The 57,671-nt window shown below is 34.1% G+C and carries 58 protein-coding genes (2 of these 58 cut by a window edge); 27 read left to right on the top strand and 31 right to left on the bottom strand.

The window, feature by feature from the left end; translation table 11 throughout:
• Positions 1-1,360, bottom strand: the 5' portion of a protein-coding gene (gene metG / locus H601_RS0100540) for a methionine--tRNA ligase (RefSeq protein WP_026709700.1). Its footprint begins 698 nt before the window's first position; 1,360 of the gene's 2,058 nt are visible here — the first part of the coding sequence; its start codon is at positions 1,358-1,360; its stop codon lies off the left edge, out of view.
• A 383-nt stretch (positions 1,361-1,743) separates the two neighbouring features.
• Between metG and H601_RS0100535 the strand changes: the two genes are divergently transcribed.
• From H601_RS0100535 to H601_RS0100520, 4 genes are all read left to right on the top strand, one after another.
• A complete protein-coding gene (locus tag H601_RS0100535; protein WP_084139910.1) occupies positions 1,744-2,640 on the top strand; it encodes a S66 peptidase family protein in 897 nt (298 codons plus the stop codon).
• Between the two features lie 71 nt (positions 2,641-2,711).
• The gene (locus H601_RS0100530; protein ID WP_026709698.1) at positions 2,712-3,071 is read left to right on the top strand and encodes a YraN family protein; all 360 of its coding nucleotides are present in this window, start codon (positions 2,712-2,714) and stop codon (positions 3,069-3,071) included.
• 60 nt (positions 3,072-3,131) lie between these two features.
• Positions 3,132-4,289, top strand: coding sequence for a poly(ethylene terephthalate) hydrolase family protein (locus H601_RS15950; protein ID WP_026709697.1), 1,158 nt, complete (start codon positions 3,132-3,134; stop codon positions 4,287-4,289).
• 63 nt (positions 4,290-4,352) lie between these two features.
• On the top strand, positions 4,353-5,012 hold the full coding sequence (locus H601_RS0100520) for an aspartate kinase (RefSeq protein ID WP_026709696.1): 660 nt from the start codon (positions 4,353-4,355) through the stop codon (positions 5,010-5,012).
• A gap of 76 nt (positions 5,013-5,088) precedes the next feature.
• Here the strand turns inward: H601_RS0100520 and mfd are convergent, their stop codons facing one another.
• Both mfd and H601_RS0100510 read right to left on the bottom strand, forming a co-directional pair.
• Complete coding sequence (mfd, locus tag H601_RS0100515) at positions 5,089-8,406, bottom strand: transcription-repair coupling factor (protein WP_425402328.1); 3,318 nt, start codon at positions 8,404-8,406, stop codon at positions 5,089-5,091.
• A 45-nt stretch (positions 8,407-8,451) separates the two neighbouring features.
• Complete coding sequence (locus H601_RS0100510) at positions 8,452-9,039, bottom strand: hypothetical protein (protein ID WP_026709694.1); 588 nt, start codon at positions 9,037-9,039, stop codon at positions 8,452-8,454.
• 137 nt (positions 9,040-9,176) lie between these two features.
• Here H601_RS0100510 and H601_RS0100505 point away from each other — a divergent pair, with 137 nt between their 5' ends.
• Positions 9,177-10,118, top strand: a complete 942-nt coding sequence (locus H601_RS0100505; RefSeq protein WP_026709693.1) for an L-threonine 3-dehydrogenase — start codon at positions 9,177-9,179, stop codon at positions 10,116-10,118.
• 61 nt (positions 10,119-10,179) lie between these two features.
• Here the strand turns inward: H601_RS0100505 and H601_RS0100500 are convergent, their stop codons facing one another.
• The 7 genes from H601_RS0100500 to recA form a co-directional block, all read right to left on the bottom strand.
• On the bottom strand, positions 10,180-10,764 hold the full coding sequence (locus tag H601_RS0100500) for a globin family protein (RefSeq protein ID WP_026709692.1): 585 nt from the start codon (positions 10,762-10,764) through the stop codon (positions 10,180-10,182).
• 16 nt (positions 10,765-10,780) lie between these two features.
• Complete coding sequence (locus H601_RS0100495; RefSeq protein ID WP_026709691.1) at positions 10,781-11,218, bottom strand: hypothetical protein; 438 nt, start codon at positions 11,216-11,218, stop codon at positions 10,781-10,783.
• A 66-nt stretch (positions 11,219-11,284) separates the two neighbouring features.
• Positions 11,285-11,785: a nuclear transport factor 2 family protein gene (locus H601_RS0100490; RefSeq protein ID WP_026709690.1), complete on the bottom strand. Its 501-nt coding sequence runs from the start codon at positions 11,783-11,785 to the stop codon at positions 11,285-11,287.
• 127 nt (positions 11,786-11,912) lie between these two features.
• On the bottom strand, positions 11,913-13,376 hold the full coding sequence (locus tag H601_RS15945; RefSeq protein ID WP_051220608.1) for a hypothetical protein: 1,464 nt from the start codon (positions 13,374-13,376) through the stop codon (positions 11,913-11,915).
• Positions 13,373-13,915 (bottom strand): RNA polymerase sigma factor, encoded by a 543-nt coding sequence (locus H601_RS0100480; RefSeq protein ID WP_026709689.1) that lies wholly within the window; start codon positions 13,913-13,915, stop codon positions 13,373-13,375. The genes H601_RS15945 and H601_RS0100480 overlap by 4 nt, the downstream gene beginning before the upstream one ends.
• Before the next feature lie 21 nt (positions 13,916-13,936).
• Positions 13,937-14,344, bottom strand: coding sequence for a hypothetical protein (locus H601_RS0100475; protein WP_156900308.1), 408 nt, complete (start codon positions 14,342-14,344; stop codon positions 13,937-13,939).
• A 90-nt stretch (positions 14,345-14,434) separates the two neighbouring features.
• Positions 14,435-15,436 (bottom strand): recombinase RecA, encoded by a 1,002-nt coding sequence (gene recA / locus H601_RS0100470; protein ID WP_026709687.1) that lies wholly within the window; start codon positions 15,434-15,436, stop codon positions 14,435-14,437.
• 135 nt (positions 15,437-15,571) lie between these two features.
• Here recA and H601_RS0100460 point away from each other — a divergent pair, with 135 nt between their 5' ends.
• Genes H601_RS0100460 through H601_RS0100450 form a run of 3 tightly spaced genes read left to right on the top strand, consistent with a single transcriptional unit; the run spans position 15,572 to position 17,947 of the window.
• On the top strand, positions 15,572-16,306 hold the full coding sequence (locus H601_RS0100460; RefSeq protein ID WP_026709686.1) for a lysophospholipid acyltransferase family protein: 735 nt from the start codon (positions 15,572-15,574) through the stop codon (positions 16,304-16,306).
• 4 nt (positions 16,307-16,310) lie between these two features.
• On the top strand, positions 16,311-17,300 hold the full coding sequence (locus H601_RS0100455; protein WP_026709685.1) for an acyl-ACP desaturase: 990 nt from the start codon (positions 16,311-16,313) through the stop codon (positions 17,298-17,300).
• On the top strand, positions 17,273-17,947 hold the full coding sequence (locus tag H601_RS0100450) for an HD domain-containing protein (RefSeq protein WP_245571582.1): 675 nt from the start codon (positions 17,273-17,275) through the stop codon (positions 17,945-17,947). The genes H601_RS0100455 and H601_RS0100450 overlap by 28 nt, the downstream gene beginning before the upstream one ends.
• Here H601_RS0100450 and H601_RS0100445 read toward each other — a convergent pair whose 3' ends face one another.
• The 6 genes from H601_RS0100445 to H601_RS0100420 are packed head-to-tail and all read right to left on the bottom strand — an operon-like array spanning position 17,948 to position 24,033.
• Complete coding sequence (locus H601_RS0100445; RefSeq protein WP_026709683.1) at positions 17,948-18,730, bottom strand: enoyl-CoA hydratase/isomerase family protein; 783 nt, start codon at positions 18,728-18,730, stop codon at positions 17,948-17,950.
• 3 nt (positions 18,731-18,733) lie between these two features.
• Entirely contained in the window at positions 18,734-20,167 is a 1,434-nt protein-coding gene (locus H601_RS0100440; RefSeq protein ID WP_026709682.1) for a sensor histidine kinase, read from the bottom strand.
• 53 nt (positions 20,168-20,220) lie between these two features.
• Positions 20,221-20,763 (bottom strand): CopD family protein, encoded by a 543-nt coding sequence (locus tag H601_RS0100435; protein ID WP_026709681.1) that lies wholly within the window; start codon positions 20,761-20,763, stop codon positions 20,221-20,223.
• Positions 20,764-22,107 carry an MATE family efflux transporter gene (locus H601_RS0100430; RefSeq protein WP_026709680.1) on the bottom strand — a complete coding sequence of 448 codons (1,344 nt, stop codon included), beginning with the start codon at positions 22,105-22,107 and terminating at the stop codon, positions 20,764-20,766.
• The gene (gene hemH / locus H601_RS0100425; protein WP_035655286.1) at positions 22,107-23,144 is read right to left on the bottom strand and encodes a ferrochelatase; all 1,038 of its coding nucleotides are present in this window, start codon (positions 23,142-23,144) and stop codon (positions 22,107-22,109) included. The genes H601_RS0100430 and hemH overlap by 1 nt, the downstream gene beginning before the upstream one ends.
• Positions 23,145-23,166: 22 nt before the next feature.
• Complete coding sequence (locus H601_RS0100420) at positions 23,167-24,033, bottom strand: AraC family transcriptional regulator (protein WP_026709678.1); 867 nt, start codon at positions 24,031-24,033, stop codon at positions 23,167-23,169.
• A gap of 229 nt (positions 24,034-24,262) precedes the next feature.
• On the opposite strand from H601_RS0100420, the gene hemA reads away from it, so the two are divergent.
• From hemA to H601_RS0100365, 11 genes are all read left to right on the top strand, one after another.
• Positions 24,263-25,519, top strand: coding sequence for a glutamyl-tRNA reductase (hemA, locus tag H601_RS0100415; RefSeq protein ID WP_026709677.1), 1,257 nt, complete (start codon positions 24,263-24,265; stop codon positions 25,517-25,519).
• The gene (hemC, locus tag H601_RS0100410) at positions 25,516-26,451 is read left to right on the top strand and encodes a hydroxymethylbilane synthase (RefSeq protein WP_026709676.1); all 936 of its coding nucleotides are present in this window, start codon (positions 25,516-25,518) and stop codon (positions 26,449-26,451) included. Before hemA ends, hemC begins: the two co-directional genes overlap by 4 nt.
• A gap of 9 nt (positions 26,452-26,460) precedes the next feature.
• Positions 26,461-28,203, top strand: coding sequence for a TrkH family potassium uptake protein (locus tag H601_RS0100405; RefSeq protein ID WP_035655284.1), 1,743 nt, complete (start codon positions 26,461-26,463; stop codon positions 28,201-28,203).
• A gap of 11 nt (positions 28,204-28,214) precedes the next feature.
• Complete coding sequence (locus H601_RS0100400) at positions 28,215-28,904, top strand: potassium channel family protein (protein WP_026709674.1); 690 nt, start codon at positions 28,215-28,217, stop codon at positions 28,902-28,904.
• Between the two features lies 1 nt (position 28,905).
• Entirely contained in the window at positions 28,906-29,571 is a 666-nt protein-coding gene (locus H601_RS0100395) for a uroporphyrinogen-III synthase (RefSeq protein ID WP_026709673.1), read from the top strand.
• A gap of 16 nt (positions 29,572-29,587) precedes the next feature.
• Positions 29,588-30,613 (top strand): uroporphyrinogen decarboxylase, encoded by a 1,026-nt coding sequence (hemE, locus tag H601_RS0100390; protein WP_026709672.1) that lies wholly within the window; start codon positions 29,588-29,590, stop codon positions 30,611-30,613.
• A 53-nt stretch (positions 30,614-30,666) separates the two neighbouring features.
• Positions 30,667-31,500, top strand: coding sequence for a BRO family protein (locus H601_RS0100385; RefSeq protein ID WP_026709671.1), 834 nt, complete (start codon positions 30,667-30,669; stop codon positions 31,498-31,500).
• Positions 31,500-32,402: an oxygen-dependent coproporphyrinogen oxidase gene (hemF, locus tag H601_RS0100380; protein ID WP_026709670.1), complete on the top strand. Its 903-nt coding sequence runs from the start codon at positions 31,500-31,502 to the stop codon at positions 32,400-32,402. Before H601_RS0100385 ends, hemF begins: the two co-directional genes overlap by 1 nt.
• Positions 32,393-33,334 carry a DUF4421 family protein gene (locus H601_RS0100375; RefSeq protein WP_026709669.1) on the top strand — a complete coding sequence of 314 codons (942 nt, stop codon included), beginning with the start codon at positions 32,393-32,395 and terminating at the stop codon, positions 33,332-33,334. The genes hemF and H601_RS0100375 overlap by 10 nt, the downstream gene beginning before the upstream one ends.
• Positions 33,335-33,372: 38 nt before the next feature.
• On the top strand, positions 33,373-34,362 hold the full coding sequence (hemB, locus tag H601_RS0100370) for a porphobilinogen synthase (protein WP_026709668.1): 990 nt from the start codon (positions 33,373-33,375) through the stop codon (positions 34,360-34,362).
• Between the two features lie 65 nt (positions 34,363-34,427).
• Positions 34,428-34,826, top strand: coding sequence for a c-type cytochrome (locus H601_RS0100365; RefSeq protein ID WP_026709667.1), 399 nt, complete (start codon positions 34,428-34,430; stop codon positions 34,824-34,826).
• 6 nt (positions 34,827-34,832) lie between these two features.
• Here the strand turns inward: H601_RS0100365 and H601_RS0100360 are convergent, their stop codons facing one another.
• Complete coding sequence (locus tag H601_RS0100360) at positions 34,833-35,516, bottom strand: response regulator transcription factor (RefSeq protein WP_026709666.1); 684 nt, start codon at positions 35,514-35,516, stop codon at positions 34,833-34,835.
• Positions 35,513-36,781 (bottom strand): sensor histidine kinase, encoded by a 1,269-nt coding sequence (locus H601_RS0100355; protein WP_026709665.1) that lies wholly within the window; start codon positions 36,779-36,781, stop codon positions 35,513-35,515. The genes H601_RS0100360 and H601_RS0100355 overlap by 4 nt, the downstream gene beginning before the upstream one ends.
• A gap of 173 nt (positions 36,782-36,954) precedes the next feature.
• On the opposite strand from H601_RS0100355, the gene H601_RS0100350 reads away from it, so the two are divergent.
• From H601_RS0100350 to H601_RS0100335, 4 genes are all read left to right on the top strand, one after another.
• Positions 36,955-37,407: a DUF1573 domain-containing protein gene (locus H601_RS0100350; RefSeq protein ID WP_026709664.1), complete on the top strand. Its 453-nt coding sequence runs from the start codon at positions 36,955-36,957 to the stop codon at positions 37,405-37,407.
• A gap of 109 nt (positions 37,408-37,516) precedes the next feature.
• The gene (locus H601_RS0100345) at positions 37,517-38,230 is read left to right on the top strand and encodes a 3'-5' exonuclease (RefSeq protein WP_026709663.1); all 714 of its coding nucleotides are present in this window, start codon (positions 37,517-37,519) and stop codon (positions 38,228-38,230) included.
• Complete coding sequence (locus H601_RS0100340; RefSeq protein ID WP_035655281.1) at positions 38,230-39,924, top strand: ABC transporter ATP-binding protein; 1,695 nt, start codon at positions 38,230-38,232, stop codon at positions 39,922-39,924. The genes H601_RS0100345 and H601_RS0100340 overlap by 1 nt, the downstream gene beginning before the upstream one ends.
• Before the next feature lie 11 nt (positions 39,925-39,935).
• Positions 39,936-40,325: a hypothetical protein gene (locus H601_RS0100335; RefSeq protein ID WP_026709661.1), complete on the top strand. Its 390-nt coding sequence runs from the start codon at positions 39,936-39,938 to the stop codon at positions 40,323-40,325.
• Positions 40,326-40,349: 24 nt separating this feature from the next.
• Here the strand turns inward: H601_RS0100335 and H601_RS0100330 are convergent, their stop codons facing one another.
• The 6 genes from H601_RS0100330 to H601_RS0100305 form a co-directional block, all read right to left on the bottom strand.
• A complete protein-coding gene (locus H601_RS0100330) occupies positions 40,350-41,408 on the bottom strand; it encodes a hypothetical protein (protein ID WP_026709660.1) in 1,059 nt (352 codons plus the stop codon).
• A gap of 17 nt (positions 41,409-41,425) precedes the next feature.
• Entirely contained in the window at positions 41,426-42,085 is a 660-nt protein-coding gene (locus H601_RS0100325) for a 3-oxoacid CoA-transferase subunit B (RefSeq protein WP_026709659.1), read from the bottom strand.
• A gap of 100 nt (positions 42,086-42,185) precedes the next feature.
• Positions 42,186-42,884, bottom strand: coding sequence for a CoA transferase subunit A (locus tag H601_RS0100320; RefSeq protein WP_026709658.1), 699 nt, complete (start codon positions 42,882-42,884; stop codon positions 42,186-42,188).
• Between the two features lie 90 nt (positions 42,885-42,974).
• Positions 42,975-45,254 carry a penicillin-binding protein 1A gene (locus H601_RS0100315; RefSeq protein WP_026709657.1) on the bottom strand — a complete coding sequence of 760 codons (2,280 nt, stop codon included), beginning with the start codon at positions 45,252-45,254 and terminating at the stop codon, positions 42,975-42,977.
• A gap of 1 nt (position 45,255) precedes the next feature.
• Positions 45,256-45,741: a gliding motility lipoprotein GldH gene (locus H601_RS0100310; RefSeq protein WP_026709656.1), complete on the bottom strand. Its 486-nt coding sequence runs from the start codon at positions 45,739-45,741 to the stop codon at positions 45,256-45,258.
• Complete coding sequence (locus tag H601_RS0100305) at positions 45,725-46,891, bottom strand: PSP1 domain-containing protein (protein ID WP_026709655.1); 1,167 nt, start codon at positions 46,889-46,891, stop codon at positions 45,725-45,727. The genes H601_RS0100310 and H601_RS0100305 overlap by 17 nt, the downstream gene beginning before the upstream one ends.
• A gap of 183 nt (positions 46,892-47,074) precedes the next feature.
• Between H601_RS0100305 and H601_RS0100300 the strand changes: the two genes are divergently transcribed.
• Positions 47,075-47,815, top strand: coding sequence for a glycosyltransferase family 2 protein (locus tag H601_RS0100300; RefSeq protein WP_026709654.1), 741 nt, complete (start codon positions 47,075-47,077; stop codon positions 47,813-47,815).
• A 209-nt stretch (positions 47,816-48,024) separates the two neighbouring features.
• Positions 48,025-48,954: a hypothetical protein gene (locus H601_RS0100295; RefSeq protein ID WP_156900307.1), complete on the top strand. Its 930-nt coding sequence runs from the start codon at positions 48,025-48,027 to the stop codon at positions 48,952-48,954.
• Positions 48,955-48,959: 5 nt separating this feature from the next.
• Here the strand turns inward: H601_RS0100295 and H601_RS0100290 are convergent, their stop codons facing one another.
• The 5 genes from H601_RS0100290 to H601_RS0100265 form a co-directional block, all read right to left on the bottom strand.
• On the bottom strand, positions 48,960-49,190 hold the full coding sequence (locus H601_RS0100290; RefSeq protein ID WP_026709652.1) for a ferredoxin: 231 nt from the start codon (positions 49,188-49,190) through the stop codon (positions 48,960-48,962).
• Positions 49,190-50,431: a peptidase U32 family protein gene (locus H601_RS0100285; protein WP_026709651.1), complete on the bottom strand. Its 1,242-nt coding sequence runs from the start codon at positions 50,429-50,431 to the stop codon at positions 49,190-49,192. The genes H601_RS0100290 and H601_RS0100285 overlap by 1 nt, the downstream gene beginning before the upstream one ends.
• Before the next feature lie 2 nt (positions 50,432-50,433).
• The gene (gene trhO, locus H601_RS0100280) at positions 50,434-51,801 is read right to left on the bottom strand and encodes an oxygen-dependent tRNA uridine(34) hydroxylase TrhO (protein ID WP_026709650.1); all 1,368 of its coding nucleotides are present in this window, start codon (positions 51,799-51,801) and stop codon (positions 50,434-50,436) included.
• Positions 51,802-51,944: 143 nt separating this feature from the next.
• A complete protein-coding gene (locus H601_RS0100275) occupies positions 51,945-52,355 on the bottom strand; it encodes a BrxA/BrxB family bacilliredoxin (RefSeq protein WP_026709649.1) in 411 nt (136 codons plus the stop codon).
• A 222-nt stretch (positions 52,356-52,577) separates the two neighbouring features.
• A complete protein-coding gene (locus H601_RS0100265; protein ID WP_026709648.1) occupies positions 52,578-54,878 on the bottom strand; it encodes a TonB-dependent receptor in 2,301 nt (766 codons plus the stop codon).
• An 86-nt stretch (positions 54,879-54,964) separates the two neighbouring features.
• Here H601_RS0100265 and H601_RS0100260 point away from each other — a divergent pair, with 86 nt between their 5' ends.
• Both H601_RS0100260 and H601_RS0100255 read left to right on the top strand, forming a co-directional pair.
• The gene (locus H601_RS0100260; RefSeq protein ID WP_026709647.1) at positions 54,965-55,618 is read left to right on the top strand and encodes a metal-dependent transcriptional regulator; all 654 of its coding nucleotides are present in this window, start codon (positions 54,965-54,967) and stop codon (positions 55,616-55,618) included.
• A 1-nt stretch (position 55,619) separates the two neighbouring features.
• Positions 55,620-56,441, top strand: coding sequence for a ZIP family metal transporter (locus H601_RS0100255; protein WP_026709646.1), 822 nt, complete (start codon positions 55,620-55,622; stop codon positions 56,439-56,441).
• Here the strand turns inward: H601_RS0100255 and H601_RS16930 are convergent.
• Entirely contained in the window at positions 56,438-56,560 is a 123-nt protein-coding gene (locus H601_RS16930; RefSeq protein WP_483788260.1) for a FeoB-associated Cys-rich membrane protein, read from the bottom strand. The genes H601_RS0100255 and H601_RS16930 overlap by 4 nt on opposite strands.
• Positions 56,561-56,606: 46 nt before the next feature.
• A protein-coding gene (locus H601_RS0100245) for a TonB-dependent receptor family protein (RefSeq protein ID WP_026709645.1) crosses the window boundary here: on the bottom strand, positions 56,607-57,671 show its final stretch. Its footprint extends 1,164 nt past the window's final position; the window shows 1,065 of its 2,229 coding nt (coding positions 1,165-2,229); its start codon lies off the right edge, out of view; it ends in the stop codon at positions 56,607-56,609.

The raw sequence follows: 57,671 nt of genomic DNA, 5'->3' as shown, positions 1-57,671 counted from the left end.
TCAATTCGCCCAAGGCTTCTCTAAATCGGTAACGTTCTATAGATGAGGCAATCACTGCCGGGTAGGCTTTTAATTCTGCTAAAGTCTGCTCATCCACTTCCGAAAATTCATTCGGCTGTGGCACAATTCCATCATAATATTTATTCGTCAACACCACCACTCGGTTGATAAAATTCCCATAAATAGCGGCCAATTCATTATTGTTTCTTGCTTGAAAATCCTTCCAAGTAAAATCATTGTCTTTGGTTTCCGGAGCATTCGCAGTTAAAGCATAACGCAACACATCTTGCTTTTCCGGAAAATCAATCAAATATTCGTGCAACCAAACCGCCCAATTTTTTGAAGTCGATAATTTATTGCCTTCCAAATTCAAAAATTCATTCGCCGGAACATTGTCTGGTAAAATAAAACTGCCTTCGGCTTTCAACATCGCCGGAAAAATGATACAATGAAAAACAATGTTATCTTTTCCAATAAAATGAACCAATTTCGTGTCGGCATCTTTCCAATACGGCTCCCAATCCTTGCCTTCTCTGGCTGCCCATTCTTTGGTAGAAGAAATATAACCAATAGGAGCATCAAACCATACATATAACTTTTTGCCTTCGGCATCTTCTACCGGAACATCAATTCCCCAATCCAAATCTCGCGTTACGGCTCTTGGCTCCAAACCACCATCCACCCACGATTTTACTTGTCCGTAAACATTGGGTTTCCAGTCGTTTTTATGGCCTTCCAAAATCCATTCCCGTAAAAAAGCTTCGTAGCGATTCAATGGTAAAAACCAGTGTTTGGTTTCTTTTTTCACAGGAGTTGTGCCGGTTATGGTCGATTTGGGATTAATCAAATCTGTCGCATTCAACGTGGAACCACATTTTTCACATTGGTCTCCATACGCTTCTTCGTTGCCGCATTTCGGACAAGTTCCCATTACAAATCGATCGGCCAAAAACTGCTGAGCTTGCTCGTCAAACAATTGTTCAGTGACTTCTTCAATAAAATCGCCGTTTTCATATAATTTTCTAAAAAAAGCCGATGCCGTTTCATGGTGAATTTTAGCCGAAGTCCGCGAATAATTATCAAACGAAATCCCAAAATCTTCAAACGATTTTCGAATAATTCCGTCGTATTTATCAATCACTTGCTGGGGCGTAATGCCTTCTTTTTTGGCTTTCATCGAAATCGCCACGCCGTGTTCATCACTTCCGCAAATAAACGCCACATCTTTTCCCTGCAAACGCAAATAGCGAGCATAAATATCAGACGGAACATAAACGCCCGCCAAATGTCCAATGTGAATCGGGCCGTTCGTATAGGGCAAAGCCGCCGTAATCGTATATCTTTTCGGATTTTCTATCATAATTTCGAAATTGTATGCAAAAATAAGTTTTTTATCGCAGAGACACGATGTCAATTTCACACAGAATACAATTTATTTTTATTAGAAGCTAATCCGGCTATTCGTTACAACTCCTCGGCCTTCAAGCTATTTTTCTACCGCTTTTCTGTGGCTTCCGTTGGTCGCCCCAAAAAGCAAAGAAAAATTAGCTTTCAGTCCTGCGGGGTTTCCACTACTATCCGGGCTAAAAATTCGTGTAACAAATCATTTCAAAACAAATCAACTTGCTAAACCAAAGGATAATTTGTTTATTTGTTAAAAGAAAACCGGTGAACATGAAAAACGTTGTAACCCTTTTATTCCTTTCACTTTTTTTCACCACCAATGCTCAAATGGATAAAAAAATGATAACTCCACCGTATTTACAAAAAGGCGACACGGTTGCCATCGTAGCCACAGCCAGAAAACATTTGAATGACGATTTAAAATTAGCCAAAGAATTTTTGGAGAATTGGGGTTTAAAAACCATCATCGGTTCTTCTATAGGTTTAGATAACCATCAATTGGCCGGAACAGATGAAGACCGAGCTAAGGATTTTAAAACGCAAATGAACAACCCGAATGTAAAAGCCATTTGGTGTGTTCGTGGCGGTTACGGAACCGTTCGTATGGTTGATTTAATCGATTTTTCTACATTCAAAAAAAATCCAAAATGGGTGATTGGGTTTAGTGATGTCACAGTTTTGCATAGTCATTTGAATACGATGGGTTTTCAATCCATTCATGGAATGATGCCGGTTAATATTCCGAGAGCTACTCCCGAAGCCAAAGAAAGCTTACGCAAAGCCTTATTTGGCGAAAGCCTTTCCTATTCGATTCCGTATGATAAAATGAATAAGTTGGGTAAAGCCAAAGGTGAAATGGTGGGCGGAAATCTTTCTATTTTATACAGCTTGTTTGGGTCGGCATCTGCGATAGATTGCACCGATAAAATTTTGTTTCTGGAAGACTTAGACGAATATTTATACCACATCGACCGCATGATGATGAACCTCAAACGCAACGGTTGTTTGGAAAGTTTAAAAGGAATTGTGGTAGGAAGCATGACCAAAATGAACGATAACGAAATTCCATGGGGCAAAAATGCCTTGGAAATTATTCAAGATATCACCCAAAAATATGACATTCCGATAGTTTACAATTTCCCGGCAGGACATATTCCGGATAACCGAGCTTTGGTTTTTGGAAGGCAGGTTACATTAGAAGTTAGTGAAAGTGGAACGGTTTTGAAGTTTGATTAATAATTATGATAATTATTTATTAGGAATCACTTCATAAATCAAAAATCGTTAATCAAAAATCTTAAATCTCAATGGCACAACACAACGAACTCGGTAAAAAAGGAGAAGAAATAGCCGCTGATTTTCTACAAAAAGCAGGTTACGAAATCTTGGAACGCAACTGGGTTTTTCAAAAAGCCGAGCTGGATATTGTGGCTCAAAAAGATAACATTTTAGCCATTGTGGAAGTCAAAACCCGAACCTCGGCCGACTTTGGTTTACCACAAGATTTTGTAAAAGGAAAAAAGATTCAAAATTTAGTCAAAGCCGTAGATCAATACATGATCGAAAATGACCTGGATTTGGAAGTGCGTTTTGATATTATTGGCATCGTGCTGAACAATCATGAAACTTCGATTGAACACATTGAAGATGCTTTTTATTATTTTTAGTAAATTTTTTTGTTTACAGCTAAATAACTTACTTTTAATCCATTAATAGTTTTGAAAGAAATGAAAAAAGCATTCATTATTTGGTTTTTGGGTTGTTTCACCCTTTTTGCTCAACCTTTTCAAATCGGTAGAACTACTTTAAACCTTTTTGATACTTCTCGAAATAGAACTATTGCGACTGAGGTTTTTTACCCGGCTGATACCAATGGAACAGATGTGCCAATTATAGTTTCTTCCAATCAAACTTTTCCTTTGCTTTCTTTTGGTCATGGTTTTGTCATGACTTTTGAAGCCTATCAAAATTTTTGGGAAGAATTGGTTCCGCAAGGATATATTATGGCCTTTCCAAAAACAGAGGGTTCTTTTTCACCGTCACATACCAATTTTGCAAAAGATTTAGCTTTTGTTATTGAAGCGATGAATGGTTTAAATAATCAATCCAATTCGCTTTTTTTCTCAAGAATTTCTTCAAAAAATGCAGTAATGGGACATAGTATGGGTGGAGGTTGTGCTTTATTGGCAAAACAATATTCTACTCAAATTAATCATGTGGTTACTTTTGCAGCGGCGGAAACCAATCCTTCTGCAATTGGTGCTTCTTCGGCTTTAGAAATACCATCATTTACGATTGCGGGGATTAATGATTGTGTTACGCCTCCGGTAACCAATCAATTACCGATGTTTAACGCTTTGCAAAGTAGTTGTAAAAATTATTTGGGCATTACTGGTGGAAGTCATTGTCAAATGGCTAATTCTAATTTTTTCTGTTCGGTGGGCGAAGGAAGTTGTTCACCTTCACCTACAATAACCAGAGCACAGCAACATCAAATTATTTATTCTTATCTTAATTTATGGTTGGATTATTTTTTGAAGGAAAATTGTGTTTCGGGTGAACTTTTTGAAGCCTTAAAAGGGAATGATGATACGAATGTTACAAATAGTAACTGTCAATTATGTGAAAATTTATCGCTTACAAATTCATCCTCAACGATACCTTTTAAGGTTTCTCCCAATCCGTTTAAGGAAGTAATTATAGTAAAATCTGTTATTGAAACGCCTTTTGAATATACTCTTTTTGATTTGAAAGCCAATAAAATTTTGGAAGGAAAAGCCATAAACGAAATTCAATTGGAAACTTCTTTTCTTTCTGGTGGAGTATATTTTCTGACTGTAATTCAACATCAACAAAAGAAAACGGTAAAATTAATAAAACACTAAATGTTATATTTGTAACAAATTGTTTTTATTTATATCTTTGTGGCGTTTTTTAAACGAAATGATATGAAAACAATTTCTTCGGTTGTAGAACATTACATCAAGACCAAACCTTTTTTATTGAGTGCTTTGTCGCAAGGTATCATCAATCTCACTTCATTATCCCGAAACATGATGCCCGAATTGGAGCAGGAATTGGGCAAAGATGTCAAGCAAGGAGCGGTGGTTATGGCTTTAAAACGCCTTTCGGAAGAATTGGATTTTCGAGTGAATCATAAAATTTTGAAAGTCTTAAAAAACATTGGTGAAATCACGGTTCGTTCTTCGTTAATCGATTATACGTTTGCGGTTTCCGAAACCATTTTAGACAAACAAGCGGCTTTGATTTCAGAAATCAATAAAGAAAATGGTATTTTTTACACATCTTCACGTGGCGTAAATGAAACAAATATTGTAGTAAGCAATAGTGTTGGCTATTTAGTTGACAAACATTTTTCAGGCGAAAAATTGATTCAAAAATTGGATAATTTAGCCTCTATTACCGTAAAATTACCCAAAGAAAACATAAGTATTCCCGGGATTTATTACTTTATTTTTCAACGTTTGGCTTGGGAAGGAATTATCATCAACGAAGTAATTTCAACTTCCAACGAATTTACAATTTTAGTAAGCGAAGAGGAAGTGGATGTAGCGTTTAAGGTTATTAAGGATTTAAAAAGCTTATAAAACTTATATGACTTATATGGTAAAAAATTAATTTACCATATAAGTCAAATAAGTTTAAAAATAGTTATTGTGAAAATTATCTTCCCATCATCTCCATCAATTCCAACGCCTTTCTAATCGATTTTACATTTTCAAAAGTCAGTAATAAACGCAAGCCGCTTTTGGTTTCTTTCTCTTTCATTTTGCAGTGATTGCCGTTTTGTTGCACAAATTGAAGTACTTTATGAAAACGAGCCGATTGGTAATAATCACTTTGTTGATCGCCCACAAAATAACCGATCATTTTGTCTTGTTTCATGATGAGTTTTTCAATGCCTAATCGGGTGGCAATCCATTTGATACGGATACTGTTTAACAAAGCTTGGGCTTCTTTTGTCAATGGCCCGAAACGGTCAATTAGCTTTTGTTCGTAAGCCAATAAACCTTCTTCATCTTTTACATTTCCGAGTTCGTTGTATAGATTCAAACGTTCATTAACGCTGTTGATGTAATCATCCGGAAACAACAATTCAAAATCAGTATCAATTTGAAGATCTTTTACAAATTCTTTGGTTTCAATATCGCTTTCTTCTTGATACAATTCTTTGAATTCGTTTTCTTTTAGTTCTTCAATGGCTTCGTTCATGATTTTTTGATAGGTTTCAAATCCAATTTCGTTGATAAAACCGCTTTGTTCACCACCCAATAAATCGCCGGCACCTCGAATTTCTAAATCTTTCATGGCAATGTTGAAACCGCTTCCCAACTCGCTAAATTGCGTTAACGCATTGATTCGTTTTCTCGCATCTTCCGTCATCACAGATTGAGGAGGTGTGATGAAATAACAAAACGCTTTTTTGTTGCTTCGACCCACACGACCTCGCATTTGATGCAAATCGGACAAACCAAAATTATTGGCATTGTTGATGAAAATTGTGTTGGCGTTTGGCACATCCAAACCGCTTTCGATAATGGTTGTAGCAACTAAAACATCAAATTCACCATTCATAAAAGCCAGCATTAATTCTTCTAACTTTTTGCCGTCCAATTGTCCATGTCCAATTCCTACGCGAGCATCAGGAACCAGTCGCTGAATCATTCCGGCTACTTCTTTGATGTTTTCTATTCGATTATTGATGAAAAACACCTGACCGTTTCGCTGAATTTCATACGAAATGGCATCCCTAATCAATTCTTCATTGAATCCAACCACTTGCGTTTCGATGGGATAACGATTGGGCGGTGGCGTTGTAATAACCGATAAATCTCTTGCTGCCATTAACGAAAATTGTAACGTTCTCGGAATCGGAGTCGCTGTCAAAGTCAACGTATCTACCGTAGCAGAAATCGTTTTGAGTTTATCTTTTACATTCACGCCAAATTTTTGTTCTTCATCAATGATTAACAAACCTAAATCTTTAAATTTTACATCTTTGTTAACCAATTGATGGGTTCCAATGATGATATCTACTTTGCCTTCGGCTAAACCTTTTATCGTTTCGGTTTTTTGTTTGGCGGTTCTAAATCGGTTTAAATAGTGAATCGTAACCGGCATATCTTTCAATCGTTCCGAAAACGTTCGGAAATGCTGATAAGCCAAAATTGTTGTAGGAACTAAAACAGCAACCTGTTTCCCGTTATCAACGGCTTTAAATGCGGCACGAATCGCGACTTCGGTTTTACCAAAACCAACATCACCACACACCAATCGATCCATCGGGCGGTCGCGTTCCATGTCGTTTTTTACATCTTGTGTAGCCGTAATTTGGTCCGGCGTATCTTCATAAATAAACGAACTTTCTAACTCTTTTTGCAAATAACTGTCCGGTGCACAAGCAAAACCTTTTTCCAAACGTCTTTTAGCGTACAATTGAATCAAGTTGAATGCAATGTGTTTAACTCTGGCTTTGGTCTTTTGTTTTAAGGCTTTCCACGCATTGGAGCCCAATTTATAAATTTTGGGTGGCGTTCCGTCTTTTCCGTTGTATTTTGAAATTTTGTGTAGTGAATGAATGCTCACATACACAATATCATTATCGGCATACACCAATTTGATGGCTTCTTGCATTTTGCCTTCTACCTGAATTTTTTGCAAACCGCCAAATTTCCCGATACCGTGGTCAATATGCGTTACATAATCGCCAACCGAAAGTTGGGTTAATTCCTTTAGCGTAATGGTTTGCTTTTTAGAATACCCGTTTTTGATGCTGAATTTATGATACCGTTCAAAAATTTGATGATCGGTGTAGCAAGCCAATTGGTTTTCTTCGTCAATAAAACCTTGATAAAGTGGAAAAACAATGGTTTTGTATTGTTTTCGGATGTTTTCATGATTTTCTTCATCCAAACTTTCAAAAATATCATGAAAGCGATTGGCTTGATTTTCATTGGAACAAAACAGGTAATTCTTGATTCCGTTAAAGTGATTTTCGTTCAAATCATTCAACAATAAATCAAATTGTTTGTTGAATGAAGGTTGCGGTTTGGTATGAAATTCAATTGTTTTTTCTGTTTTAAAAAACGATTTCAATCCGATTTCAACTATTGAAAAATCGAGAGCTTTTTTTACAAATGACGATTGATTGATAAAAAGTTCTTCGGGCGAAGCATGTTTTATTTCATTAGAAAGTTTGCCAAAAGCTTCGGTTGCTTTGTCAAATAATTTATCAAATTGATTCAAAACCATTTCTGTTTCCTGAACAAAAAGTACGGTTTTTGGGTTGATATAATTAAGGAAACTTTCTCTGTTTTCTTGTAAAAATTTATTTTCTACGTTGGGAATGATGGCAATTTTCTTCTGTTTTTCCAGTGAAAGTTGCGTTTCTACGTCAAACGTTCGGATGCTATCGACTTCATTTCCGAAGAATTCAATTCGGTACGGATTATCATTTGAAAATGAAAACACATCGATAATTCCACCACGAACCGAAAATTCGCCGGGTTCTGATACAAAATCTACCCGTTTGAAGTTGTATTCAAACAATACTTCGTTGATAAAATCAATCGAAATTTGGTCGGCAACCGCCACTTTCAGCGTGTTCTTATCCAATTCTTTTCGGGTCACCACTTTTTCAAAAAGAGCTTCCGGATAAGTAACAATAATCGATGGTTTTTTTCGGGAATTGATCCGGTTTAATACTTCGGCCCGAAGCAAAATATTGGCATTATCCGTTTCTTCAATTTGATATGGTCTGCGATACGAACTCGGATAAAACAACACATCTTGATCGTTGATGAGATTTTCTAAATCATTCAAATAATAAGCAGCTTCTTCCTTGTCATTAAAAAGCAATAAAAAAGGCAATTCCGATTTTTCAAAAAGAGCTTGAATAACAAACGAAAGCGAAGAACCAACCAATCCTTTGATTTGCACTTTTTTTTCGGGAACGGCGATATTTTCTGCCAATTGAATAATTTTAGCAGAAGAATTATAGGCGGAAGAAATATTTGAAACGTTCAACTAGTCTAGATTTTTTGGTGTTTCTCGAACGGCTCGGGAAGTGTCTAACATTCGAATCATATCGGCTTCGCCTTGTTCCATAGGAATTTGATTTTTGCGAGCCAGTTCATTCATTTGTGATTCGATTGATAAGAGTTCTAAGTTGATTTCGGAGATCAATCCGATCACTTTTTTTTCAGGAATTTCGGTTAGATTTAAGTACATTTCGATGGAACGAAATTTGTTTAACAAAACGGTGAATCGAGTTTTAAATTCTGGGCGAAATAATATTCCCGGAATCGTTTGAAGTACTTCATCTGCTTTTTTAGTGAGCATTTTAGATTTTTTCTGAAATGCGGTCAAGCTGTTGGTTGGTTTTTGATAAAGTTCGGTTTGAAACAATCTCCATTCTGCCCAATCAGTGGTAAAATTTGTGGCTAACGGACTTAAAGAAACGGAACGAAAGTTCCAAGCGGAATGAATTCTCTTGGCAATTTCTTCTTTTTTGGTAATTTCTTTTTGTTGTTGAATTCGTCTGGCTTCATTCTCATCTTGACAAGAAAAAAAGATTAAAAATGAAAACAGGAAAAAACGAATAAATAATTTCATGAGCCTACTTTTACTGTTCAAAAATACAAAGGTAATTTTAAACTTCATTTACTACGTTAAAGCTTTCTGAAATAAAAGCCGTTTTACTTCCTTTTTTTAGTTTACGAAAACGTTATATTTGCAGAAATATATTTTTCATGAGTGCAAAAATTCTGATTATTGGTGCCTGTGGTCAAATTGGTACTGAATTAACCCATCGATTAAGAACGATTTACGGAAGCGAGAATGTAATTGCTTCTGATATCAGAAAACTGAATAATGAAGTAGTAAATGACGGAATTTTTGAAGTATTGAATGCTCTTGATTTCAATCAAATTGAACATATTATTGAAAAATATCACGTAGAAGAAGTGTATTTAATGGCTGCTTTATTATCAGCTACAGCCGAAAAAAATCCTGCATTTGCATGGGATTTGAATATGAATTCACTTTTTCATGTATTAAATTTAGCGAAAGCCGGAAAAATAAAAAAGATATTTTGGCCATCAAGTATTGCCGTTTTTGGACCAACAACACCTAGAGAAAATACGCCACAATATACCATAATGGAACCAACTACCGTGTACGGAATTTCGAAACAAGCCGGAGAACGTTGGTGTGAATATTACCACAACATTTTTGGTGTAGATGTAAGAAGCGTTCGCTATCCGGGCTTAATTAGTTGGTCAACACCACCAGGCGGAGGAACAACTGATTATGCCGTAGATATTTATCACAAAGCATTGAGCGATGGTAATTTTGAATGTTTTTTGTCTGAAGAAACCCGTTTACCAATGATGTATATGGACGATGCCATTCGTGCCACTATCGAAATAATGCAAGCTCCTTCGGAAAATATTAAAATTCGTTCGTCTTATAATTTATCTGGAGTAAGTTTTACACCGAAAGAAATTGCGGCAGAAATTAAAAAGCATATTCCTGATTTTACTATTTCATACAAACCGGATTTTCGTCAAAAAATTGCAGATAGTTGGCCAGGCTCGATTGATGATTCTTCTGCTAGAACTGATTGGGGTTGGAAACACAATTTTGATATGGATTTGATGACCGTAGAAATGCTAGAAAACCTAAAAAAATAAAGAATCACCACCTTAAAATTATAAGAATGGTGATTCCGCACAGTTAAAAGTATGTGTTATATTATTGTTGTACAATCGGTGCTCTAAGCGATTCTAAAACCTCAACAACTTCACCAATTAAAGCCGAGTCTGTTACTCCGTTTAAACCAGCTGCTGCTCCTACGTAACCAATAAATTTATCATAGTCGGCATTATTAGCTTTTACACCCATTCTAGGGTTTTGAGCCGGGTCATGAGCAGCAACCATTCCTAATCCGGAATACGTGTTTGTTGCTCCACCACCTGTGTTTGCCGAAAAGAAATCGGTTAAGTTTTTGCTTAAAACAGCAACATTTGTGGTGTTTCCACCAGAAACTTCTCCAACAATAGGTGCAAAATGAGCTCCTAAGTTTCCTTGAGAACCGGCAACAATATCGGCAACAATTAATGTAATCGTACTGTCAACCACAGAACGGTAAGACAATCTTCCCTGTTCAATCATTTGACCGGGATTGTTTGGATCTGAAACCTTGGAAAAACCACCTAGTTTTTGATAAAGGGTTAACTCTGCTGGTGGCGTGGCATCATCGTCATCACTACAAGAAACATAAGCGAATCCTGAAATAAGGAGTAGAGCAAAAAGGGATAATTTTGATAAATGTTTCATAACAATTCTATTTAGGTTAATTAAAAATTCGTTGAATTCCTCTGGAAAATTTATAGCTAAAGCTATCCGTATTCATGGCTGGACAAACTTTTTTAGAAGCTATTTCATCTGAAATTACAAAGCGTTCTGCTTGATAATTTCCTTTGGATGAAAGTTGCGTGAAAACTTGTTCAGAATTCACAATTCGGTTATCGTGAAAATATACAACAACGCCTTTTTCGGCTACAATTTTGATGTTTTTTACGCCGTTAATCGATTTTAAATTTCTGTGAATTTCTTTCGCTTTTAATGAATCGAGTGGTTCATTAAAATCGATTCTGCTGATTTGAAGGGTTGCATTGTCAACTTCAATTGGCTTGGCTGTGGCAATGTGAACAACCAATACTACAAAGAGTAGGAAAACAATTCCGACGATGCTTCCTAAAAAGAGTTTTACTTTTCTGTTGATTTTCATAACCAAGAATTTTGAGTTTGTTCTTCTTAGTTACGAGAAAAGTTTGGGTATGGTTTTGTGAAAGGTTTATTTTTTTGATTTTAACTTTTGAATATAATTGCTTTCTATAGAATCTTTAACAGCAATTACTTCTTTTGAAGTTTCATTTGGAATGGTCATGGAAAGCACATAATGTTTGATTTTCCATTTTCCGTTTACTTTTTCCAGAACGCCAGAACCTCTGCAGATTTTGAACGAGGTGTCGAGCAGTTCATCAAACCAAGCAATTTTATTGTTTTTATCAACATAAATATTTCTTTCTAATGTGTGAAAAGTCCATGCTTTTCCTTTATCAAAGTGTGGTTTTGAATAAGCTTCAAATTCTTTTCTACTCCAATTTTCGGATGCATCTGTTCCGATGAAAACAGCGTCGGCGGTCATTAAACCAAAATAATTATCAAAATTTGCTTCGGCAGCAGCCTTATGCCATTGGTTGATAACAGCATTGATTTCACTTTTTTCATCTATTTTACAATCAGAAGAAAAACAACCAATTAAAATAACAAAGAAGGATATTATAATTTTCATGATAAATTTTTTAGTAAAAAAAAAGAGTACTGTAAAAGTACTCTTTTTAGTTATTACTGATGTGTAAAAAGTAATAACAAACTTAACTAAAACTAATTTACGTAATTAAACCAACATAATTTACGTATTAAAATCGATAACTTATTCCAGAATATAACCCGATGAAATAAGGTTTAAATCCTCCGTTACTATGACTAAATGTATTTAACTGATATTTGAATGTAGGTTCAAAATTGGCTTGAAATGATTTAAAAAATGAATACCTAAAACCAATACCAAAATTGGTGCTAAAATGAAGTTTATTCAAATTGTTTGCCTCTCCAACGAGAGCTGAAAAATCATCTGAAACTACCATAATTTTATTGTCATCTAAGATGAAAGAACTAACTCCGCCAATCAAATTAATTCCAAATTTTTTATTTAATAAACGATATGAAACTTCAAGCGGTACTTCATAATAGCTCATCATTTGTTGGATAGAACCAAATTGAGATGCATTGAAATTAACTTTAGGTTCAAGTAGAATGTTTTGAATATTGATAAAAACACCTTGTCCTTCATATTTAATATTTTGAATCCTACTGGTGCTAATTTCAGGGTAAAATTCAACGTTATTGGTTAAATAACTTAGGTTAACTTTGTTAACACCTGTTCGAACAGCAAATTTTTTATTCAAAGAATAATTAACTCCCACACCATAACTCATAGTATTTTCATATTCTTTAGAATTATTAGCAAATTGGCTATCAATTGGAGAACCGTTGGAAGATGAACCCAAATAAACAGGAGCAATAGCAGTAGTTATTTCCCACTTGTTTAATTTAGGTTCAACTTTTGGTTTTTTTTCTTTTTCTGATAGCAATTCTTCCAACGCATTAGGTTCAACTTTTACTTCTGCCAAACTGGTTTCTGTTTTTGTTGAATCTATTTTATTTTCATTTGTGGTGGTTTTATTTTCGGTAATACTTTTTTCAAGATCAAAAATTAATTTATTTTCAGTATTTGAATTGGTAGTTGATTTTTCAGATTGGATATTGTTTTGAGCGGCAACTTTTTTTTCTGAATTTTTAAAATCAGTTTCATTTTTATTATTTCGAAATGTGTTTTTATCTCTATTTGAAGTTGAAAAAGACTCTTTTGATTTGTTGTTTTCCGAAGAAACAACAGCAGCATTTTTGTCTGTTTTCCAATTTGAACGATTTGATTTTTTTGTTAAGTTTTCTTTGTTTTCGCTTGCACTTTCATTTGAGATTTCATTTTCAAAAACAATTTTTTCTTCATTTTTTCTATTATTTTCTAATTCTTCATTAGTAGTTATAATGTCTTTAGTTGAATTCTTGTCTTCTTCAAAAACAATTTTATTTTCTTCATTTCCTACTTTAGTTTCAGTTGAATTTTGAAAAAATAAAAGGCCAATTATAAATAACGCCGCTACTCCTGAAAGTTTCCACCAAAGTGGAATAACACGTTTTTTATCTTCTTTTTTTCTTAATTTTTCTTCAATAGCATTCCATACCAATTCATCAGGAGTTTCTTCAAAATCCTTGAATTTTTCTTGAAATAATCTACCTATATCTTTTTTATTTTTCATTTGGCTTCATTAAATTCGTTTGACGCCTTTTTTTCAATTTTTTCTTTTAAAATCATTTTAGCTCTAGCTAAATTTGATTTTGATGTTCCAATGTTAATGTCTAACATTTCTGCAATTTCTGCGTGTGAATAGCCATCTAATACATATAAGTTAAAAACTAATCGATACTTATCCGGCAATTCTTGTATGGTTTTTAGTAGAAAATCCATACTGATATCTTCATCTTCAATTTCAATTTCTACCGTTTCCGGAAAATTTTCCGTAACAATTTCAAAAACTTTTTGTGAACGATATTTTTGTAAAATAAAATTGATGATAATCCTTTTAATCCAACCTTCAAAAGAACCTTTAAAATTAAACTGCTCAATTTTTTCAAAAATCAACAAAAATCCTTCTTGTAAATTATCTTGTGCTTCTTCATAACTCCTCGAATATTTAAGACACACGCTAAACAACTTAGCTGAAAAAAGCTTATAAAGTTGTTCTTGTGCCCTAATATTTTCTTTTTTACATTCCTGTATGAGTTGGTCTAAACCCACAAGCTTTCATTGTCTTAAATGTTAATATTTAACGGGAATTTCAACACTTTCAAAAATTGCATTTCCTTCTTCATCTTTCCCTTTATAAAATCTAAATAAATAAGTTTGTAAACTATTTGCATAAAATTCGAATGAAACTTCATAAGCTTCTTCGTTCAAATTTTGACATGCAGTAGTATTGGAAACGATACATTGAATTCCAATATTCCTTACGTTTTCATATTGGTCAAAATAAAAACCATTAAAAGCATGACAACTAGTTGGTCTTTTGTAATATAACTTTATTTCATGCATTTGCCGAAAAGAAAAAGTATCGGGCACAATAAAATTTTCAACCTTTACAATTTCATAATGCTGCTTAGGTTCATTTTCAACTGAACACGAAAAAAAACATACAACAAGCAACAGTAAAATAACAACTTTTTTCATTGAGTTTATTTGTTCTAGGTTATAGATGTAAAATTTGTCAAAAGGTTGCGTCATAAATAAAAAAAACCCGAAATTTTTCGGGTTTAGGTTTTATTCAGCTTCTTTAATTTTTTCTTTGATTTTAATTTCTAGTTCGTCTGCTAATTCAGGATTGTCTTTTATTAATGCTTTTACGGCGTCACGACCTTGTCCTAATTTTGTATCGCCATAGCTAAACCATGAACCGGCTTTTTTGATGATTTCAAACTCAACGGCCAAATCTAAAATTTCGCCAGTTTTGGAAACTCCTTCACCATACATGATATCAAATTCTGCGGTTTTGAATGGTGGAGCCACTTTGTTTTTAACCACTTTAACTTTGGTTCTGTTCCCGATTACGTTTTCACCATCTTTAATTTGAGAAGAACGTCTGATATCTAAACGAACAGATGCATAAAATTTTAGGGCATTTCCTCCAGTAGTTGTTTCCGGATTACCAAACATCACACCAATTTTTTCACGTAATTGATTGATAAAGAAAACAGTACAATTTGTTTTACTGATGGTTGCTGTTAATTTTCTTAAGGCTTGTGACATCAATCGGGCGTGTAATCCCATTTTTGAATCACCCATTTCGCCTTCAATTTCACTTTTTGGAGTTAATGCGGCAACGGAGTCAATAACTACAACATCAATTGCCCCAGAACGGATTAGGTTCTCAGCAATTTCAAGAGCTTGTTCACCGTTGTCCGGTTGAGAAATGATTAAGTTTTCTATATCAACACCCAGTTTTTCAGCATAATGACGGTCAAAAGCATGTTCGGCATCAATAAAAGCGGCAATTCCACCTGCTTTTTGAGCCTCAGCAATCGCATGAAGTGTTAAGGTGGTTTTACCAGAAGATTCCGGACCGTAAATTTCTATAATTCTTCCTTTTGGATAACCGTTTACACCCAACGCTAAATCGAGACCTAAAGAACCCGAAGAAATGGTTTCCACTTCTTCAATGGCTTTGTCTCCCATTTTCATTACGGTACCTTTTCCGTAGGTTTTGTCTAATTTGTCTAATGTTAATTGCAAGGCTTTTAATTTGGCTTCTTTCTCTGAACTCATAATAATGTGGCTTTAAAAATTAATAATGTGGTAAAATTACTTTTTTTTTTCATCTCTTTCTAATTTATTTTTCCACAAAAAGTAACCAAATAAGTAATTTCGATTTCCTACTTTTGCCATCATACCAAAAACACTATGCATAAATTAATATCTTACCCTATTTCCGTATTATATTACCTTACTTTTGGGTTGTTTTTATGTATATTCCATCCTGTTCAATGGTTTTGTTTTAATGTGTTTGGATACCAAGCTCACAAAAAAAGTGTGGATTATTTGAATTTTTGTTTGGTAAGAAGTACACATTTATTAGGGACAACCTATGATTTTCAAAACCGAGATAAATTACCTAAAAACGTACCGTTAATCATTGTTGCCAATCATCAGAGTTTGTATGATATTCCTCCCATCATTTGGTTTATGCGACGATGGCATCCAAAATTCATTAGCAAAAAGGAATTAGGCAAAGGAATTCCAAGCGTTTCCTATAATTTAAGGCATGGTGGTTCCGTTTTAATCGATAGAAAAGACCCAAAACAAGCTTTACCAGCCATTAAAGAAATGGCTGAATATATTGAAAAACATAATCGTTCCACAGTCATTTTTCCAGAAGGAACGCGAAGTAAAACCGGTCTGCCAAAAAAATTCTCAGAAAACGGATTAAAGATTTTGTGCAAATATGCACCATCCGCATATATTGTTCCCATATCCATCAATAATTCATGGAAAATGGTTCGTTTTGGAAAATTTCCGATGGGATTAGGAAATAGCTTAACATTTACGATTCAAGAACCTTTTCCGATTAAAGGAATTCCGTTTGAAGAAATAATGCAAAAAACAGAAAATGCCGTAGTAAACGGAATTAAAAATTAATTATATGTCAATAAAAAACATTCGTTTAGAAGTAATGCAATTATTGGAAAAGAAAGTAGATTCATTTATGAATGACTTTTTGATTCCGGTTGAAAAAATATGGCAACCTTCAGATTTATTACCGGATTCTGAAAAAGAAACTTTTTTTGAAGATGTTACCGAATTACGCGAAATTGCCAAAGAATTGCCTTATGATTTTTGGGTAGTTTTAGTGGGTGATACCATTACAGAAGAAGCTTTGCCAACCTATGAATCCTGGTTAACCGAAGTGGAAGGTGTTGATAGTGAAGGCCGAAACGGCTGGTCGAAATGGGTAAAACATTGGACAGGAGAAGAAAATCGTCATGGTGATGTGTTGAATAAATATCTCTACTTGTCCGGACGAGTGAATATGCGTGAAATTGAAATGACTACCCAACATTTAATTAACGATGGTTTTGATATTGGCACCGGGAAAGACCCTTACAAAAACTTTGTTTACACTAGTTTTCAGGAGTTAGCTACTTATATTTCTCACAACCGTGTTTCACAAATAGCCAAAAAATTTGGAGATAAGAAACTTTCCAAAATGTGCAAGTTGATTGCTGGCGACGAAATGCGTCATCATCATGCTTATGGTGAATTTGTGAATCAGATTTTTAAAGTTGATCCAAGTGAAATGATGTTGGCGTTTCAATATATGATGAAGCAAAAAATAGTGATGCCCGCTCATTTTCTTCGAGAATCAGGTCAAAAAATTAGTTCAGCTTTTGAGCACTTTTCAGATTCAGCTCAGCGAATTGGCGTTTACACTGCAGCTGATTATGTAGATATTCTTCAAAAATTAATTGACAAGTGGGAAATTGAAAAAATGAATGGTTTGACCGATGAAGCTGAAAAAGCAAGAGATTATCTGATGAAACTCCCTTCCAGAATGGCCAAAATTTCGGAACGTTTGGTTATTCCGGAAGTTGAAAATGTTTTTAAATGGGTGCAACCTGCTTTGGTGAAATAAAAATGACAATTATTGACAAAACGATTCTTTTTGTAAAAAAACAACTCCATGACGCTGAAGGAGGTCATGATTGGTTTCACATTGAACGGGTTTATAAAAATGCAATTTTAATTTCCCAAGAAGAAGTTTGTGATGTTACCGTTGTAAAATTAGGAGCTTTATTGCACGATATTGCCGATTCCAAATTCCATGATGGTGATGAAGAAATTGGTCCGAAAATGGCTAGAACATTTTTAGAAAGTGAAAACGTTTCTGAAGAAATTATTGAGCATGTAGTTCAAATTATTCAAAATATTTCGTTCAAAGGTGGAAATTTTGAAAAAACTTTTTCATCCATAGAATTAGAAATTGTTCAAGATGCCGATCGATTAGATGCTTTGGGAGCCATTGGAATTGCTAGAACATTTAATTATGGCGGATTTAAAAACAGACCCATTTACAATCCTTCTATAGCTCCAAAATTGAATATGACCAAAGAAGAATATAAAAAAAGTGATTCGCCAACATTGAATCATTTTTATGAAAAATTATTGCTTCTAAAAGATAAAATGAATACCGAAACCGGAAAAAAATTAGCTCAAGAACGTCACCGTTTTATGGAAACATTCTTGAGCCAGTTTTATGCGGAATGGGAAGGGGAGAAGTAGTTATTCTCCTTTAAACTCTGCTTTTCTTTTCTCTAAAAATGCTGTTGTTCCTTCTTTAAAATCAGTAGTTCCAAATGATTTCCCGAAGTTTTTAATTTCTATTTCATAACCATTTACGCCATCTTTGAAATTAGCATTCACCGCTGCAATTGCATTGGAAATGGCAACGGGTGAATTTTTAGCAATTTTTGAGGCAATTCCTTTTGTAAATTCTATCAATTCCGCTTGTGGAACTACATGATTAACCAAACCATAATTTTTAGCAGTTTCGGCATCAATCATGGTGGCACTCATTATCATTTCCATGGCACGCCCTTTTCCAACGAGTTGAGGTAAACGTTGTGTTCCGCCGTAACCCGGAATTACACCTAGAGTTACTTCCGGTAAACCCATTTTGGCATTATCAGAGGCAATTCTAAAATGAGCAGACATGGCTAATTCCAATCCACCGCCAAGTGCAAAACCATTTACGGCAGCAATTACGGGTGTGGATAAATTTTCTACAAAATCAAACAATAATTCTTGTCCTTTTGCGGCTAATTTTCCACCTTCTTCCACAGAAAAATGGGCAAATTCAGAGATATCGGCTCCGGCAACAAAAGCTTTTTCGCCACTTCCGGTGATGATGATTGCTCGGGTTGATTTGTCTTTATTTTCAGTATCAAAAGCGTGATGCAGTTCTTCAATTGTAGCTTTGTTTAACGCATTTAATTTAGTAGGTCGATTAATGGTAATCACAGAGATTCCGTTGACTTTTTCTATTAAAATATTTTCGTAGTTCATGGTTTATGTAATTTGTTCGTATGTATTGATAGGTAATGTAACCATAAAAGTTGTTCCTTTGTTTTGTTGCGATTCAAAGGTAATTGTTCCATTATAATTTTCGATAATTTTTTTGATGATGCCAAGACCAAGTCCCATTCCACTTGATTTGGTAGTAAATTTTGGTTCGAATATTTGTAATTTATTTTCTTCTGAAATTCCAATTCCATTGTCTTTTACAGTGATGATTAGTTTTTCATTATCTTGATTAACAGAAACTATCACAACTGGATTTTCCGTAAAATCAGTAACCGCCTGAGTGGCATTTTTTACTAAATTGGTTATGATTCGAATGAGTTGAGTTCTATCCATATTCAGATAAATTTCTTTTTCTGAAGGCTCAAAGCGAATGTAATTTTCATTAAAAATTTCTAATCCAAGTTGGATAATTTCAACTACATTAATTCGTTCATTTTGTTGTGCCGGCATCGAAGCAAAATTTGAAAAAGCATTGGCAACCGAACTCATTATGTCAATTTGTTGTAACAACGTTTTGGTATAATCTTTAATTTTTTGATGAATATTAGGGTCTTTAGGATCAAATTTTCGTTCAAAATTTTGAATGGTTAGTCGCATGGGTGTAAGTGGATTTTTGACTTCATGTGCCACTTGTTTTGCCATTTCTCGCCAAGCTTGTTCGCGTTCACTTTGAGCTAATTTCACCGCACTATCTTCTAATTCAGCAACCATATTGTTATAAGATCGAATCAAAAGTTCAATTTCTGTGCTGCTGGTTTCCAATTCAATTTTTTGATTTTTACGATTCAATTGGGTTATTGTCAGTTTTTCGGCAATAGTTTTTAATGATTTTGTTATATAACTTGATAAAAAGTAAGCCAAAAGAATAGAAAGTATTAGCATAAATGAATACACTTGCCCAAATCGAATCATGAATTTTTGAAGTTCCTTTTCATAGTATCCATCGTCCTCAATATAAGGAATGTTTAAAACGGCTAAAGGCTTAAATTGAGCATCTTTTATTTCGCTGTAAGAGGATAAATTTTTTACACCGTTAATTTCTCTATATTCAACATATCGTTTATCCAAACTGGATTGAACTAATTTTATCAAATAGATATCAATTGATTTTGGGTCTTTATCAACTGCAAAAGAAGATTTAGAGGATTTCAGTAGATTTCCTTCCAAATCATAAAAATTTATTTCTAAACCGTGAATATCAGAAAGCTCATGAATTTTATCCCTTTCAGAAAAAATTAATGGAATATTTTCTGTAGTTAGCGGATATGTTGTAGTGTTAAGGATGTAATTAATGTGCTCTTTAATGGCGGTTTCTTTTCGTAATAATCGTTCTTGATGATAATCTTTAGCCTCTTTTCTAAACTGATAAATAGAAACAGAAGCGATCAAAATAGAAGAAATCACGGTTAGAAAAATCATCGAAATGAAGATTCTAACCCGCAAAGATAATTTCCCTATTTTTTGTAAAAAATTCACGATTGACGCTCTCGAATTCGTTTGTAAAATTTAAACCCAATCATTAGCAGTAAAGAAAAAGCAATGATACCAATCACACCAAAAATCCAATTGACGGCATTTTTCAAAATCACTAAAAACACTACTGCAAATAAGATTAATGTGGCTCCTTCATTCCACAAACGGAAAAAATTGGAACTGTTTTTCACTTCATTTTTTTGTAATTGCTTAAAAATCAAATGACATTTAAAATGATATAAGTACAATAAAACAACAAAACCTAGTTTTACTAACATCCAATCTTGATAAAGCCAAGTAGGAATTAAATATAAAAGCCAAAAAGCAAAAATACTGGCTAAAATAGCACTCGGCCATGTGATGATATACCATAATCGGTATTGCATCAACTGGTATTGTTGGATTAAAATACGTTGTTCCGGTTCCGGTTTTTCTCTTGCTTCGGCATGATATACAAATAAACGAACGATATAAAAAAGTCCGGCAAACCAAGTGACCACAAAAATGAGATGTAAGGCTTTGATGTAGTTATATATTTCCATTTATTGTGTTTCTATTAATTTGGTGGTCATTTCTTTTCGCAAAAAATAGGCCGTAATTAGTGTTGATAACACATCGGCAATCGGAAAAGCAACCCATACTCCAAAAATACCAAAATAATTTGGCAAAACCAGCACTAGCGGAATCAGAAAAAAACCTTGTTTTGTTAAAGTCAGCAATAATGCCGGAATAGCTTTTCCGGCCGCTTGAAAATAAGCTGCACCTATAAGCTGTAAAGCAATAATTGGTGTTGCGGCAAAAACCCATCGCATTGCATTTGGTGTTTCTTTTATAACCTCTAAATCGTTGGTAAAAACGGCTACAATAGGTTGTGCAAAAAACAATATGATTAGAAAAATAAATGTTGCTAAAAGAGCAGCATATTTTATCGAAATGGAAATGGTTTCCTTCACACGCGTGTAATTTTCGGCTCCATAATTGTATCCGGCAATCGGCAAAAAGCCATGCGTAATTCCCAAAATGGGAAACAAAGCAAACATCAACATTCTGCTAATGATGCCGTAAACAACAACTGAATGTTCTCCGCCGTAAACAAACAACGTATGATTGACAATAATGGCTAAAATACTCACAACTCCTTGACGGGAAAACGTCACTAATCCTAAAGAAGAGATTTCTTTTACCAATGAAAAATCAAATCGATAATGATGTGCGGAAGGCCTTAATTCGCTTTTTTTTATAAAAAACCAAAGAATAAAAACGAAACACATAAAATAGGAAATGGTTGTGGCTAATGCCGCTCCAAACATTCCCATATTCATAAATTTGATAAAAATAATGTCGAGAAAAATATTTCCAAAAGCCGGAATAATCATTGCCATCATCGCAAATTTGGCTTTTCCTTCAGCACGAATCACGTTATTTCCCATCATACAAAGAGCCAAAAACGGAACACCAATTAAAACCGGAATAAAAAATTCTTTGGCAGGTTTCATGATTTCTCCGTTGGCTCCAAAAAGCAACAAAATTTCATCGGAATATAAAAAACCAATCACCACAAAAAACAACGCCAATATCAAGGTCATCATGATTTGATTGCCAAAAGTACGATAGGCTTTTTCTTTGTCTTTTGCTCCTAAAGCTCTTGAAATAATGGAGCTTCCGCCAATTCCAATCGCCATTCCTAAGGAAGAAATTAAAAAAGTAATGGGTAATACAACCGTTACAGCAGCAATAGCCAATGAACCTATCCATTGACCTACAAAAATGGTATCGACTAAAATATTAATCGACATAAATAGAATACCAATTGAGGCCGGAACGGCTTGTTTTATCAAGAGTTGCTTGATGTCATCGGTTCCTAATGCTCCTGATGATTTTGCCATTATTTACTAGTTTCCATTTCGGCAAAAGCCCATTGATCAATCCAACGGCTCAAGGTTTTGCACCAATCATCATCGTCATTTAAACACGGAATGGCTAAAAATTCTTCGCCGCCATGCTCTTTAAACTCATGATTGGCTTCCATGGCTATTTCTTCTAATGTTTCCAAACAATCAGAAACAAAAGCTGGAGTAACAACCGCTAATTTTTTAATTCCTTTTTCAGGCATTTTGTTGATTTCAACATCGGTATAAGGTGTCAGCCACTTGTCTCCGGCTAAACGAGATTGAAAAGTTTGGCTGTATTTTCCTTCGGGAATTCCTAAAAACTCAACCACTTGTTTGGTGGTTTCATAGCATTGATGACGGTAGCAAAACTCGTGTGCAGGCGAAGGTGTGTGGCAACAAGAACCATCTATTTTGCAATGACTTTTGGTTACGTCGGTTTTACGAATATGACGTTCTGGAATTCCGTGGTACGAAAATAACAAGTGATCGTACTCAAACCCTTCCAAATGTTTTTTGATAGAATTGGATAAGTCTCGAATGTAATCTTTTTGATTGTAAAAAGCTGGAAGAATGGTAAAATTCATGTTCGGGAATTTCTTTTTACGAATTTCTTCTGCCAACACTAAAATCGTAACTGTTGAAGCCATCGCGTGTTGCGGATACAAAGGAAAAAGCATCACTTCGTTCACACCTTGATCGTGTAGTTCTTGTAAGCCAGATTCAATACTTGGTTTACCATAACGCATCGCTAAACTTACCGGAATGCTCGTGTTGGCTTGTACTTTTTTATGCATTCGTTTCGACAACACAATGAGTGGCGAACCTTCATCCCACCAAATTTTAGCATAAGCAGCTGCCGATTTTTTTGGTCGGGTTTGTAAAATGATTCCGCGAACTAATAATGCTCTTAATAAATATGGAACGTCAATTACATATTTATCCATTAAAAATTCGTCTAAATATGGTTTAACATCTTTTGGGGTTGGACTTTCGGGCGAACCTAAGTTGACTAATAATACTCCTTTTTTCATTTTTATGTTGCAATTTATTTTTTTAATTTGAGAGAGACATTAAATACTTCTTCGGAGTGGTACCGAATTTCTTTTTAAATGCCGCAATAAAATGCGAAGCGGTGCTGTATCCTATTTGAACACCTACTTCATTTACATTGTATGTTCCGCTATCTAACAATTTTCGAGCGTATTCCATTTTATAATCAAACAAAAAACTGTAAACACTATCGCCATAAATTTGTTTGAAACCCATTTTTAATTTCTTCAAATTCAAACCTACTTGATCGGCTAATTCTTGTAAGCCCGGTGGTTCGGCCATGTTGGCAATCACAATTTCTTTTGCTTTTTTAATTTTTAACACATTTTCTTCATCAATCAAAAACGGACAATGTTCCGCATTCTGATCTTCGTTGCGGTTAAAGTACAAACTTAACAGTTCATAACCTTTTCCTTTGTAATAGAGATTTTTTATTGAAGCATTGAGGTTGTAATGAAAGATTTGATTGAGCACGATTGCCATCGAAGGACTCATGTTTTCTTCGGCATAATATTTTTTTTCACGATTGTCATCACTCAAAAACGGAATATATTCTGCCTCGGCGGAAAACAAAGCGTGGAATTTTTTTATTGAAACCAACACTGAAATCATCCACGATTGGGGTGCAATTTCCAAATGAACAGGCAATTCTTTTTGTGGATTATAGAGCAAAAGTGATTTTTCTTCCTTCATTTCCAAGGCATAATTTCCTTGATTAAAGATGAATTTTGCTTTTCCTTTTAGCCCAAAATGAAATTGAATTAATCCCGTAGATACTTGTCTTTCAAAGCGAACCACCTCGTCTGAATCGTTTTGAAAACGGATTAAAATAAAATCATCTTCAATTTTTATTTCTTCTTGAGAACCCATAGCGACATTTTTTCGTATATTCTTTGGAGAGCATTTATTTTGTTTATTTAGAATTATTCTAAACAAAGACTTTCAAAAGCGTTGTCAATGCTACAAATATAAAAGAAATTACGATGAAAACCATATTTTGGATTTGGATATCTTCAAGCGATACAAAAAGTACTTTGAGCGATACTTTTATAGAATAGATAATAATAATTTTGTTCAACTTTTTAGGAAAAGTGTATTTATGGAAAATTTAAACTTGTCGAAACATCAAACGTTTTATGCCGTTGGATTGAGTTACAAAAAAGCCGATGCGGAGACACGAGGAAAATTCAGTTTAGACGAAAAAGCCAAAACCAACATTTTGCGTCAAGCAAAGTTGGAAGGAATAGATAGTTTGATTGTAACATCTACTTGTAATAGAACTGAAATATATGGGTTTGCACAACATCCGTTTCAATTGATTAAGTTGTTGTGTGAAAATAGCGTTGGAACTGTTGAAGAATTTCAAAAAGTTGCTTTTGTTTATAAAAATCAAGAAGCCATTTCGCACATGTTTCGTGTGGGAACCGGTTTAGATAGTCAGATTTTAGGTGATTTTGAAATCATTAGTCAAATCAAAAATAGTTTTATTGAGAGTAAATCGTTCGGATTGGCCAATTCGTTTATAGAACGGTTGATAAATGCTGTGATTCAAGCCAGTAAACGAATTAAAAACGAAACAGAGATTAGTTCAGGAGCCACTTCGGTTGCTTTTGCTTCGGTTCAATATATTATCAATAACGTAGACGGAATTTCTCAGAAAAATATTCTTCTTTTCGGAACTGGAAAAATAGGGAGAAATACCTGCGAAAACCTTGTAAAACATACCAAAAACGACCATATAGTTCTTATTAACAGAACCAAAGATAAAGCAGAAAAAATAGCCGGAAAATTCAATTTAATCGTAAAAGATTATACCGAATTGCAACTGGAAATTCAAAAAGCCGATGTGCTAATTGTTGCCACCGGAGCTCAAAATCCTACTATCGATAAAGATATTTTAAATCTAAAAAAACCACTTTTAATTTTAGATTTATCCATTCCAAAAAATGTGGATGAAAATGTGAAAACATTAGAAAATGTTTCATTGGTTCACATGGATTATTTATCGCAATTAACAGACGATACCTTAGAAAAAAGAAAACTACATATTCCGGCTGCAGAAGCTATAATTGACGAAGTGAAATCGGAATTTATAGCTTGGATGAAAGCCAGAAAATTTGCTCCAACCATTCATGCGTTAAAAGAAAAATTAAACGCGATTAAAGAAGGTGAGCTGGATTTTCAACGCAAAAAAATTGCTAATTTTGATCAAGATCAAGCAGAAATTATCAGCAATCGAATCATTCAAAAAATCACAACCCATTTTGCCAATCATTTAAAAGATGACAACACTATGGTGGATGAAAGCATCGAATGGATTGAAAAAATTTTTCAAATTGAAACAGCCGTAAAATGAGTAAAACCATCAAAATTGGAACTCGTGACAGCGAATTAGCACTTTGGCAAGCTCATACCGTTGAGAAAAAATTAAAAGACTTAGGCTATCCAACCGAAATTGTTGCCGTAAAATCTACAGGCGATATTATTTTAGACAAACCACTTTATGAACTTGGAATTACCGGTATTTTTACCAAAACCCTTGATGTAGCTATGTTGAAAGGCGAAGTGGATATTGCGGTTCACTCTATGAAAGACGTTCCAACCGCTTTACCAATAGGAATTGTGCAAGCGGCGGTTTTAGAACGGGCTTCAACCTTAGATATTTTGGTACACAAAGGAGATTTGTCTTTTTTGGAAAATTCGGCAACTATCCCGACAACTATCGGGACCGGAAGCTTGAGAAGAAAAGCCCAATGGTTACATAAATATCCTACTCACCATGTAGAAGATTTACGTGGAAACGTAAATACCAGAATGCAAAAATTAAAGGACAACCATTGGAATGGAGCTATTTTTGCCGCAGCCGGTTTGGAAAGAATCAATCTGAAACCCGAAACATATCTTAATTTAGATTGGATGATTCCTGCCCCGGCACAAGGAGCTATGATGGTGGTTGCTATGGAAAATGATTCGTTTTCAAGAAATGCACTGGCACAATTGAACCACAAAGAAACCGAAATTTGTACGTTTGTTGAACGACAATTTCTGAAAACTTTAGAAGGCGGATGCACCGCACCAATTGGAGCTTTAGCAGAAATAAACGAAGATGTAATTACGTTAAGAGGAGTCCTTTTTTCATTAGACGGAAAGCATAAATTGGAAATAGAAAAGACAGTAAAAATCGATTTGTATCAAAATTTTGGCGAACTTTGTGCTACAGAAATTTTAAATAACGGTGGTTCTGAGCTAATGAAAGCAATTAAACAAGCTCTCGTAAAGAAGCACTAAACCTTACTTATGCAAAAAGATTCAATACTTAAGATTATTTATCGTTTTTTCGATCTTATCGTATTGACGTATATTGTTTTTGATTTTGGATACAGCATTCATATTGAATATCAAACGCCCAAATTTATTGGTTTAGTTTTAATTGGGATTGCACTTTTTGCGTTTAATATCTTCAAATATTTTTATTACAAAACATCCGGAAGGAAAAAGGTTGCGTTTGTCAACTCGCTGATTATTGGTGTTTTACTTTTAGTGTCAGTTATTATTGCACTTTTAAATATAGATCAACATTATCTGGATGTTTTACGGAAAATAAGGCCTATTCTTGAAGCCGGTTTAATCTTTTATTTTATTATCCGATTAATGATATTGGTACGGTATGTATATGAAGTATATTATAATCCGGCCATTGTTTTTGTGGGAAGTTTTTTTGCCATCATTCTCATCGGATCATTTTTATTAATGCTTCCAAATGCAACCACAAACGGAATTTCGTTTACCGATGCTTTGTTTACTTCCACTAGTGCGGTTTGCGTAACCGGTTTGATTGTGGTGGATACTGCCAAAGATTTTACAACCGTCGGGCAAACCATTATCATCAGTTTAATACAAATTGGCGGATTGGGAATTTTAACGTTTACCTCCTTTTTTGCTTTCTTTTTTAGAGGTAGTTCTTCCTTTAAAGAGGGTTTAAATGTTCGCGATTTTATTGCACAAGATACACTTAAAGATGTGTTGAAAATGGCTTTAAATATTGTTGTTTTTACCATTAGTGTTGAATTAATTGGTGCACTATTTATCTATTCTTCTATTTTGGAAAACCCTGAAATTAAGGATAAATTTTTCTTTTCCATTTTTCATTCTATTTCTGCTTTCTGTAATGCCGGTTTTTCAACGATGTCTGCCGGATTAAGTGAAAGCCATCTTCAATTCAATTATTTTATGCAATGGATTTTAATGGTAATGATTGTATTTGGTGGTTTGGGTTACAATATTATTTTTAACTTTTATCAATATTTAAAAATAAATGTTTTAGAATTATTTGATCGAAAAAGAATTCACAAACAAGTGAATATCATGACATTGAATTCAAGAATTGTATTATATACAACCGGAATTTTATTGATTGGAGGATTTGTATTTCTTTGGATTTCCGAATACAATAATACAATGAATTTACATTCTTCATGGTTTGGAAAAATTACTTCAACAGCATTTAATTCAGTAACACCGAGAACAGCAGGATTTAATACGATTGATTTCACACAACTTTCCGTTCCAACCTTGTTGTTTATCATTTTTTTAATGTGGATTGGAGCTTCACCGGCGTCAACTGGAGGCGGAATAAAAACAAGTACTTTTGCTCTGGCAACATTAAACATTTTTAGCATTGCCAGAGGAAAATCAAGAATTCAAATTTTAGGAAGAAGAATTTCGAGCGAATCTACTTCTCGTGCTTTTGCTATTTTGTGTATTTCATTAATTGTAATTGGATTTGCCATATTAGCATTGTTGATTTTTGAACCCAAAGGAACCGACTTACTTTCTGTGGTTTTTGAATGTTTTTCAGCGTACAGCACCGTTGGATTATCGCTAAATTTTACACCAACTTTAACTGAACCTAGTAAATATGTGTTGATTTTAACCATGTTTATTGGAAGAATAGGAATGCTCAACTTAATGATTGGAATGCTCAGACAAATCAATCATCAGTTTTATGAGTATCCAAAAGAAAATATTTTAATTAACTAAATTAGATAAAAATGAAAATCATCATTTTTGGATTGGGAAATTTCGGAATGTCACTTGCCTTAAGTTTGACAGAAACCGGAAATGAAGTGATTGGAGTAGATAAACAAATGGATAAAGTTAATCTTATCAAAGATAAAATTTCTCATGCCATTTGTATGGATTCCACAAACGAATTGGCGTATGAATCGTTGCCATTGAAAGATGCCGATAAAATTGTGGTAGCCATCGGAGAAAATGAAGGAGCAGCGATTATTACGACGGCCATTATCAAAAAATTATCAAACGTAAAAATTATCAGTCGTGCGTTATCGCCTATTCACGATACGGTTTTGGAGGCGATGGGAATTTACAGTATCATTCATCCGGAACAAGAAAGTGCTGATCGTTTGACCAAGCAAATCAACTTTAAAACGACGTTAGAAAACTATCAGTTAGACAATAATTATACGATTTCTGAAGTAAAATCAAAACCCGAATTTCACGGAAAAACGCTTTCTGAATTGAATGCAATTGACAAGTATCATTTGAATTTAGTTACCATTATTCGCAAGAAGGAAAAAACAAATTTAATTGGTAAAAAAACAATCGTAAAAGAAACAATTGGATTGCCAACACCGGACACAATTATTTACGAAGATGATATTTTAGTGGTATTTGGCGATAATAAAAATATTTCCATTTATTGCGAAGGACAAGATTAAGTTGGAAAAATCAATTAGAATAGTATCGACTAAAAAACTAAAATCCAACCAAAAACAGTTTTTACTTAACGCTGGTTTTCGATTGGTGGAAGCTGATTTTATTCAAATTATATCACATAAAATCAACAAAGCATCAAATTATAATTTTTTGATATTTACTAGTCAAAATGCGGTTTTGAGTGTTTTGGAAAATGAAAATCATCCAATTTTAAAAAATAAAATTTCTTTTTGTGTCGGAATAAAAACAAGGCAATTGCTTGAAGAAAACGGATTCCAAGTTGAACAATCATTTGATTATGCAGAAGAATTAGTTGAATACCTTTTAAAATATCATTCCGATAAAAAATTTACTTTTTTTTCCGGAAATTTGAGAAGAGATACGATTCCAAATGCTTTTCAAAAAAACAATATTATTTTTGAAGAGATAGAAGTGTATCAGACCGTATTAACGCCACACAAAATGGATAATCAAGTTGATGGGATTTTGTTTTTTAGTCCTTCAGCTGTTCAAAGTTATGTAATGGAAAATGCGATTACAAATGAAATTTGTTTTTGTATTGGTACTACTACTGCGGCCGAATTAACAACAAACAATAAAGTAATTGCAAACCAACCCACCGTTGAAAATGTAATTATTCAGTGTATAAATTATTTTAATAAATCATAAGTTTTAATTATTGAATATGATAAAGAACGATCTTTTCTTAAGAGCTTTAAATAACGAAACCGTTGAGCGTCCACCCGTTTGGATGATGCGTCAAGCCGGAAGATATTTACCTGAATTTAGAGCTTTACGCGACAAATACGATTTTTTTACCCGTTGTGAAACGCCGGAATTAGCAGCAGAAATTACGGTTCAACCGATACGAATTGTAAAACCGGATGCTGCCATTTTGTTCTCAGATATTTTAGTTGTTCCAAGAGCCATGGGTATTCATGTGGAATTGAAAGACAATTTAGGACCCATTATTCCGAATCCTATTCGAACCATGGAGCAAGTGGACCAAGTATTTGTTCCCAATATCGAAGAAACGTTAGGTTATGTGATGGATGCAGTGAAATTAACCAAAGAAATGTTGAATGATGAGGTGCCGTTGATTGGTTTTGCTGGTTCACCTTGGACGATTTTTTGTTATGCTGTAGAAGGAAAAGGTTCCAAAAGTTTTGATACCGCCAAAGGATTTTGTTTTTCCAATCCGATAGCGGCTCATACGTTATTGCAAAAAATTACTGATACCACCATTTTGTATTTAAAAGAAAAAGTGAAAGCGGGTTGTAATGCCATTCAAATTTTTGATTCTTGGGGCGGAATGCTGTCTCCGGTGGATTATCAAGAGTTTTCATGGCAATACATTAATCAGATAGTGGAAGCTTTGGCTCCTTATACCAAAGTAATTGTCTTTGGAAAAGGCTGTTGGTTTGCATTAAATGACATGGCTAAATCAAAAGCTTCGGCTTTAGGTGTAGATTGGACGTGTTCTGCTCGAAATGCTCGCTATTTATCCGGTGGAAAAATCACTTTACAAGGAAATTTCGACCCATCACGATTATTATCGCCAATTCCAACCATCAAAAAAATGGTACATCAAATGATTGACGAATTTGGAAAAGATAGCTACATCGTAAATTTAGGTCATGGTATTTTACCAAATATTCCGGTAGACCATGCGAAGGCTTTTGTAGAGGCGGTGAAGGAGTATAATCAATAGGAAGTGAGGGGTTTTTAGTTTGAAGAAGCAAAAATTACATTTATAATCAAAAAATGACTAAAGAAACCGCCATAAAACTATTTGAACAAAAACAAGTTCGTTCCCTTTGGAGTGAAGATGAAGAAAAATGGTATTTTTCTATTATTGATGTTGTTGAAATATTAACGGAATCTCCAAATGCCAGAAAATATTGGAGTGTATTAAAAACACGATTAAAAAAAGAAGGAAGTGAGTTGGCTACAAATTGTAGTCAACTGAAATTACAATCTTCTGATGGTAAATTTTATAAAACCGATGTAGCTGATACCGAGCAGTTATTCCGCTTGATTCAATCTATTCCGTCTAAAAAAGCAGAACCTTTTAAACTTTGGTTGGCACAAGTAGGGAGAGAACGTATTGATGAAATTGAAGATCCTGAATTAGGCTTTGACAGATTAATGGAAGCCTATCTCAAAAAAGGATATTCAAAAGAATGGGTAAACCAAAGGTTAAAAAGTATTGAGGTTAGAAAAGAACTAACGGATGAATGGGAAAAACGAGGAGTGAAAAATGGACAAGAATTCGCCATTTTGACGGATGAAATTACTAAAGCTTGGAGTGGTTTGTCGGTTAAAGAATATAAAAATCACAAAGGTTTAAAAAAAGAAAATTTGCGTGATAACATGAGTAATTTGGAATTGGTGTTAAACATGCTAGCCGAAGCAACTACAACAGAAATTAGCAAAGAAAAAAAACCAAAGAATTTTACTGAGAGCAAAAAAATTGCTAAACAAGGTGGAACCATCGCCGGAAATACTAGAAAACAAATTGAAGAAAAAACCGAAAAAAAAATAGTAAATAAGTTGAACGCATCAGATTATTTGCGAGATAAAAAGGAATTGGAATAATGAAAAATAAATTCTATCAATACATACAAAACCTACAAGACCAAATCTGTAAAGGGTTAGAAGATGTTGACGGCATTTCCAAATTTCGTGAAGATATTTGGGAACGTCCCGAAGGTGGCGGTGGCCGAACTCGTGTAATAGAAAAAGGGCAAGTTTTTGAAAAAGGAGGTGTAAACATTTCGGCCGTTCATGGCAAATTACCGGATACGATGCAAAAAATGTTTGGTGTGGGAGAAGCCGATTTTTTTGCTTGTGGATTGAGTTTGGTCATCCATCCTAAAAATCCTATGGTGCCAACCGTTCATGCGAATTGGCGGTATTTTGAAATGTATGACGAAAACGGAAACATCATTAACCAATGGTTTGGCGGCGGTCAAGATTTAACACCTTATTATTTGTTTGAAGAAGATGCGATTCATTTTCACCATGCTTGTAAAACCGCTTGTGACAAACACAATCCTGAATTTTATCCCAACTATAAAAAGAAATGTGATGACTATTTTTGGAATGCTCATCGCAATGAAGCTAGAGGAGTTGGTGGTTTGTTTTTTGATTATTTAAAAGTGACCGATGCTATGACGATGGAAGATTGGTATAATTTCGTTACCGAAGTTGGTAATAGTTTTCTTGAGGCTTATGTTCCAATTGTTGAAAAAAGAAAAAATTTAGAATACACTACTGCACAACGTACTTGGCAGGAAATCCGCAGAGGGCGTTATGTAGAATTCAATTTAGTACATGATAAAGGAACATTGTTTGGTTTAAAAACCAATGGCAGAATCGAGAGTATTTTGATGAGTTTACCTCCACATGTGCAATGGGTGTATGACCATCATCCTGAAAAAGGAAGCGAAGAAGAAAAATTAATTTCGGTATTGCAAAAACCAAAAGAATGGGCGTAAAAATTGTAATAGTATTGTTTTTGGGAGGAATTAGCTGTTCGTTTGCTCAACAAGATTCTGAACAAATCAGTCATTTTACAAATTATGACGAAAAAGTAATAACCAGTTTATATTATTTTGATACTTCCAATAGTTTTTTAATCAATTATAATTTAGACGGAATAGATAATTATTTAGAATTTCAACCTAACCGTCGAGAACAAATAGGGGTGAATTTGAGTTATAAATTTATCGATATTTCCTACGGGTTTTCACCTGCTTTTTTTGCTGAAAACAAAGACAATAGCGATTCAAAATTATTCACCTTAAGCACACGATTGTATCATAAAAAATGGATGCAATCGATCACTTTTATCAATCAAAAAGGATTTTATGTGAGTGATGGTCTAGAGAAAGTTACACTTCCGCGAATGCGTACGACAAAAATTGGCGGTACCACTTCCTATATTTTTAATGATAAATTTTCATTCAAAACTATAGCGAATCAAAAAGAATGGCAATCAAAAAGTGCAGGAAGCTTTATTTCAAATCTTTCGATGTATTACACCAATATCGATTTGAATGATGGTGGCGAAGACACAAAGAGCAATATTTTTCTTGCTTCATTGGCTCCGTCTTATTTTTATAACTTTGTTATCAATAATCATTTCTTGCTTTCCGGCGGAATGTCAACCGGGGCAGGACTTACGAGTGTGGATGGAGATGTATCGGCTATTTATGAATGGAGTGCGAGTTTAAAAATTGGTTATAATTCCGATTCATTTTTTACCTTTGTAAACCTAAATTATATTGATTTTATTCAGGATACAACTGCTCAAATTCGATTGAATGACGAAATATCAACTATAAAAATGACAGCAGGCTATCGTTTTGATCCACCAAAAAGAATAAAAAAATATTACGATAAAACAGCAGAAAAAATCGGATTGTAAATTAATCTACAATCTATAATCAAAAATATACCAACATTATGTTTCCATTAAGAAGAAACCGAAGATTAAGAACCAACGAAACCATTCGTTCATTGGTTCGTGAAACTATTCTTTCGCCCAGCGATTTTATTGTACCCCTTTTTGTGGTGGAAGGAAAAAATGTAAAAGAGGAAATCGCTTCCATGCCAAACTATTTCCGTTTGAGTTTGGATTTATTGGAAAAGGAAGTCAAAGATTTGGCTAAACTAAATTTAAAAACGGTTTTAGTTTTTGTAAAAGTCCCCGATAATTTAAAAGACAACAAAGGAACCGAAGCTTTAAATCCTAACGGTTTGATACAACGAGCCGTAAAAGTGATTAAAAATGCCGTTCCGGATATGATTGTGATGACCGATGTAGCTTTAGACCCGTATTCGTCTTTTGGACACGATGGAGTGATTGAAAACGGAATGATTGTAAATGATGTTACTTCTGCCATTTTAGCTGAAATGAGTTGCTCACATGCCGAAGCCGGTGCTGATATTGTAGCTCCAAGCGACATGATGGACGGAAGAATTTTAGAAATCAGAGAAGCATTGGAAGACGAAGGGTACGTAAACACCGGAATTATGGCCTACAGTGCCAAATATGCTTCGGCACACTACGGACCGTTTCGCGATGCGTTAGATAGTGCTCCGGTGGATGCTCAAAATATCCCGAAAGACAAAAAAACGTATCAAATGGATTACCATAACCGTATCGAAGCCATCCGAGAAACGCGAATGGATATTGAAGAAGGAGCTGATATTGTCATGGTAAAACCCGGAATTGCCTATTTGGACATCGTTAGAGAAGTAAAAAATGCGTTTGATGTTCCGGTAGCGGTTTATCAGGTTTCGGGTGAATATGCTATGATTAAAGCAGCTTCAGAAAGAGGTTGGCTTGACCACGATGCGGTAATGATGGAACAAGTAACGGCTATCAAAAGAGCAGGTGCCGATATGATAGCGAGTTATTTTGCTAAGGAAGTAGTAAAGATAATTTCGTAACTGATAAATATCACCTTTTTCTGTTTTTTTAAGGTGTATATTTGTGTAAATCAAACACCTAGACCATGAGAAATCTATATTTTTTATTTATTGGTTTGTTTTTATTTTCCTGTCAAGATAAAAAGCAAGAGCCCTTTGGGAAAGAAGCGTCTGCAACTCCTGAAGTAACTGAAAATTCAGTAGAAGCTAAAATTAAATTGGGAGAAGAACTTTTCAATGGGGTTGGACTTTGTTATACTTGCCACAAACCTGACCAAAAAGTTATAGGACCAAGTATAAAAGAAATAGCTACAATTTATAAAGAACAAAATGCCGATATCGTTGATTTTTTAAGAGAAAATGCCAAACCAATTGTTGACCCAAGTCAATATGAAGTGATGAAAACCAATTTTGCGATTACCAAAAGTATGAAAGATCACGAATTGGAAGCCATTGAGCTATATATGAAAAGTTTTGTAAAATAAGATTGATTAATTAAGTAATAATTTGAACCCAACTCTCGGAATATTTTCAATCCGAATGTTGGGTTCGTCTTTGAAAATTTTTCGTAATCGGGAAATAAACACATCTAAACTTCTACCCACAAAATAATCATCGGTTCCCCAAAGTTCCATTAATATTTTTTCTCTTTTTAAAACCGTGTTTTTATTTTCTAAAAACAATTTCAAAAGAGCAGATTCACGTTCGGTTAAGTTGGTAACGGTTGCCTCTTTTGTCACGCAATAATTAGCAGGATCAAATTCAAAAGAACCAATCAAATAAATTGCATTTGATTTGGAAGCAGACTTTTGACTTCTGTTTAAAAATATCTCGATTTTCAAAATTAGTTCTTCCATACTGTAGGGTTTCACCAAATAGTCATCAGCTCCTAATTTTAAACCTTTTATGCGATCTTCTTTCATGGTTTTAGCAGAAAGAAATAAGATGGGAATCTCTTGGTTTCGTTTTCGAATGGCTGTTGCAATTTCAAATCCATCCATATCAGGCAACATAACATCTAAAACGCATAAATCGTAGTCTTCTTTACAAAAGGAATCAAAACCTGCTTTTCCATTTGTAAAATGAGCAACATCAAATTGACTTTCTAGGCTATCAGCGGTTAAAAAACCGAGTGTTTCGTCGTCTTCTACATATAGAATTCTTTTTTTACTCATGACAAATCATTTTTAGGGATGAAAATAGATATCGTAATTCCGGCTAATGGATTATTTTGAATGGCTATTTTCCATTTATGTAAATCAATAATTTTTTTTACGTAAAACAATCCAATTCCAAAACCTTCAATATCTTTTTTGTTTTCTCTCGGCACTCTATAGAATTTATCAAAAACATAATCAATATGTTGGGGGTCTATTCCGATACCGTTATCACTGAATTTGAGTAGTAAGCCTTTTTCTGTTTCATTTCCATTGATGGTAATTTCAGGATGAATTGGACTATATTTTACCGCATTATCAATGATGTTAAAAAGGATGTTGTTAAAGTGAAATTCATCGGCATTCACCAAAATTTTTTCGGAAACATTTATAGTAATGGAACAATTTTTTGTGGTTTTTAATAAGGTGTTTTCTTTCACTTGTTCCAAAGCTATTAGTAATGGAATTGATTTTTTTTCTAATTCAATCCATTTTGCATCGCCTTTGGCTACATTCAAAATACGCTCAATATGTTGGTTTAATTTTTGGCTTTGTTGGGTAATAATTTGCATGTATTTAGATAGTTTCGGATGATTTTTAATTTCTTCTTGATTCGTAGCATATTGAGAAGCAATTAAAATCGAAGCCAATGGCGTTTTAAATTCATGAGTCATATTATTGATAAAATCCGTTTGTAATTCAGCGTATTTTTTTTGTTTCAATAATAAAATAACGGAATAAACATAAATAATTAAAACCAAAAATAAGATAAGTGTATAAATCCAATATTGACCTAACGAAGTGATGAATTGCTTTTGTAATTCCGGAAAACGAATACCAAAGTAGTAAATTAATCCTTCATTTTTTTGAAAGCAATTTTCACATTTTTTAGGTTTTTCCGTATCTTTTGTGATATACCTTCCATAAATCATTTCATCGGTACCACAATCGTAAATAGCATATTCAAAATCCAAATCTAAATTCACTTTTTGAAATTCTGTTTTTAGATAATACTCTAAAACTTCATGCTCGAAAACATCATCTAAATTGACAATATAATAGTCATCAGTAATTTTTTTAACTTGGTTTGTGATGTTTAATTCGGTTTTGTTGTCTCTGTAAATTCGTTTCACAACATCTTGAAGAGCGAAGTGAATTTTTTCTTCTACTTCTTTTTTCTCAAACGAATAGGCTTGATTAAGCATTAGCAATTGCATAATCAACACGCCAATAATGCAGATAAATCCGGCTAAAATGATACTATTTAATCTGGTAAATTTCAAAAAATATTATTTTAATGGAACAAAACTAGTTAATCAATCATCTTATAAATCAGTAAAAAACAGCGATTAACAACTCATTAACAAAACTTAAATATCGATTAACAAAATCTAAATTATGAATTGATACATTTGTTCTGTTCAAAAATAGTAATAAACACTAAAAAATAATATTTATGAAATCATTAAATGTATCATTATTGACAATTGCGGCTGCTCTTTTCTTTTCAGTAGGAGTTTCTGCTCAAGAGAAAAAAGCTGATGTTGGTCCAACAATCACTACTACACCACCTGCACAAAAACCTACTACGCCTGTAAAATGGAAAGAAGAAGTTTTTGATTTTGGTGATTTGAAAAAAGGTGTACCGGTATCTCACGATTTTAGTTTTGTAAATACAACCAAACAAACCGTTATCATTACTAATGTAAAAGCTTCTTGTGGTTGTACAGCTACAAATTATACTAAAACCCCGGTAAAACCTGGAGAAAAAGCTACAGTGACTGCTACTTATAATGCAGCATCACCAGGTGCATTTTCAAAAACGGTTACCGTTTCATTAAACGAAAATGAAGTTCCTAAAGTGCTAACTATCAAAGGAAAAGTAATTGACTCTGAAGTTAATCAATAAAATTTGTTTTACTAAATTATAATTCGATTAAGCCACCTTTATGGTGGTTTTTTTTTGGGATTATGTTTTCAAATCATTTTTTTATATATTTATAAATAAATTTAAAGCCATGATCGAAAAAATTAAATTAGACCACATTTTATTTCTGGATATTGAAACGGTTCCGGAACAAGAAAATTTTAAATTGTTAGATGAAGAAAAACAATATTTGTTTGAATCGAAAACACAGTATCAACGAAAAGATGAATTTACACCCGAAGAGTTTTATGATAGAGCTGGAATTTGGGCTGAATTTGGAAAAATCATTTGTATTTCTGTCGGCTATTTTACGATAAAAGGTGACATTCGAAATTTTAGAGTTACCTCTTTTCATGGTGAAGAAAAAAAGATTTTAAAAGAGTTTAGTAATTTAATCAATAATCATTTTAATCAACCTCAGCATATTCTTTGCGGACACAATGCCAAAGAATTTGATTTTCCTTTTATTGCAAGAAGGATGATTATCAATCAAATTGAAATACCGGCCAAATTAAATTTATTTGGAAAAAAACCTTGGGAAATTCCACATATCGACACGATGGAATTATGGAAATTTGGCGATTATAAACATTATACTTCCCTACGATTATTGACTAAAGTGTTAAATATTCCTTCTCCTAAAGATGATATTGATGGTAGCGAAGTGGCTTATGTTTATTATGTTGATAAGGATATTGATCGAATAGTAACGTATTGTGAAAAAGATGTCATTGCTGTTGCTCAATTGTTTTTGAGAATGAGAAGAGAAGATTTATTAATTGAAGAAGAAATCATTCATATTTAATGGCAGATTTGTCTTTTCCATTGTTAGAAGTACGTCAACTTGGAATTTCTTTTTTGCGAGAGAAAAGCTATATTCCCGTTATTCATGGAATTGATTTTCAACTGAATTCAAATGAAATTTTAGGTGTGGTTGGTGAATCCGGTTCAGGAAAATCAGTTTCATCATTGGCGATTATGGGATTGTTGCCAAAAAGAATTTCTTCTATCAATAGCGGTTCAATTGTTTTTGAAGGAAAAGAAATCACGAATTTATCCGATAAGGAATTTCAAAAAATAAGAGGAAACGAAATTGCGATGATTTTTCAGGAGCCAATGAGTTCGTTAAATCCATCCTTAAAATGCGGTTTTCAAGTAGCCGAAATTTTAGAAAGACATACTGAGTTATCAAACAAAGAAATAAAAGTAGAAGTACTTTCATTGTTTGAAAAAGTAAAATTACCCAATCCGGAAGAACTATTCAACAAATATCCGCATCAGATTTCAGGCGGGCAAAAACAGCGAGTTATGATTGCGATGGCGATTGCCTGCAAACCAAAAATTTTGATTGCTGACGAGCCCACAACTGCTTTAGACGTAACCGTTCAAAAGGAAATTATTCAATTGTTGAAGGATTTGCAACAAGAAACCAAGATGAGTATTTTGTTTATTTCGCATGATTTGTCGTTGGTTTCAGAAATTGCCAATCGAATTTTGGTGATGTATAAAGGCGAGATTGTTGAACAAGGAATCGCCAAAGCTATTTTTGAAAATCCGCAGCACAATTATACCAAAGCATTGATAGCCTCTAGACCTTCGTTGGATTTTAGATTAAAACGATTGCCAACAATTCAGGATTTTTTGAATAATTCGGTTTCAAACGAAATTGTTTCTTCCGAAGAAAGAAAAGAAAATCAAGAGAAATTATATGCACAACAGCCAATTTTGGAAGTAAAAAATGTAGAAAAAGAATATCTTTCTACTATTGGTTTATTTGGAAAAAAACTGTCGTTTAAGGCGGTTGATGATGTGAGTTTTAAAATTTATGAAGGCGAAACAGTTGGTTTGGTGGGCGAATCCGGCTGTGGAAAATCAACCTTAGGAAACGCCATTTTACAATTGGATAAAGCAACTGCCGGACAAATTTTTTATAAAGGAAACGACATTACAAAACTCAGCAAAGACGAAATTAGAAAACTTAGAAAAGAAATTCAGCTTATTTTTCAAGATCCATATTCGTCTTTAAACCCAAGAATTCCGGTTGGAAAAGCGATTGTGGAACCGATGAAAGTGCATGGTTTGTATAAAAACGATTCTGAACGAAAAGCAAAAACCATCGAGATTTTGGAAAGAGTAGGGTTGGGCGTGGCTTATTTTAACCGTTATCCGCATGAATTTTCAGGTGGTCAACGGCAACGCATTGGCATTGCGAGAACCATTGCTTTGCAACCCAAATTAATTGTTTGCGACGAGTCGGTTTCGGCATTGGATATATCTGTTCAAGCTCAAGTGTTGAATTTACTGAATGAACTAAAAGAAAATTTCGGATTTACGTATATTTTTATTTCTCATGATTTAGCAGTTGTAAAATACATGAGCGACCAAGTTTTAGTCATGAACAAAGGGAAAATGGAAGAAATCGCCGATGCAGATCAATTGTATGCCAATCCGAAAAGTGATTATACCAAAAAATTAATTGATGCTATTCCGAAAGGATAAAAAATAAAAATATGTTATTTACTGCAACGTTTTCTGAGTTTTATGAACAATTTAAAGCAAGTCTTTCTGATGGAACTTTTGCCAAACTTACTTTTGCCAAAACCATCGGCAACACTGAACTAAAAAATATTTTTATTCGTCCCGTTTTAGATGAAAATGAATTAAAATTGGAATTGAAATTCCGCTTTCAAAAAGAAGAATTGTTTGAAATTCATACTATTGATAGTGCTTTTGAACGTTTGCTTCCTTTTATTAATAATCCGTTTTTATCGGTTATTCTATTTACAACAGAATTTGATTTGACCTATAAATTAAACAAAAAACGAGCAGTAAGGGTCACCGATCAACCTCCTACTTTTGAAAATGCCAATGAGGTTTTGTTGGGGTATTTGAATAAATAATCATTAATTTCGATTAGCAAGAATTTAATTATATTGAATTTTTCTAATATATTTATTTCTTCTCCATTCAGGCTTTAATTCTCCTCCGTTATAACTAACATTCATTAGATTTGAAACATTCATTTCAATCCAATTTCCCACTTGATCATACTTTATTTTTGTTTCTGTTCGAAGTTCGTTTTTCTCGTTATAATAGGTTTTAGAAATGAGTTTGTTTTGAGCATCATAAACAAAAAAACGGGTGTAGTTTATATTACCATTATAAATACCAGTTACTTTTTTAATTTTAGTGTTATTTTCAACATAAGTAACTTCAGAAGTGCCTAATTTAAAAGAGTTATCATCAAGATTTTTGTAATATTTCAAAACCTTAGATGTATCTTTTATGGTTAGATATTCAAATTTATATTCGTTTAGTTTTTTATTTTGCCAAACTTTTTCAATTATTTTTCGATTCTGTTTGTCGTACTCATATGCAGTTTTAGTTTCATGATGATCTGTTACGTTAATTGATTCGATTAATAAGCCTTTTGAATCATAAGTGTTTTTTATATATTCTTTTTCTTTTTTACCTTCGTCATCAAAAGTTTCAGTAGATAAAAGGTTGGTGTTTTTATCGTAAGTATATCTTTTTTCCCAAATTAAATAACCTTCCGGATTGTAAGTGTTAGATAAAATTACATTTCCTTTTTTGTCAGTTGTTTTGATTGTTTTAAATGTTCTTCTGGGGTCGGCAGTTAAATATCCTGAATAAGGATTCTTTTGATTTTCTTTAATTGAAAATTCCGCAAATTCTTTGTCTAAATCATTACATCCATCACATAATTCTATAATGATTTGATTTTTGGTATATTTTGTTCTCTCTTGAGTATGAATACGATTGTTGTAAAATTTCTTGAATAAAATTATCCTTCCTTTTTCATCAAACGTTTTCGATTCTATTGGAATTTCATTCGAATTTTCACTTGAAACAGTTAGTTCAATCGATTTAGGTTTCCCTTTTAAAACTTCATCTTCTAGTAAATATTCTTGTGAAAATCCATTGTAAAAAGTCAAGAAAAATAGGAACAGGATTTTTTTCATATATTATTTCTTAGTAGTTAATCCAAAACCATTTCCGGAATTTCACCTTCTACAATCAATGTTCCTTCTGTAGCTTTGATGATTTCTTCGACAGAAACACCGGGAGCTCGTTCGAGAAGTTTGAAACCGTTTGGTGTAACATCCATCACGGCTAATTCGGTTACAATTTTTTTAACACAACCTACACCAGTTAATGGTAAAGTACAATTTTTTAGCACTTTTGATTCGCCGGCTTTGTTCACGTGCATCATGGCAACAATGATGTTTTCTGCCGAAGCAACTAAATCCATCGCTCCGCCCATTCCTTTTACCATTTTACCGGGGATTTTCCAATTGGCAATATCGCCGTTTTCGGAAACTTCCATCGCACCTAAAATCGTTAAGTCAACTTTTTTGCTACGTATCATTCCAAAACTAAAAGCGGAGTCAAAAAAGGAAGCTCCGGGCAACGTAGTAATAGTTTGTTTTCCTGCATTGATAATGTCCGCATCTTCTTCTCCTTCAAATGGAAATGGACCCATGCCCAATACTCCGTTTTCACTTTGAAATTCAACTGAAATATCCGTTCGAACAAAATTGGCAACCAGTGTCGGGATTCCGATTCCTAAGTTTACGTAGTAACCGTCTTTTACTTCTTTTGCAATTCGTTTTGCAATTTGATTTTTATCTAAAGCCATTTTTTTAATGTGTCAATTGTTTAATGTGTCAATTAGTCAATGTGTCAATTCGGAAAGATGTCAATTAATTGTCTAATTGACAAATTGTTTCATTGCCACATTATCTTTGTCTAACTGTTCTTTGTTCAATTCTTTTTTCAAACTTTTCACCTTGAAAAATTCGGTTTACCATAATTCCTGGAATGTGAATTTGATTGGGGTCTAATGTTCCGGCGGGCACTAATTCTTCTACTTCGGCAATGGTGATTTTTGCAGCACCAGCCATGCATGAATTGAAATTTCGGGCGGTTCCTTTAAAAATTAGGTTTCCGGCTTCGTCACCTTTCCATGCTTTTACGATGGCGAAATCAGCTTTGTAGGCTTCTTCCATGACATACATTTTTCCATTAAATTCACGGGTTTCTTTTCCTTCAGCCACTTCGGTTCCGTAACCGGCGGGTGTAAAAAAAGCAGGAATTCCGTGTTGAGCAGCTCTGCATTTTTCGGCTAATGTTCCTTGAGGAGTAAGTTCAACATCTAATTCTCCCGAAAGCATTTGACGTTCAAATTCTGCATTTTCACCAACATACGATGAAATCATTTTTTTAATTTGTTTCTTTTGAAGCAATAAACCTAATCCGAAATCATCTACTCCGGCATTGTTCGAAATGCAAGTAAGATTAGAAACGCCCTTTTTTACTAATTCAGCAATGCTGTTTTCCGGAATGCCACAAAGGCCAAAACCTCCGAGCATAATGGTCATATTATCGGTAATTCCAACAAGAGCTTCTTGCACAGAATTTACTTTTCGTGTAATCATATCGTTTGTTTGTTTTCGAATTTTAAAGGTATAAAAAAATGGGCTTTTTGCAAAGTCCATTTTTTTATTATTTTATATTTATAAATTTACTTAAAAATTAAATTCTTCCACATCTTGATCAAAATCAAGCGTGTCTTTAACGGCTTTCCAACAATCTACTTTTACGGTGATATTTTCCGGGCGTTCAAAAGGTTCTTTCGATACATTAAGCTTGTCGTCTTTATAACATTTGTCCATGTAGAGTCCCCAAATAGGTAAAGCCATTGTTGCTCCTTGTCCCATAGCGGTAGTTCTAAATCGGGCGGCACGGTCTTCGCAGCCAACCCAAACTCCTGTACAAAGATTAGGTACAAACCCCATGAACCAACCATCAGAGTTGTTTTGAGTAGTTCCGGTTTTTCCGGCTATTGGGTTAGTAAATTTATAACCATAATTTTTAAATCCGGCACCCCCCCATCTTAATCGGGTTCCGGTACCATCTTCTGTTACACCTTCCATCAATTTTACAACGGCATAAGCAATGTCTTGACTCAATACATCATGACTTTCCGGAATAGCTTCAAATATGATATTTCCGTTTTTGTCTTCTATTCGAGTAATCAATTGAGGTTTGATGTAAATACCTTTGTTGGCAAATGTGCTAAAAGCAGCTACCATTTCTTGAACGGTAATTTCAACTGCACCTAAACAAATTGCAGGTTGTTCTGGAATAGAGGAAGTAACTCCTAATCGGTGTGTTAAATCAACTACGGCTTTTGGTCCGGTTCGGTCAATTAATTTAGCAGAAACCGTATTAACAGAATTGGCCAACGCTCTTTTCAAATTAATCATTCCACGGTATTTTCCATCAGAATTTCTGGGCGTCCAAGTTTCCGTAACATTATGTCTTCCTCTTGGAATTGTGAAGGGTGAATCGATGATTGAATCACACGGAGACATATTTAATTGTTCAATAGCGGTGGCATAAACAAACGGTTTAAAGGTAGAACCCACTTGTCTGGCTCCTTGTCCGGCATGGTCATATTGAAAATGTTTGTAGTTTATTCCGCCCACCCACGATTTTACATGTCCGGTTTGAGGTTCCATTGAAATCATTCCGCTACGTAAAAAATGCTTGTAATAGCGAATGGAATCCATTGGTGTCATGATGGTATCTCGTTCACCTTTCCAAGTAAAAATACGCATGTCCGTTTTGACGTCAAACGATTTGATGATGTCTTCTTCGCTTTTATCTTGAGCTTTCATCATACGCCAACGCTCAGAATTTTTCATAGCTCTTTTCATCAATTTATCGGTTTCTTCTTCATTAATTTTTGAAAAAGGAGCATTTTTATTGTTTTTTTGAGCTTTAAAAAATTCTGCTTGAAGGTTTCTTAAATGTTCATCAACAGCTTCCTCAGCATATTTTTGCATTCGGGAATCAATGGTAGTGTAAATTTTTAAACCATCATTGTAAATGTTGTATTCAGTACCATCCGGTTTTTTATTTTCTTTTACCCATTTTTTCATGTAATCTCTAAGGTATTCTCTGAAATAGGTCGCAATTCCGTCTGTATGGCTTTCCGGATTAAAATCTAGAACAATTGGTTTTTTTTCTAAAATTTTCTTCGCTTCCGGTTCTAAAAAGTTATTTCGAACCATTTGAGCCAAAACCGTATTACGTCTGTCAAAAACCAACTGTTTCCTTTTTTCTCTTACTGGATTATAAAGGGAAGGGTTTTTCAACATTCCAACCAATAAAGCACTTTCTTCAATGGTTAAGTCACGAGGTTCTTTTCCAAAATACACTTTAGCAGCCGAACGAATTCCAACTGCGGTATTTACAAAATCAGCACGATTCAAATAAAGAGCAATGATTTCATTTTTAGTGTATTGACGTTCTAATTTAGTGGCAATAATCCATTCTTTTACTTTTTGAACCATTCTAAACAAAATGAATCGAGAACCTTCACCATGAAATAATAGTTTGGCTAATTGTTGAGAAATGGTACTTGCTCCACCATCTGCACCTAATTTAAGAGCGGCACCAAAAGTTCTTCGGGCATCAATTCCGGAATGTTCATAAAAACGTTCATCTTCAGTTGCCACCAAAGCATCAACTAAATGTTTTGGCAAATCTTCATATTTAACCGGTGAACGGTTTTCTCTGTAAAATTTTCCTAAAATAACACCGTCAGAAGAAATGATTTCAGTCGCAAGATTGGAATCTGGATTTTCTAATTCGTCAAAACTTGGCATCGAGCCAAACAAACCAAAATTTGCAAATACAAAAAACAGAAAAATACCACCTAAACCATAGAAAAATAGTTTCCAAAACTTTTTTTGGTAGTAGTGAATATCTTTCGTTACGTTATTTTTTTTCTGTGTCATCTTACTCCTTTTTTTCAATTCGTAAACCTACATCCGTTATGCCTTCTAAAAGTTCAACACCTTCAATTTTACCCGATTTTCTAACGGCTTGTTGAATGTTGATATAATATTTTCCCGCTTTAGGAAATACAAAATTCTCTTTGTAAAACAATTTGTTTTCTTTCGTATCTGTAATTCCTTTTCCCAATAGGGAACCATCCGGATTGGCCATTTCATATTCCAAAGTGTCAATAATGATTTTTTTATTCGGTTGCTCCATTTCAACAATCAAAAACAAATTGCGAAAAGGATAATTTTTATTGTTGCGAATGTTAATAAACAAATGTTTGGGTGAAACAGTATCATTGGCTTCATAAACAAAAGAAGCAATGCTGTCTTTGTGCCAAGCATCACCTACTTTTTGGTACTCGTCAAAAAGTCTTTTTTTGTCGCATGACGTGAATAAAATCAATAATAAAACAAAAAACAGACTACTTTTTTTGATCATTTTTTACAATTTTATTAGGTCTTCTTTTTTTGTTGTTATTTTTTTTCTTTTTCGGTTGATCAAATCGGGTTAAGCTTTCTTGACCCATGGCGTTATTGAAATCCTGTTTCGGCTCTTGAGCAACCTCTAAAGCAAAGTCTTCTAAGGAAGCAACTCTTCTTTTTTGTTTGTTTTCTGCAATAATTTCTTTCACTTGATTGATGTGTAAAACATGCCAGTTGGCCATATTATCGGCATAAGCATACCACATTAATCCTTTAAAAATATCTTGTTTTTGGCAATATGCCACTCCTTTTTCTGTCTCTAATTTGGTTTCAAAATCAGGAAAATCTTTTAAAGCATCCATGTAGGTGTCTAACTCATAGTTCAAACAACATTTTAGTTTTCCGCATTGTCCGGCTAGCTTTTGCGGATTCAATGAAAGCTGTTGGTATCGAGCAGCAGAGGTGTTTACACTTCTAAAATCGGTCAACCAAGTGGAGCAACACAATTCTCTACCACACGAACCGATTCCGCCTAAACGAGCAGCTTCCTGACGGAAACCTACTTGTTTCATCTCGATTCGGGTTCTGAAAGATTGAGCGTATTCTTTAATCAATTGACGAAAATCTACGCGGTCTTCAGCGGTATAATAAAAAGTAGCCTTTGAGCCATCTCCCTGAAATTCAATATCAGAAATTTTCATTTGCAATTGCAAACGAATCGCAATTTCACGAGCGGTTACCTTCATAGGTTCTTCTTTAGCTCGGGCGTCTGACCAAATATCAATGTCTTTTTGAGACGCTTTTCGGTAGATTTTGGTAATTTCCGGACTAGTAGGATTTACGCCTTTTTTCTTCATTTGAACCTTAACCAATTCTCCGGTTAGGGTAACAATTCCGATATCATGTCCCGGTGAAGCTTCAGTTGCCACAATATCACCTATAGAAAGTGACAATTTTTCGGTATTGCGGTAAAATTCTTTTCTTCCGTTTTTAAATCGCACTTCCACACAGTCAAATGGTTCTTGACCGCTAGGCAAACTCATATTGGAAAGCCAATCGAAAACCGTTAATTTGTTGCAGCTATCGGTGCCGCAAGTCCCTTTATTTTGACATCCTTTGGGAGCTTCTCCATCTTTACTCCCGGTAGAACAGTTTGTACAAGCCATAATTTTATATATATTGGTCATCTCGTTATATAAAACGAGACTACTGACATTAAACGTTAAGAGTGTAAAGATAGTATTTTTTTGGTTGATGTTGAAAAGTGGTTTTTCCAAAGATTAAAATTTACATTTGTATCGGATAATTTCTAGATGTTTATATGACGATTGTTAAAATAATATGAAAGTATGCTTTTAAATAAAAAAATTATTGTTGTACTCCCAGCATATAACGCTTCAAAGACTGTAACTCAAACTTTTAAAGAGATACCTTTCGATATTGTTGATGAGGTAGTGTTGGTAGATGATAATAGCACAGATAACACGATAGAAGTTGCTAAAAGCATTGGGATACACCACATAATAAAACATGACAAAAACTTAGGTTATGGTGGTAATCAAAAATCATGTTACAATAAAGCATTAGCAATAGGTGGTGACATTATAATTATGTTGCATCCTGATTATCAATACACTCCAAAGTTAATCCATTCAATGGTTTATTTAATTGCAAATGAAGTATATCCGGTAGTAATTGGGTCAAGAATTTTAGGGAAAGGAGCGTTAAAAGGGGGTATGCCACTTTATAAATATATCGCAAACCGCTTTTTAACTTTTTTTCAAAATATTTTAATGAATCAAAAACTATCTGAATACCATACTGGATATAGAGCTTTCAATAGAGAAGTTTTGGAATCAATCAATTATCAGCTTAATTCTGATGATTTTGTTTTTGATAATCAGATGATAGCACAAATATTTCATAAAGGTTTTGAAATCGCAGAAATTACATGTCCGACTAAGTATTTTGAAGAAGCTTCATCCATTAATTTTAAAAGAAGTTTAAAATATGGAATTGGAGTAATGAAAACCTCGATACAATATTTTTTAGATAAAAATAAAATAATAAAGTCTTCCTTATTTAACTAATGAAAATCTTTAGCCGGAATAGAAAAATCAATATAAGTATTTTTATATTTTTATTTATAAATTTTGCTTTTTTAGTGAAATATTTGAGTAGAGTTACCGCTTATTTTTTAGTTGTCTCTTTTGCTCTAATTACTATTTTTTATTTTGTACTAAAATTTAGAAACAAAATATCAGTCCCCAAAACTTCTGAAAAAGTAATTATATATTTAGTGTTTTTTTTATTTCTTGTGGGAAGCGGTTTTGTTTTCAACAAAATTCCGGTAGAAACCTTGAATGTAGATCGATGGAGCGTAATTACTTCTTTTTGGGATAATTTTTTTAACGATGAGTATGTTTATTTTGCAAATTCTACAATGGGAAATCCACCTGGGCCAATGCCTTTTTATTATATTTTGGCATTACCGTTTTATGCCATTGGTGAGCTTGGATGGTATTCTGTTGTTGGTTTTTTCATTTTCTATTTTATTCTAAAATTTTCTGAAAAATCTAATCAAATACTATTGTTTTTTTTGCTATTACTTTTAATTTCACCCTTTTATTTATGGGAAATAGTAACAAGAAGTAATATTTTCTTGAATGCTAGTTTGGTATTATTTTCATTAGTTCTACTTTTGAAAACTTTTCAAGATGAGAATAAAAAAATATTTCTTAATGGGATTCTAATAGGGTTACTTTTATCAACAAGAAATGTTTTTGTAATTCCTTACATAGTTACTTTTCTTTTTGTTTTAAAGTCAAAACAAATAAGTTTTAGGGAGTTATTAAAAATTGGTGTAATTTCAATAATCGTTTTTATCGCTACTTTTTTACCTTTTGTTTGGAATCATTTTTCTGATTTTTTTATTATGAATCCATTTATCATTCAGTCTGGATTTTTAATGCCTACTGAATTGAGTATGATTTGTGTTTTAATTTCTTTGGGAGCTTTTTGGCTTTGCAAAAAGGGTAATGACATTTATTTTTTTAGTGGTGTTTTTCTATTATTACCAATAGTAATTCATTTCATTTATCAAATAATAATTCATGGTTTTCATGAAACTTTTTTTAATAGCAGAGCTGATATTTCCTATTTTATTCTTTGCCTTCCCTTTTTTGTTTATTACATAATTGAGAATGAAAAAGTAATTTTAAAATCTTAAGAAAATCACGTTTCTTTTACCGAAATAATATGCACCGGACAAGCTTTTTGAGCTGCTTCACAAGCTTCTACAATCGCATGATTGGGCGATTTTAAAGTATGAAAACTTTTGGTGTTTACGGATTTCAACAAAACTGATTTTCCGTCTTTTTTTGACATTTGAAATTGTGCCGGAGCCATTTCTACACAATAATTACATCCAATGCATTTGTCGCGTTGCAAAGTTATGACTACCATTATTGCTCCACAATTTTATATAATTTATCCGAATTTCTCACTCTAAAAGGTAATTTCAGGGTGCAACTATCCCCTTTGGATGCTTTTTCTAAACAGTTATCGTTAACTAGCATTTCATTGATTACGAGTTCCTGTACTCCGGTAGTTGGTCCGGTTATCATGATTTTATCACCAATTTTGATGTCGTAAGCTTCAATTTTAAATTCGGCGATATTCGTTTTCGGAAAAAAGTGAACGCCTTTACCCACATATACTTTTTTCTGTGTTGCATTTGAACCCGGATTGGCACTCCATTCACCTAATTTTTGTCCCAAATAATAACCAGACCAAAAACCTCGATTATAAACGGTACTCAAATCTTCCATCCATTGATTGATTTTTTCTTTGGTAAAAGTTCCGTTGTAATAGGAATCAATCGCATCACGATAGGTTTTGGTAACCATTGCCACATATTCCGGAGCACGCCCTCTACCTTCTAATTTCAAAACTTTAATTCCCGAATCGATTACTTGGTCTAGAAAATCCAAAGTACATAAATCTTTGGGAGACATCATATATTCGTTATCAATTTCAATTTCAAATCCGGATTCTTGATCAATTACGGTATATTTTTTTCGGCAATTTTGTTTGCAAGCTCCTCTGTTGGCAGATGAATTGTGTGAATGCAAACTCAAATAACATTTTCCGGAAACGGCCATGCACAAAGCCCCATGTCCAAAGATTTCGATTTCTACTAAATTACCACTCGGGCCTTTGATTTGTTCTTTTTCAATTTGTTCCGTGATTTTTTTCACTTGACGCAAACTCAATTCACGCGACAGCACAATGGTATCTGCAAACAAGCTGTAAAATTTGACAGTTTCAACATTTGTCACATTCAGTTGGGTTGAAATATGGACTTCCATCCCAATAGCTCTAGCCGAAGCAATCACAGCTTGGTCTGAAGCAATCACAGCTGTAATTCCGGCATCTTTGGCTTTGCTAACCAACGTTTTTACAACTGATAAATCGTGGTCGTAAATAATGGTATTCAGCGTTAAATAAGTTCTAACCTTTTGGGCTTTACAACGTTTAGCAATTTCGGGTAAATCTTCCAAAGTAAAATTGATAGTTGCCCGAGCTCGCATATTCAATTGTTCTACACCAAAATATACCGAATCGGCACCGTTATCTAATGCGGCTTGCAACGATTCAAAATTTCCGGCCGGTGCCATGAGTTCTATTTTTCCTGATGGAGTCATGACTAGCTAATAACTTTAAACAATTTATCCGATAATCGAATACGAAACGGAACTGCAAACGTTAATTTGTCTCCCGGTTTGGCAACCGTTCCCTCTTGGCCATTGACAAACATTTTTTCTAAAACCAATTCCCGATTTCCGGTGGTTGGACCGGAAATTAAAATTTTATCCCCTGATTTTACCTCCTGGTTTTCAATTAAAAATAAACCAACACTGGCTTTGGTATAATAATGTTCGGCTTTGCCAATTAGTACTTTTTTGCGTTTGATGCGTTCACGAATGGATTTCGGTTTCTCAATTTCATCTGCAACCGCCAATGATACATCACTCAATTCACCGGAATGTTTGAATTTTAAAGCTTCAGATTTTCCTTTTTTGAAAATCATATTTCCTTTTTGAATGCCTTTTCTTAATTTCACTTGTTCAGCTAAAGGCAAATGAATGATTTCCTGACATTCAGATGAACAACAATTATCCATTTTTTCTTTACATTCATCACATTGAATAAAAAGTAAATGACAACCATCATTCACACAATTGGTATGATTGTCACATGGTTTTCCGCACTGGTGACATTGCGAAATAATATCGTTGGTGATGCGTTCGCCCAAACGATGATCGAACACAAAGTTTTTACCAATGAATTTGCTTTCCAAACCTTCTTGCTCAATTTGACGGGCATATTCAATGATACCGCCTTCTAATTGATAGACGTTTTTGAAACCTTTGTGTTTAAAATACGCACTGGCTTTTTCGCATCGAATTCCACCTGTGCAATACATCAAAAGATTTTTTTCTTCTTTAAGGTCTTTTAATTGTTCTTCAATAATGGGAAGCGATTCTCTAAAAGTATCCACATCCGGAGTGATTGCTCCTCTAAAATGACCTATTTCACTTTCGTAATGATTTCTAAAATCAACCACAATGGTGTTTGGGTCTTCTAAAAGTTGGTTGAATTCCTTCGCTTTTAAGTGAATCCCTTTGTTGGTAACATCAAAAGTAGAATCATCTAAGCCATCGGCTACAATTTTATGACGTACTTTTATGGTCAATTTTAAAAAAGAATGATCGTCTTGCTCACGAGCCACATTCAATCGAATGCCTTGCATGAAATCATATACTTCCAGCGTATCTTTAAATTGATAAAAATAATCTGCCGGCAAGGAAAGTTGGGCATTAATTCCTTCGTGAGCTACATAGATTCTGCCTAAGACATCCAAAGGATTCCAGGCTAAGAACAAATCATCTCTAAATTTTTTTGGGTCTTCAATTTTGGCATAGGCATAAAAAGACAACGTAAGTCGTTGTTTGCCGGCTTGATCAATAAGCTCGGCTCTTTCTTCTGCCCTCATCGTGTTATACAGTTGCATGCTATAAACGTTTTTGGGTTTTACAATAAATTGAATTCTAAATGGAAGAATTCGATGCAAAAGTAGTATTTATTTAGAAATTGGAAATAAAAAACCCTCTCAAATTCTGATTTTGAGAGGGTCATTTTAGAAACGATTTTTATTTAACAAAACTCGTTATACGCATCTTTTAAATTCTCTGCAATCATTTCCGCAGGACGGCCTTCAATGTGGTGACGTTCTAACATGTGTACTAATTCACCATCTTTAAACAAAGCCATACTTGGCGATGATGGTGGAAAAGGAAACATATGTTGTCTTGCGGCATCAACCGCTTCTTTGTCAACACCGGCAAAAACGGTTACCAATTGATCTGGTTTTTTTGCACCGTCTAAGCTCATTTTTGCTCCCGGTCTTGCATTTCTGGCAGCACATCCGCAAACGGAATTTACAACTACCAATGTTGTTCCTTTTTGTGAAATTGCATTTTCAACCGCTTCTGCACTATATAATTCTTGAAAACCTACTTCCGATAACTCGGCTCTCATGGGTTTTACCATTTCTTCTGGATACATAATTATTTAAGATTTATGATTGTTGATGTTTGATTTTTCGATTTTGCAAAGTTACTAAGTTTTCATTTTCATTTGATGATTTCAATCATAAAGATTTGTTATGATGGAATAGTTAGTCAACTACAATTTGAATTAAAAATTTCTCAAATTTTTAGTTGGATTTATCTTCAAATCCAAAAAAGTCATGTTTTTTACGGAATCAAATCCTCAAAAGTTATGTTTTTACAACAAATCCGTTCCAATTTTTAATCCAATAAAGATGGTTCTTGGTCGAGATGGACCATAAATATAATTAGCGTCACGGTTTACTCTCAAGTCAAAATCGTTTTGATATTGATTGAAAATATTCTGAATTCCACCGCTTAATTGAAGATGCAATTTTTCTTTTACCACAAACGTATAAGATGATTTTAGATTGATTTCATAAAAATCTACAGTAGTTTCCAAACGGTCTTCTGGAATAAATCCGGCAAAGTGTTGAGCATACATTTTTCCGGTGTAAATCAATGACAGATTGTTTTGAAATGCTTTTTTAGGAGAAAATGTTGCCATCAAATTTCCATACACATTTGGTGAACGAAAGAAATTTCGATTGGTGTTCGTCAAATTTTCACTCCATTGAACCGCTTCGTCATACAATGCTTTTTGAATCGTTGCTCCCGCTTGAAATTGCCATTTTTGTCCAGGAGCATATTTGGCTTCTAAGTTTATTCCGTAAACATCGGCTCCTTTTCCATTGCGTTTTTCCCAGATAGTTTCTGTAAGTTGTTCCAATACAAATGGATCGTTTAATCTGGTGTAAAATGCTTCAAACGTTAATCCAGCTTCCGAATTGGGAGAAATTTTACTCCAATCTAACGAAGTTAAAAATGAATGTGATGTTTCCGATTGTAATCCATCTGCTAATTCAACCAAAGCTACTTCTCCGGCGGCAATTCGGGCGTGAATGTCTTCCGAAAAAACCTGTGGAGCTCTAAAACCTTTGGCATAAGAGTTTCGCCATTGCAAATTTTCTTTAAAATTATAAAGAATATTCAATCTCGGATTAAAAATTACATCTTCATCGGCGGCATTATGAAAATCGGCTCGTAATCCGCCTAAAACTTTCAATTTTTCATTGACTTTCCATTCTTGTTGAGCATAAATCCCTAGGATATCTAAGGTTTGATTAACAAATGCATTATAACCCGGTTTGGCATCCATCATCTTTTCTTTTTTGTACTCGGCTCCGGTGGTTAACGTTCCTGAACCTCCCAAAAAAGATGCTTGTTTTCGGTTATATTGAGCTCCACCAATCCAAGTGAGCACTTCGGTATTTCCAAAACCACGAATGCTTTCTTGGTAATCTATATTACCAAATTCATCATCGGCTCGACCGCCATAAAAGTTGTCGTTTTTAGATTGTAGGGTGTTGATGTAAACCGCATATTTGTTTTTTTCATCTTCCGAATAATTTTCAAATGTGAGTCCACCACCCACCATTTTGGAAGTAATTTGTTCTGTGGTAAGAGCTTCAAACGGTTGCAAATCAAACCGATTTTCACCACCTCTTCTGAACTCATTTACCGTATGAAATTCGGCAGTAATTTTACTTCGTTCAAACGGACGATAAAATGATTTGAATCCGAAAGTTCGATTTTGCATTGTTGTAATTTCTGTAAAATTGTCATCATTTGCATCAAAAGCATCACGATCACGAAGCATCGCAAAAAGTTGAATTCCTAAATTCAAATCGTCTGACAAAACGGTTCCGTTTAACGTTAATGCTTTGTCGGGCACATTTCCGTCAATTAAACCTAAATGCGAATTAATTTCAAACGAATTTTCAATTGGATCTTTGGTAATGATGTTGATGGTGCCCGCAATCGCATTCGACCCATATAAAGACGAACCGCCACCACGAACCACTTCAATTCGTTCTATCATATTAGTCGGAATTTGATCTAAACCATACACCCCATTTAAAGCGGAAAAAATTGGTCGGCTATCCATTAAAATTTGAGAATAAGCACCGTCTAATCCATTCATTCTAACTTGAGAAAATCCGCAGTTCTGGCAATTGGTTTCCATTCGCAAACCGGGTTGAAAACTCAAACCTTCTGATAAACTAATGGCTTGTGCTTTTTGCAATACTTCTGAATTGGTAACGGTAACAATCACCGGAGCTTCGGTTCTTTTTTGCAATCCACGAGTGGCAGAAACCACCACTTGATTGAGTCCGAAAACACTTTCTTCTAAATTAAAATCCAAATGAATTTTTCCTCCGGAAGGAACATTTATGTTTTTTTCTTGGTTTTTAAAACCGATTGCTTGTACGATGATGGTTTGTTTTCCGGCCGGAACTTCAATGGAATAATTTCCGTTTTCATCGGACGATGTTCCTGTTGTTGCATTTTTTATAAGAATGTTGGCAAACGGAACAGCTTGACCTTCAGACAAAATATGACCCACAACCGTTCCTTTTTCTTGAGCTTGTGAAAGTAGTGTAAAAGATAAAACAACTAAAAGCAGAATTTTTTTCATACCAAAAAATAAATTTAGACAAAACTAAAAATTATTTTACTCATATCAAATTATCTTACTATATTTGTTTTCAATTAGTTGAATGTATGACTTATTCGGAAGAAAATTATATCAAAGTAATTTATCATTTGTCGTTGGTTTCGCCCAAAGGAATCAATACGAATGCAATTGCCGGAATGATTGAAAGCAAAGCTTCTTCCGTTACGGACATGCTGAAAAAATTAGCAGATAAGGAATTAGTAAATTATCAAAAATACCAAGGAGTAACATTGACTCAAAAAGGACTTCATGCTGCAAAAATGATTGTAAGGAAACATCGTTTGTGGGAAGTTTTTTTGGTAGAAAAACTAGATTTTACGTGGGATGAAGTACACGATTTAGCCGAAGAATTAGAGCACATTAAATCCGAGAAATTAATCAATCGATTGGATGAATATTTAGGATTTCCAAAGGAAGACCCCCATGGTGACCCGATTCCTGATCGATACGGACAATTGGTTAAAGTTGATAAACAGTTACTTTCTGAAATTTTGCCATCAAAAAAAGTTATTTGTTTGGGGGTAAAAGATAGCTCGCCTAGTTTTTTAAAATACCTTGACAAACATCAAATTGCATTGGGATCAGAAATTGAAGTGGTAAATAAAGAATCCTTTGATCATTCGTTAAGTATTTTAATCAACAACAGACAAATTTTGATTTCAAATAAAATTGCCAGTAATCTTTATGTTAAATTGATATAATATGTTTGATGAAATTGTAGCTTATTTATCGAGTATAGATCCTATTTTAGCAGCCTTGTATGCCACGTTATTTACTTGGTTTTTAACGGCTTTGGGAGCATCGGTCGTGTTCTTTTTTAAAACGATGAATCGTGCCGCATTAGACGGAATGCTTGGTTTTACTGGTGGTGTGATGGTTGCAGCGAGTTATTGGAGTTTGCTTGCACCTGCCATCGCCATGTCCGAAGGAGAAGGTTTTGCAAAAGTAATGCCCGCTGCAATCGGTTTTATGTTAGGAGCTTTTTTTCTATTTGGTTTAGATAAGGTTTTGCCTCATTTACATATTAATTTTAAAGAAACGGAAGGCGTAAAATCGCCTTGGCAAAAAACAACACTTTTGGTTTTGGCCATAACATTACACAACATTCCGGAAGGTTTGGCGGTTGGGGTTTTGTTTGGTGGAGTTGCCGCCGGAATTCCAGAAGCATCGATAGCCGGAGCTAGCATTTTAGCGATTGGAATCGGAATTCAAAATTTTCCGGAAGGAATAGCAGTTTCCATGCCGTTACGACGAATGGGAATGAGTAGAAAAAAGAGTTTTTTATACGGACAATCTTCTGCTTTAGTTGAACCTATTGCCGGCGTTTTGGGAGCAGTTGCAGTAACTTTTTTTACCCCAATTTTGCCTTACGCACTTGCTTTTGCAGCCGGAGCTATGATTTTTGTAGTGGTGGAAGAAGTAATTCCGGAAACACAACAAGACAAACATACGGATATTGCAACGCTTGGATTTATTGGTGGATTTGTTGTGATGATGAGTTTGGATGTGGCTTTGGGAAGTTAATGACAACCACAATCATCGTCACCGCAATTTTTCTTCGATTTTTTCTTTACAAATAAAGGTTTTAAAAGAAAAATTATAGCAAAAGCTACTAAAATATAAACAATTATTGTTTGTATCATGATGTAAAAGTAAATGGTTTTCAGGTAATTGAAAACCATTTATTTGTTAAAGTTTAGCTCCTACAGAAATATAGAATGTTCTACCTTCCCCGGGAAGAATACCCGGACCGGGATAACCACCGGCTCTTCGAGTGGCATAATCTTCGTTAAGTAAGTTGTTGATTCCGGCTCGAATGTTATAATTTTTCAAAAATCTATATTCAGTAGATAAATCAAAAACGCGATAATCGCCTAAAAGTCCGGTAACACCATTAGCTGATGGGGTTTTTGTGTTATTAGCATCCGTAAATATTTTACCGGACATTCTATATTGTAAAGTAGATGAGAAGTTGTTATTACTCCAAGAAAGCCCAAAATTATGAATATAGCGTGGTGCATTTTCAACTCGATTTCCATCTAGATTCGTTTCTGTTATGGTAACATTTGGTGCTGTTCCTGATGTGTTAAAAATTCTGAAATCGGTGTAGCGACTGTCAATAAAACTTACAGAGGCAAATAAATCTAAATTACCATAAGGTTTATCAATTTCGAATAATTTCGTAAAATTCAGATTAAAAAACCCTTCGATTCCTTTGTTTACGGTTTCACCCAAGTTGGTTCTGTAAATAAAGGTTCCTTGTGTTGGGTCGTTGTTTACAAATTGTCTCATTCCGCCAATTCTATTGTTGTAACTTAAATAAAATAGACTGAAATCGAAATTTAAGTAGTTTTTGTAGGTTCCTCTGAAACCTAAATCGGCATTAAAACCACTGGCATCTTTTAAATTTGGGTCAATAACATCGGTTACAGCAGGGGGAGTTAAATCTGAGAATAGAACAGGTCTGTAGGCTTGAGTAATATTTGCATAAATATTGGTTGTTGTAAATTTGTATTCCATTCCTAATCCAAACAAGGGTTGACTTCTTGAAATGGTTTTATCAGGAAATGCAATATCATTACCATTACTGATTCCGAATCTTCCTTCGCCAGTGTTTTTGATGTATTCATATCGTACTCCCGGAGTAACGCTAAATTTTTCAGTTATTTTAACTTGATTCTCAGCAAATACCGCTACGTTTTCTGTAGTAAAATTAATGTCTCGGGCAAATCTTCCGTCAATTGATAAATCAAA

It is taken from the genome of Flavobacterium filum DSM 17961, assembly GCF_000425465.1.
Classification (GTDB): Bacteria; Bacteroidota; Bacteroidia; order Flavobacteriales; family Flavobacteriaceae; genus Flavobacterium; species Flavobacterium filum.
The sequence above is the reverse complement of the archived record's forward strand: the minus strand, read 5'-3'. Positions and strand labels throughout refer to the sequence as shown.

Bases quoted from the DNA above. Each gene is read 5' to 3' on its own strand.
- H601_RS0100535 (WP_084139910.1), top strand. From the start codon at position 1,744: ATGATAACTCCACCGTATTTACAAAAAGGCGACACGGTTGCCATCGTA.
- H601_RS0100530 (WP_026709698.1), top strand. From the start codon at position 2,712: ATGGCACAACACAACGAACTCGGTAAAAAAGGAGAAGAAATAGCCGCT.
- H601_RS15950 (WP_026709697.1), top strand. From the start codon at position 3,132: ATGAAAAAAGCATTCATTATTTGGTTTTTGGGTTGTTTCACCCTTTTT.
- H601_RS0100520 (WP_026709696.1), top strand. From the start codon at position 4,353: ATGAAAACAATTTCTTCGGTTGTAGAACATTACATCAAGACCAAACCT.
- H601_RS0100510 (WP_026709694.1), bottom strand. From the start codon at position 9,039: ATGAAATTATTTATTCGTTTTTTCCTGTTTTCATTTTTAATCTTTTTT.
- H601_RS0100505 (WP_026709693.1), top strand. From the start codon at position 9,177: ATGAGTGCAAAAATTCTGATTATTGGTGCCTGTGGTCAAATTGGTACT.
- H601_RS0100500 (WP_026709692.1), bottom strand. From the start codon at position 10,764: ATGAAACATTTATCAAAATTATCCCTTTTTGCTCTACTCCTTATTTCA.
- H601_RS0100495 (WP_026709691.1), bottom strand. From the start codon at position 11,218: ATGAAAATCAACAGAAAAGTAAAACTCTTTTTAGGAAGCATCGTCGGA.
- H601_RS0100490 (WP_026709690.1), bottom strand. From the start codon at position 11,785: ATGAAAATTATAATATCCTTCTTTGTTATTTTAATTGGTTGTTTTTCT.
- H601_RS15945 (WP_051220608.1), bottom strand. From the start codon at position 13,376: ATGAAAAATAAAAAAGATATAGGTAGATTATTTCAAGAAAAATTCAAG.
- H601_RS0100475 (WP_156900308.1), bottom strand. From the start codon at position 14,344: ATGAAAAAAGTTGTTATTTTACTGTTGCTTGTTGTATGTTTTTTTTCG.
- recA (WP_026709687.1), bottom strand. From the start codon at position 15,436: ATGAGTTCAGAGAAAGAAGCCAAATTAAAAGCCTTGCAATTAACATTA.
- H601_RS0100460 (WP_026709686.1), top strand. From the start codon at position 15,572: ATGCATAAATTAATATCTTACCCTATTTCCGTATTATATTACCTTACT.
- H601_RS0100455 (WP_026709685.1), top strand. From the start codon at position 16,311: ATGTCAATAAAAAACATTCGTTTAGAAGTAATGCAATTATTGGAAAAG.
- H601_RS0100450 (WP_245571582.1), top strand. From the start codon at position 17,273: ATGGGTGCAACCTGCTTTGGTGAAATAAAAATGACAATTATTGACAAA.
- H601_RS0100445 (WP_026709683.1), bottom strand. From the start codon at position 18,730: ATGAACTACGAAAATATTTTAATAGAAAAAGTCAACGGAATCTCTGTG.
- H601_RS0100440 (WP_026709682.1), bottom strand. From the start codon at position 20,167: ATGATTTTTCTAACCGTGATTTCTTCTATTTTGATCGCTTCTGTTTCT.
- H601_RS0100435 (WP_026709681.1), bottom strand. From the start codon at position 20,763: ATGGAAATATATAACTACATCAAAGCCTTACATCTCATTTTTGTGGTC.
- H601_RS0100430 (WP_026709680.1), bottom strand. From the start codon at position 22,107: ATGGCAAAATCATCAGGAGCATTAGGAACCGATGACATCAAGCAACTC.
- hemH (WP_035655286.1), bottom strand. From the start codon at position 23,144: ATGAAAAAAGGAGTATTATTAGTCAACTTAGGTTCGCCCGAAAGTCCA.
- H601_RS0100420 (WP_026709678.1), bottom strand. From the start codon at position 24,033: ATGGGTTCTCAAGAAGAAATAAAAATTGAAGATGATTTTATTTTAATC.
- hemA (WP_026709677.1), top strand. From the start codon at position 24,263: ATGGAAAATTTAAACTTGTCGAAACATCAAACGTTTTATGCCGTTGGA.
- hemC (WP_026709676.1), top strand. From the start codon at position 25,516: ATGAGTAAAACCATCAAAATTGGAACTCGTGACAGCGAATTAGCACTT.
- H601_RS0100405 (WP_035655284.1), top strand. From the start codon at position 26,461: ATGCAAAAAGATTCAATACTTAAGATTATTTATCGTTTTTTCGATCTT.
- H601_RS0100400 (WP_026709674.1), top strand. From the start codon at position 28,215: ATGAAAATCATCATTTTTGGATTGGGAAATTTCGGAATGTCACTTGCC.
- hemE (WP_026709672.1), top strand. From the start codon at position 29,588: ATGATAAAGAACGATCTTTTCTTAAGAGCTTTAAATAACGAAACCGTT.
- H601_RS0100385 (WP_026709671.1), top strand. From the start codon at position 30,667: ATGACTAAAGAAACCGCCATAAAACTATTTGAACAAAAACAAGTTCGT.
- hemF (WP_026709670.1), top strand. From the start codon at position 31,500: ATGAAAAATAAATTCTATCAATACATACAAAACCTACAAGACCAAATC.
- H601_RS0100375 (WP_026709669.1), top strand. From the start codon at position 32,393: ATGGGCGTAAAAATTGTAATAGTATTGTTTTTGGGAGGAATTAGCTGT.
- hemB (WP_026709668.1), top strand. From the start codon at position 33,373: ATGTTTCCATTAAGAAGAAACCGAAGATTAAGAACCAACGAAACCATT.
- H601_RS0100365 (WP_026709667.1), top strand. From the start codon at position 34,428: ATGAGAAATCTATATTTTTTATTTATTGGTTTGTTTTTATTTTCCTGT.
- H601_RS0100360 (WP_026709666.1), bottom strand. From the start codon at position 35,516: ATGAGTAAAAAAAGAATTCTATATGTAGAAGACGACGAAACACTCGGT.
- H601_RS0100350 (WP_026709664.1), top strand. From the start codon at position 36,955: ATGAAATCATTAAATGTATCATTATTGACAATTGCGGCTGCTCTTTTC.
- H601_RS0100345 (WP_026709663.1), top strand. From the start codon at position 37,517: ATGATCGAAAAAATTAAATTAGACCACATTTTATTTCTGGATATTGAA.
- H601_RS0100340 (WP_035655281.1), top strand. From the start codon at position 38,230: ATGGCAGATTTGTCTTTTCCATTGTTAGAAGTACGTCAACTTGGAATT.
- H601_RS0100335 (WP_026709661.1), top strand. From the start codon at position 39,936: ATGTTATTTACTGCAACGTTTTCTGAGTTTTATGAACAATTTAAAGCA.
- H601_RS0100330 (WP_026709660.1), bottom strand. From the start codon at position 41,408: ATGAAAAAAATCCTGTTCCTATTTTTCTTGACTTTTTACAATGGATTT.
- H601_RS0100325 (WP_026709659.1), bottom strand. From the start codon at position 42,085: ATGGCTTTAGATAAAAATCAAATTGCAAAACGAATTGCAAAAGAAGTA.
- H601_RS0100320 (WP_026709658.1), bottom strand. From the start codon at position 42,884: ATGATTACACGAAAAGTAAATTCTGTGCAAGAAGCTCTTGTTGGAATT.
- H601_RS0100315 (WP_026709657.1), bottom strand. From the start codon at position 45,254: ATGACACAGAAAAAAAATAACGTAACGAAAGATATTCACTACTACCAA.
- H601_RS0100310 (WP_026709656.1), bottom strand. From the start codon at position 45,741: ATGATCAAAAAAAGTAGTCTGTTTTTTGTTTTATTATTGATTTTATTC.
- H601_RS0100305 (WP_026709655.1), bottom strand. From the start codon at position 46,891: ATGGCTTGTACAAACTGTTCTACCGGGAGTAAAGATGGAGAAGCTCCC.
- H601_RS0100300 (WP_026709654.1), top strand. From the start codon at position 47,075: ATGCTTTTAAATAAAAAAATTATTGTTGTACTCCCAGCATATAACGCT.
- H601_RS0100290 (WP_026709652.1), bottom strand. From the start codon at position 49,190: ATGGTAGTCATAACTTTGCAACGCGACAAATGCATTGGATGTAATTAT.
- H601_RS0100285 (WP_026709651.1), bottom strand. From the start codon at position 50,431: ATGACTCCATCAGGAAAAATAGAACTCATGGCACCGGCCGGAAATTTT.
- trhO (WP_026709650.1), bottom strand. From the start codon at position 51,801: ATGCAACTGTATAACACGATGAGGGCAGAAGAAAGAGCCGAGCTTATT.
- H601_RS0100275 (WP_026709649.1), bottom strand. From the start codon at position 52,355: ATGTATCCAGAAGAAATGGTAAAACCCATGAGAGCCGAGTTATCGGAA.
- H601_RS0100265 (WP_026709648.1), bottom strand. From the start codon at position 54,878: ATGAAAAAAATTCTGCTTTTAGTTGTTTTATCTTTTACACTACTTTCA.
- H601_RS0100260 (WP_026709647.1), top strand. From the start codon at position 54,965: ATGACTTATTCGGAAGAAAATTATATCAAAGTAATTTATCATTTGTCG.
- H601_RS0100255 (WP_026709646.1), top strand. From the start codon at position 55,620: ATGTTTGATGAAATTGTAGCTTATTTATCGAGTATAGATCCTATTTTA.
- H601_RS16930 (WP_483788260.1), bottom strand. From the start codon at position 56,560: ATGATACAAACAATAATTGTTTATATTTTAGTAGCTTTTGCTATAATT.